This window comes from Streptomyces sp. NA04227 (genome assembly GCF_013364195.1).
Taxonomy (GTDB): Bacteria; Actinomycetota; Actinomycetes; order Streptomycetales; family Streptomycetaceae; genus Streptomyces.
On sequence record NZ_CP054918.1, the window covers coordinates 4,829,150 to 4,884,708 of the forward strand.

52 protein-coding genes and 1 pseudogene (1 of these 53 cut by a window edge) are annotated in these 55,559 nt (G+C 70.6%); 28 read left to right on the top strand and 25 right to left on the bottom strand.

What is annotated here, in order from left to right:
- Together HUT18_RS20615 and HUT18_RS20620 are read right to left on the bottom strand one after the other, a co-directional pair.
- Positions 1–36, bottom strand: partial view of an NAD(P)/FAD-dependent oxidoreductase gene (locus HUT18_RS20615; protein ID WP_176102072.1) — the start only. The gene continues 1,488 nt to the left of window position 1, outside the view; only the first 36 of its 1,524 coding nucleotides appear in the window; the start codon lies at positions 34–36; the stop codon falls past the left edge of the window.
- On the bottom strand, positions 33–983 hold the full coding sequence (locus HUT18_RS20620) for a patatin-like phospholipase family protein (RefSeq protein WP_176102073.1): 951 nt from the start codon (positions 981–983) through the stop codon (positions 33–35). Before HUT18_RS20620 ends, HUT18_RS20615 begins: the two co-directional genes overlap by 4 nt.
- A 58-nt stretch (positions 984–1,041) precedes the next feature.
- On the opposite strand from HUT18_RS20620, the gene HUT18_RS20625 reads away from it, so the two are divergent.
- The gene (locus HUT18_RS20625) at positions 1,042–1,635 is read left to right on the top strand and encodes a TetR/AcrR family transcriptional regulator (RefSeq protein WP_176102074.1); all 594 of its coding nucleotides are present in this window, start codon (positions 1,042–1,044) and stop codon (positions 1,633–1,635) included.
- Positions 1,636–1,934: 299 nt separating this feature from the next.
- On the opposite strand, the gene HUT18_RS20630 is transcribed toward HUT18_RS20625, so the two are convergent.
- Complete coding sequence (locus tag HUT18_RS20630; RefSeq protein ID WP_176102075.1) at positions 1,935–2,567, bottom strand: hypothetical protein; 633 nt, start codon at positions 2,565–2,567, stop codon at positions 1,935–1,937.
- Between the two features lie 527 nt (positions 2,568–3,094).
- Between HUT18_RS20630 and hemL the strand changes: the two genes are divergently transcribed.
- Positions 3,095–4,450, top strand: a complete 1,356-nt coding sequence (gene hemL, locus HUT18_RS20635) for a glutamate-1-semialdehyde 2,1-aminomutase (protein ID WP_176102076.1) — start codon at positions 3,095–3,097, stop codon at positions 4,448–4,450.
- Entirely contained in the window at positions 4,447–5,169 is a 723-nt protein-coding gene (locus HUT18_RS20640) for a histidine phosphatase family protein (RefSeq protein ID WP_176102077.1), read from the top strand. Before hemL ends, HUT18_RS20640 begins: the two co-directional genes overlap by 4 nt.
- A gap of 191 nt (positions 5,170–5,360) precedes the next feature.
- Here HUT18_RS20640 and HUT18_RS20645 read toward each other — a convergent pair whose 3' ends face one another.
- Positions 5,361–5,933, bottom strand: coding sequence for a TetR/AcrR family transcriptional regulator (locus HUT18_RS20645; protein WP_176102078.1), 573 nt, complete (start codon positions 5,931–5,933; stop codon positions 5,361–5,363).
- A gap of 210 nt (positions 5,934–6,143) precedes the next feature.
- Between HUT18_RS20645 and HUT18_RS20650 the strand changes: the two genes are divergently transcribed.
- Positions 6,144–7,451, top strand: coding sequence for an NADH:flavin oxidoreductase/NADH oxidase family protein (locus HUT18_RS20650; RefSeq protein ID WP_176102079.1), 1,308 nt, complete (start codon positions 6,144–6,146; stop codon positions 7,449–7,451).
- Positions 7,452–7,463: 12 nt separating this feature from the next.
- On the opposite strand, the gene HUT18_RS20655 is transcribed toward HUT18_RS20650, so the two are convergent.
- The 4 genes from HUT18_RS20655 to HUT18_RS20670 form a co-directional block, all read right to left on the bottom strand.
- The gene (locus HUT18_RS20655; RefSeq protein ID WP_368661546.1) at positions 7,464–9,410 is read right to left on the bottom strand and encodes a serine/threonine-protein kinase; all 1,947 of its coding nucleotides are present in this window, start codon (positions 9,408–9,410) and stop codon (positions 7,464–7,466) included.
- A gap of 183 nt (positions 9,411–9,593) precedes the next feature.
- Positions 9,594–10,043, bottom strand: a complete 450-nt coding sequence (locus HUT18_RS20660) for a hypothetical protein (RefSeq protein ID WP_176102080.1) — start codon at positions 10,041–10,043, stop codon at positions 9,594–9,596.
- A gap of 218 nt (positions 10,044–10,261) precedes the next feature.
- Positions 10,262–11,647: a hypothetical protein gene (locus HUT18_RS20665; protein WP_176102081.1), complete on the bottom strand. Its 1,386-nt coding sequence runs from the start codon at positions 11,645–11,647 to the stop codon at positions 10,262–10,264.
- The gene (locus tag HUT18_RS20670) at positions 11,644–12,408 is read right to left on the bottom strand and encodes an FHA domain-containing protein (protein ID WP_176102082.1); all 765 of its coding nucleotides are present in this window, start codon (positions 12,406–12,408) and stop codon (positions 11,644–11,646) included. Before HUT18_RS20670 ends, HUT18_RS20665 begins: the two co-directional genes overlap by 4 nt.
- Before the next feature lie 645 nt (positions 12,409–13,053).
- Between HUT18_RS20670 and HUT18_RS20675 the strand changes: the two genes are divergently transcribed.
- The gene (locus HUT18_RS20675; RefSeq protein ID WP_254878727.1) at positions 13,054–14,349 is read left to right on the top strand and encodes a hypothetical protein; all 1,296 of its coding nucleotides are present in this window, start codon (positions 13,054–13,056) and stop codon (positions 14,347–14,349) included.
- A 27-nt stretch (positions 14,350–14,376) separates the two neighbouring features.
- Here the strand turns inward: HUT18_RS20675 and HUT18_RS20680 are convergent, their stop codons facing one another.
- Positions 14,377–14,958, bottom strand: coding sequence for an NADPH-dependent FMN reductase (locus HUT18_RS20680; protein WP_254878728.1), 582 nt, complete (start codon positions 14,956–14,958; stop codon positions 14,377–14,379).
- A gap of 359 nt (positions 14,959–15,317) precedes the next feature.
- Between HUT18_RS20680 and HUT18_RS20685 the strand changes: the two genes are divergently transcribed.
- From HUT18_RS20685 to ccsB, 5 genes are all read left to right on the top strand, one after another.
- Positions 15,318–16,172 carry a helix-turn-helix domain-containing protein gene (locus tag HUT18_RS20685; RefSeq protein ID WP_176102084.1) on the top strand — a complete coding sequence of 285 codons (855 nt, stop codon included), beginning with the start codon at positions 15,318–15,320 and terminating at the stop codon, positions 16,170–16,172.
- A gap of 368 nt (positions 16,173–16,540) precedes the next feature.
- Entirely contained in the window at positions 16,541–17,170 is a 630-nt protein-coding gene (locus HUT18_RS20690) for a TlpA disulfide reductase family protein (protein WP_176102085.1), read from the top strand.
- A 4-nt stretch (positions 17,171–17,174) separates the two neighbouring features.
- Positions 17,175–17,942 (top strand): cytochrome c biogenesis CcdA family protein, encoded by a 768-nt coding sequence (locus HUT18_RS20695; protein WP_176104689.1) that lies wholly within the window; start codon positions 17,175–17,177, stop codon positions 17,940–17,942.
- A gap of 5 nt (positions 17,943–17,947) precedes the next feature.
- A complete protein-coding gene (locus HUT18_RS20700; protein ID WP_176102086.1) occupies positions 17,948–19,813 on the top strand; it encodes a cytochrome c biogenesis protein ResB in 1,866 nt (621 codons plus the stop codon).
- On the top strand, positions 19,810–20,916 hold the full coding sequence (gene ccsB / locus HUT18_RS20705; RefSeq protein ID WP_176102087.1) for a c-type cytochrome biogenesis protein CcsB: 1,107 nt from the start codon (positions 19,810–19,812) through the stop codon (positions 20,914–20,916). Before HUT18_RS20700 ends, ccsB begins: the two co-directional genes overlap by 4 nt.
- A 226-nt stretch (positions 20,917–21,142) precedes the next feature.
- Here the strand turns inward: ccsB and HUT18_RS20710 are convergent, their stop codons facing one another.
- Together HUT18_RS20710 and HUT18_RS20715 are read right to left on the bottom strand one after the other, a co-directional pair.
- Positions 21,143–22,507 carry a hypothetical protein gene (locus tag HUT18_RS20710; protein WP_176102088.1) on the bottom strand — a complete coding sequence of 455 codons (1,365 nt, stop codon included), beginning with the start codon at positions 22,505–22,507 and terminating at the stop codon, positions 21,143–21,145.
- A gap of 421 nt (positions 22,508–22,928) precedes the next feature.
- Positions 22,929–23,693, bottom strand: coding sequence for a ScbR family autoregulator-binding transcription factor (locus tag HUT18_RS20715; protein ID WP_176102089.1), 765 nt, complete (start codon positions 23,691–23,693; stop codon positions 22,929–22,931).
- Positions 23,694–24,158: 465 nt separating this feature from the next.
- On the opposite strand from HUT18_RS20715, the gene HUT18_RS20720 reads away from it, so the two are divergent.
- Positions 24,159–25,331: a transposase gene (locus HUT18_RS20720; protein WP_176102090.1), complete on the top strand. Its 1,173-nt coding sequence runs from the start codon at positions 24,159–24,161 to the stop codon at positions 25,329–25,331.
- Between the two features lie 233 nt (positions 25,332–25,564).
- Here HUT18_RS20720 and HUT18_RS20725 read toward each other — a convergent pair whose 3' ends face one another.
- Positions 25,565–26,341, bottom strand: a complete 777-nt coding sequence (locus tag HUT18_RS20725) for a ScbR family autoregulator-binding transcription factor (protein WP_176102091.1) — start codon at positions 26,339–26,341, stop codon at positions 25,565–25,567.
- 419 nt (positions 26,342–26,760) lie between these two features.
- Here HUT18_RS20725 and HUT18_RS20730 point away from each other — a divergent pair, with 419 nt between their 5' ends.
- Both HUT18_RS20730 and HUT18_RS20735 read left to right on the top strand, forming a co-directional pair.
- The gene (locus tag HUT18_RS20730; protein WP_176102092.1) at positions 26,761–27,681 is read left to right on the top strand and encodes a ScbA/BarX family gamma-butyrolactone biosynthesis protein; all 921 of its coding nucleotides are present in this window, start codon (positions 26,761–26,763) and stop codon (positions 27,679–27,681) included.
- The gene (locus tag HUT18_RS20735) at positions 27,678–28,652 is read left to right on the top strand and encodes an NAD(P)-dependent oxidoreductase (protein WP_176102093.1); all 975 of its coding nucleotides are present in this window, start codon (positions 27,678–27,680) and stop codon (positions 28,650–28,652) included. The genes HUT18_RS20730 and HUT18_RS20735 overlap by 4 nt, the downstream gene beginning before the upstream one ends.
- Before the next feature lie 74 nt (positions 28,653–28,726).
- Here the strand turns inward: HUT18_RS20735 and HUT18_RS20740 are convergent, their stop codons facing one another.
- Positions 28,727–29,602, bottom strand: a complete 876-nt coding sequence (locus HUT18_RS20740; protein WP_176102094.1) for a helix-turn-helix domain-containing protein — start codon at positions 29,600–29,602, stop codon at positions 28,727–28,729.
- A 243-nt stretch (positions 29,603–29,845) separates the two neighbouring features.
- Between HUT18_RS20740 and HUT18_RS20745 the strand changes: the two genes are divergently transcribed.
- From HUT18_RS20745 to HUT18_RS20755, 3 genes are all read left to right on the top strand, one after another.
- Positions 29,846–30,502, top strand: a complete 657-nt coding sequence (locus tag HUT18_RS20745) for a TetR/AcrR family transcriptional regulator (protein WP_176102095.1) — start codon at positions 29,846–29,848, stop codon at positions 30,500–30,502.
- Between the two features lie 247 nt (positions 30,503–30,749).
- Complete coding sequence (locus HUT18_RS20750) at positions 30,750–31,607, top strand: hypothetical protein (protein WP_176102096.1); 858 nt, start codon at positions 30,750–30,752, stop codon at positions 31,605–31,607.
- Positions 31,608–31,772: 165 nt separating this feature from the next.
- Positions 31,773–32,486, top strand: a complete 714-nt coding sequence (locus HUT18_RS20755) for a hypothetical protein (protein WP_176102097.1) — start codon at positions 31,773–31,775, stop codon at positions 32,484–32,486.
- 37 nt (positions 32,487–32,523) lie between these two features.
- Here the strand turns inward: HUT18_RS20755 and HUT18_RS20760 are convergent, their stop codons facing one another.
- The 3 genes from HUT18_RS20760 to HUT18_RS20770 all read right to left on the bottom strand — a co-directional run bounded on the left by HUT18_RS20760 (position 32,524) and on the right by HUT18_RS20770 (position 34,292).
- Positions 32,524–33,426: a hypothetical protein gene (locus HUT18_RS20760; protein WP_176102098.1), complete on the bottom strand. Its 903-nt coding sequence runs from the start codon at positions 33,424–33,426 to the stop codon at positions 32,524–32,526.
- Between the two features lie 150 nt (positions 33,427–33,576).
- Complete coding sequence (locus tag HUT18_RS20765) at positions 33,577–34,029, bottom strand: ATP-binding protein (RefSeq protein WP_176102099.1); 453 nt, start codon at positions 34,027–34,029, stop codon at positions 33,577–33,579.
- Complete coding sequence (locus HUT18_RS20770) at positions 34,026–34,292, bottom strand: hypothetical protein (protein ID WP_176096588.1); 267 nt, start codon at positions 34,290–34,292, stop codon at positions 34,026–34,028. The genes HUT18_RS20765 and HUT18_RS20770 overlap by 4 nt, the downstream gene beginning before the upstream one ends.
- A 132-nt stretch (positions 34,293–34,424) precedes the next feature.
- Between HUT18_RS20770 and HUT18_RS20775 the strand changes: the two genes are divergently transcribed.
- Entirely contained in the window at positions 34,425–35,771 is a 1,347-nt protein-coding gene (locus tag HUT18_RS20775; protein WP_176102100.1) for a tetratricopeptide repeat protein, read from the top strand.
- A 19-nt stretch (positions 35,772–35,790) separates the two neighbouring features.
- Here the strand turns inward: HUT18_RS20775 and HUT18_RS20780 are convergent, their stop codons facing one another.
- Positions 35,791–36,369, bottom strand: coding sequence for a CchlQ (locus HUT18_RS20780; RefSeq protein WP_176102101.1), 579 nt, complete (start codon positions 36,367–36,369; stop codon positions 35,791–35,793).
- A gap of 326 nt (positions 36,370–36,695) precedes the next feature.
- On the opposite strand from HUT18_RS20780, the gene HUT18_RS20785 reads away from it, so the two are divergent.
- On the top strand, positions 36,696–37,709 hold the full coding sequence (locus HUT18_RS20785; protein WP_176104690.1) for a DMT family transporter: 1,014 nt from the start codon (positions 36,696–36,698) through the stop codon (positions 37,707–37,709).
- On the opposite strand, the pseudogene HUT18_RS20790 reads toward HUT18_RS20785, so the two are convergent.
- Positions 37,693–38,511, bottom strand: a pseudogene (locus HUT18_RS20790) (LysR family transcriptional regulator); the annotation flags it as partial. The gene HUT18_RS20785 and the pseudogene HUT18_RS20790 overlap by 17 nt on opposite strands.
- Before the next feature lie 28 nt (positions 38,512–38,539).
- Complete coding sequence (locus HUT18_RS20795; RefSeq protein WP_176102102.1) at positions 38,540–39,034, bottom strand: PLD nuclease N-terminal domain-containing protein; 495 nt, start codon at positions 39,032–39,034, stop codon at positions 38,540–38,542.
- A gap of 88 nt (positions 39,035–39,122) precedes the next feature.
- Here HUT18_RS20795 and HUT18_RS20800 point away from each other — a divergent pair, with 88 nt between their 5' ends.
- On the top strand, positions 39,123–40,574 hold the full coding sequence (locus HUT18_RS20800; RefSeq protein WP_176102103.1) for a menaquinone biosynthesis decarboxylase: 1,452 nt from the start codon (positions 39,123–39,125) through the stop codon (positions 40,572–40,574).
- The gene (mqnP, locus tag HUT18_RS20805) at positions 40,571–41,491 is read left to right on the top strand and encodes a menaquinone biosynthesis prenyltransferase MqnP (RefSeq protein WP_176102104.1); all 921 of its coding nucleotides are present in this window, start codon (positions 40,571–40,573) and stop codon (positions 41,489–41,491) included. Before HUT18_RS20800 ends, mqnP begins: the two co-directional genes overlap by 4 nt.
- A gap of 87 nt (positions 41,492–41,578) precedes the next feature.
- On the opposite strand, the gene HUT18_RS20810 is transcribed toward mqnP, so the two are convergent.
- Complete coding sequence (locus HUT18_RS20810; RefSeq protein WP_176102105.1) at positions 41,579–42,463, bottom strand: polysaccharide deacetylase family protein; 885 nt, start codon at positions 42,461–42,463, stop codon at positions 41,579–41,581.
- Positions 42,464–42,608: 145 nt separating this feature from the next.
- Between HUT18_RS20810 and HUT18_RS20815 the strand changes: the two genes are divergently transcribed.
- Positions 42,609–43,292 (top strand): UbiX family flavin prenyltransferase, encoded by a 684-nt coding sequence (locus HUT18_RS20815; protein WP_176102106.1) that lies wholly within the window; start codon positions 42,609–42,611, stop codon positions 43,290–43,292.
- Positions 43,293–43,414: 122 nt separating this feature from the next.
- Here HUT18_RS20815 and HUT18_RS20820 read toward each other — a convergent pair whose 3' ends face one another.
- Positions 43,415–43,558 (bottom strand): hypothetical protein, encoded by a 144-nt coding sequence (locus tag HUT18_RS20820; protein WP_176102107.1) that lies wholly within the window; start codon positions 43,556–43,558, stop codon positions 43,415–43,417.
- A 144-nt stretch (positions 43,559–43,702) separates the two neighbouring features.
- Between HUT18_RS20820 and HUT18_RS20825 the strand changes: the two genes are divergently transcribed.
- The 5 genes from HUT18_RS20825 (at position 43,703) to HUT18_RS20845 (ending at position 47,697) form a co-directional block, all read left to right on the top strand.
- Positions 43,703–44,158 (top strand): Lrp/AsnC family transcriptional regulator, encoded by a 456-nt coding sequence (locus HUT18_RS20825; protein ID WP_176102108.1) that lies wholly within the window; start codon positions 43,703–43,705, stop codon positions 44,156–44,158.
- A 138-nt stretch (positions 44,159–44,296) separates the two neighbouring features.
- Positions 44,297–45,460, top strand: a complete 1,164-nt coding sequence (mqnE, locus tag HUT18_RS20830) for an aminofutalosine synthase MqnE (RefSeq protein ID WP_176102109.1) — start codon at positions 44,297–44,299, stop codon at positions 45,458–45,460.
- Between the two features lie 208 nt (positions 45,461–45,668).
- Positions 45,669–46,193 (top strand): GNAT family N-acetyltransferase, encoded by a 525-nt coding sequence (locus HUT18_RS20835; RefSeq protein ID WP_176102110.1) that lies wholly within the window; start codon positions 45,669–45,671, stop codon positions 46,191–46,193.
- A gap of 166 nt (positions 46,194–46,359) precedes the next feature.
- Positions 46,360–46,665, top strand: a complete 306-nt coding sequence (locus HUT18_RS20840; RefSeq protein ID WP_176102111.1) for a DUF4229 domain-containing protein — start codon at positions 46,360–46,362, stop codon at positions 46,663–46,665.
- Positions 46,666–46,962: 297 nt separating this feature from the next.
- On the top strand, positions 46,963–47,697 hold the full coding sequence (locus HUT18_RS20845; RefSeq protein ID WP_176104691.1) for a TetR/AcrR family transcriptional regulator: 735 nt from the start codon (positions 46,963–46,965) through the stop codon (positions 47,695–47,697).
- Between the two features lie 20 nt (positions 47,698–47,717).
- Here HUT18_RS20845 and HUT18_RS20850 read toward each other — a convergent pair whose 3' ends face one another.
- The 4 genes from HUT18_RS20850 to HUT18_RS20865 all read right to left on the bottom strand — a co-directional run bounded on the left by HUT18_RS20850 (position 47,718) and on the right by HUT18_RS20865 (position 51,701).
- Positions 47,718–48,113: a hypothetical protein gene (locus tag HUT18_RS20850; RefSeq protein WP_176102112.1), complete on the bottom strand. Its 396-nt coding sequence runs from the start codon at positions 48,111–48,113 to the stop codon at positions 47,718–47,720.
- 192 nt (positions 48,114–48,305) lie between these two features.
- Entirely contained in the window at positions 48,306–49,004 is a 699-nt protein-coding gene (locus HUT18_RS33910) for a hypothetical protein (protein ID WP_254878729.1), read from the bottom strand.
- Positions 49,005–49,234: 230 nt separating this feature from the next.
- Positions 49,235–50,188: a MaoC/PaaZ C-terminal domain-containing protein gene (locus tag HUT18_RS20860; protein ID WP_176102113.1), complete on the bottom strand. Its 954-nt coding sequence runs from the start codon at positions 50,186–50,188 to the stop codon at positions 49,235–49,237.
- 190 nt (positions 50,189–50,378) lie between these two features.
- Positions 50,379–51,701, bottom strand: coding sequence for a 3-oxoacyl-ACP reductase (locus HUT18_RS20865; protein WP_176102114.1), 1,323 nt, complete (start codon positions 51,699–51,701; stop codon positions 50,379–50,381).
- A 70-nt stretch (positions 51,702–51,771) separates the two neighbouring features.
- On the opposite strand from HUT18_RS20865, the gene HUT18_RS20870 reads away from it, so the two are divergent.
- Together HUT18_RS20870 and HUT18_RS20875 are read left to right on the top strand one after the other, a co-directional pair.
- Positions 51,772–53,082 carry an acetyl-CoA C-acetyltransferase gene (locus HUT18_RS20870; RefSeq protein WP_176102115.1) on the top strand — a complete coding sequence of 437 codons (1,311 nt, stop codon included), beginning with the start codon at positions 51,772–51,774 and terminating at the stop codon, positions 53,080–53,082.
- Positions 53,083–53,617: 535 nt separating this feature from the next.
- Positions 53,618–55,477 (top strand): long-chain fatty acid--CoA ligase, encoded by a 1,860-nt coding sequence (locus HUT18_RS20875; RefSeq protein ID WP_176104693.1) that lies wholly within the window; start codon positions 53,618–53,620, stop codon positions 55,475–55,477.
- The last annotated feature ends 82 nt before the right edge of the window (positions 55,478–55,559 follow it).

A 55,559-nucleotide genomic window follows, 5' to 3' on the forward strand; every position in this document is an offset into this window, starting at 1 on the left:
CTCCCCACTCGGCTTTCCACTTGGCTGTGCACTCATACGGCAACACCCCTGTCGATGGCTCGTTTTACGCGGTCATGGGCGGTGCGCAGGGAGACGTCGAGGGTGGCGGGACGGCGGCGGAAGTCCATGAAGTTGAAGCCCATGACGTCCAGTTCCTCGATCCCGGGCTCGACCCGGACCACCCGCGTTCCCGCCGCCCGCAGCTGGCTCACCTCGGCGTCGACGGTCCGCGTCATCCAGCGCCGCAGGACCCGCTCGCCCCGGGACAGGCCGCTGGCGGGCGCACCTCCGGACGTGGACATCGGGGCGACGATCACCACCTCGTCCAGGCCGAGCGGTACGAGCAGATCGGCGGAGGTCGGGGAGACGGCGCCGCCGTCGACGTAGGAGCGCCCCGCGATACGTACCGGCGGGAACCAGCCCGGGATCGCCCACGAGGCGGCAAGCGCGCCGGCGATGTCGGCGGCGGGGGCGTCCGGGGCGCCGAAGGGGACCCGCCTGCCGGTGCGGGCGTCGGCCGCGACCAGCCAGGTGCGCGAGGTGTCCGGCCAGGTGTGGCCGTCGGCGAGGCCGGTGCCGAACGCGCGCAGCCACCCGGCGTCCCCGCGACCGCGGGGCAGCAGACCGAGGAGGCCGGATCCGGCGGAGACCCGGCCACGGGCGGCCGCCGGGATCAGCCCGGCGGCCGGCAGCCACGGCCAGGGGACCGGCGGCAGTGCGCCCGGATCGGTGTCGACGTGCGCCCGCAGCAGCGGGTCCGCGTCGCTGTCCCCGCGCAGGGCCGCGAGCAACTGGGTCACCGACCGGCCCGCCCCGAGAGCGGTCACGATCTCCGCCCCGGCGGACGTGCCGACCAGCACCTCCGCCGTCCGCGCGTCCCAGTCGAGCTCCGCTTCCAGCGCGGCCAGAGCGGCGACCGTCCACGCGAACCCGAGCGTCCCGCCGCATCCCACCACCAGCGCGCGTCGTCGTCGCTGCTCCACAGATCCTCCCGGTATCCGGATACTTATGGGATCTGAAAGCTAGCGGTACGCTGCTGTCGTGGCAAGACTGACCAGGGCCGAGAGCCAGGCCCGCACCCGTGAGCACGTCCTGGAAACCGCGTACACCCTCTTCCTGCGCGACGGCTTCGCGACGACCTCGATGGACCGGGTCGCCGAGGCGGCGGGCTATTCAAAGGGGGCGGTGTACTCCAACTTCGCCACGAAGAACGAGCTCTGCCTGGCGGTGCTCGACCGGATCGTCACCGAGCAGATGACCCGCCTGACCGCCGAACTCGACGGCACCCACCGCGTCGACGACCGCATCGCGGGCTTCGCCCGCTGGGCCGAACAGCACATCGGCGACAGCCCCTGGACGTCCCTGGAAGTCGAATTCGCCACCGCCACCCGCCGCGACAAGGACGTCTGCCGTCAACTCGCCGCCCGGCGGCGCAAGATCACCGAGGGCGTGGCGGAGCTGATCGAGGCGCAGGCGCGGGAGTTCGGGCTGACGCTGTCGATGCCCGCGGACATCGCGGCGGTGACGTTGCTGAGTCTGGGGATCGGGCTGGGGGTGCAGCGGGCGTTCGATCCGAGCGTGCCGGTGGAGCCGTTGGTGGATTTGCTTTATCAGGTGATGCGGGGGATGGGATAAGTCGGTCCAGGTGGGGGAGAGTTGGCGACCGAATCGCGGTCAAGGGGTCAGTCCCGCACGTGCGGGGACCACTCGCCGCCGAGCTGGTCGAGGTTCACGGTCTGGGGATCAACCCCGCACGCGCGGGGACCACCGCTTCCCCCAGAACACCGTCATCTGTACCGAGGGACCAACCCCGCACGCGCGAGGACCGTACTTCCCGACCTGCAACTCCCTTTGGGCTAAGCCCAGTTCCGAAGCACTTTCACCGAATCCGGTAATTCAGAACTCAAAGGAGAGTGCTGGTCGATATCAGACCATCACGGCCAAACCAAACAATAAGGCTGATGCCCAGCCTCATGCAGCCGATGGCTGAAGTCCTGCCACTCGTGCAGCAGTTGATACACATCGAACGCGTTGCGCGGTCCCCCGCGATCCGGCACCGTCGACCAGATGAACGCCGCGGCGCCCACCGTCTCCTCGCCGATTCCGCGCAGTGGGTCGACCACCGTCATGGGGAGCTTCACGACCGCGTAGTCCGGGTGCAGGACGACCAGTTCGAGGGGCGGGACGCGGTGCAGGGGGACGCCCTCGATGCCGGTGAGGACCATCGCGGCCATCGTCTCCGGCTTGATCTTGGTGAACATGCCGCCCATGCCCAGCTCGTCGCCGCCGAGCTCGTCGGGGCGCATCGAGATGGGGACGCGGGCCGCCGTCGCGCCGTCGGGCGCGCCGAAGTACTTGTACGTCACCCCCACCCGGCCACTCCTGCTTCCCGGCACCGTGCTCCCGGTCTCGCCGTGCCCGAGGGGCAGCTGGCCGCCGGTCTGTTCCGTCTCGGCCGCCGGGGTCTCGCGCTCCGTCGCCTGCGCCTCGCGCCGGTGCTTGCCCCGCCGGGCACGCCTGGGGCCGAGGTCGTCAGTACCCTCGCCCAGTCCGCCACCGCGTTGCATATCTCCACCCGACTCGTCATCCGGACGCGCGGGCCCCGCCACGCAGACCGATCATCGTGTCAATGACCTCCCCCACGGCCGCGCGCCGAAACGTGCGGCGGCACACCTGTCCCCGGCTCGCGACGCACCTCACGCCGCGGTGTGCAGGAATGCCCGTGAGAACCCCCGGACCATGTTAGGTGGTATGCCCTTGCCGCGACCACGGAAGAAGGGTGCCGATCACGTCCGGGCAGCCGAAATCCGCCGTAGTCGACTGGTAGACACGCGTATTCGTGGAAACCCGGCCCCGTCGGTTCCGGATGGTTGCGGTGGATTCGGCCGTCCGTCGCCCCCTCGTCGCCGGGCCGTCGTCCGCGGTGCGTCCGCCGTGCCTCCGGCCCGCGCAGGGCACTCGACCGTCGCCGGACCGGCGAGCGTCCGGTCAGGCGGGCCGCCGTCCGCCGGGCCGGTGGCCCTGCCCGCCGGCCCCGTACGAAGGGGCCGGGGCGGGCCCGGGACCCGGGGGCGCGGGCCGTACGCTGAGGGGTATGGCAGAGGCGAACATCAACCACGGCACCGCCACGGCGGCGGGGGCCGTGCCCTATCCCGCGGACGCGCCCCGATCGGCCGCGCTGTTCGGCCGGGCTTCACAGGTGACCCCGGGTGGCGTGAACTCGCCGGTCCGGGCCTTCCGGGCGGTCGGCGGCACACCCCGCTTCATGGTCTCGGGCACCGGTCCCTACCTCACCGACGCGGACGGCCGCGAGTACGTGGACCTGGTCTGCTCCTGGGGTCCGATGATCCTCGGTCACTCGCACCCCGAGGTGCTCGCCGCGGTCCAGGCCGCCGCGGCCCGCGGTACCTCCTTCGGTACGCCGGGGGAGGGCGAGGTCGAGCTCGCCGAGGAGATCGTGGCGCGGGTGGCGCCGGTCGAGCAGGTGCGGCTGGTGTCCTCGGGTACCGAGGCGACCATGTCGGCGATCCGGCTGGCGCGCGGCTTCACCGGCCGCGCCAAGGTGGTCAAGTTCGCGGGCTGCTACCACGGCCACGTGGACGCCCTGCTCGCCGCCGCCGGATCGGGCGTCGCCACCTTCGGACTGCCGGACACCCCGGGCGTCACCGGTGCCCAGGCGGGCGAGACCCTGGTCCTGCCGTACAACGACCTCGCGGCCGTGCGCGAGGCCTTCGCCGCGCACCCCGGCGAGATCGCCTGTGTGATCACCGAGGCCTCGCCCGGCAACATGGGCGTGGTCCCGCCGCTGGACGGCTTCAACGCCGGGCTCAAGGAACTGTGCGCGGCCGACGGCGCGCTGTTCATCTCCGACGAGGTGATGACCGGCTTCCGTACCTCGAAGGCGGGCTGGTTCGGGGTCGACGGGGTGGTGCCCGACCTGATGACCTTCGGCAAGGTCATGGGCGGCGGCTTCCCGGCGGCGGCCTTCGGCGGCCGCGCCGATGTCATGGCGCACCTCGCCCCCGCGGGTCCCGTCTACCAGGCGGGCACCCTCTCCGGGAACCCGGTCGCGACCGCCGCCGGTCTCGCCCAGCTCCGGCTGCTCGACGACGCCGCGTACGCGACCGTGAACTCCGTCTCCGAGCAGATCCGCACCCTGGTCGCCGAGGCCCTGAACAAGGAGGGCGTGGCGCACCGGCTGCAGACCGCGTCCAACATGTTCTCGGTGTTCTTCACGGATGGCCCGGTACGCGACTTCGACGAGGCGAAGGCCCAGGAGGGCTTCCGCTTCAACGCCTTCTTCCACTCGATGCTGTCCCAGGGCGTGTACCTGCCGCCCTCGGCCTTCGAGTCCTGGTTCGTCTCGACCGCCCACGACGCGCGTGCCATCGAGCGGATCGCCGCCGCGCTGCCCACCGCCGCCCGTGCCGCTGCTGAGGCCACGGCATGAGCGCGCCGACGCAGCCGACCGGCGGCGAGCACACCCCGGACGCCTCCGGGCAGAGGACCGTCGTGCACGTGATGCGGCACGGCGAGGTGCACAACCCGGAGGGCGTCCTGTACGGGCGGCTCGACGGGTATCACCTCTCCGAGCTGGGGCGGCAGATGGCCGAGCGGGTCGCCGAGCATCTCGCCTCGCGCGACATCGCGTACGTCGTCGCCTCCCCGCTGGAGCGCGCGCAGGAGACGGCCACGCCGATCGCCAAGCGGCACGAGCTCGACTTGGCCACCGACCCGCGCTTGATCGAGGCCGCGAACGTCTTCGAGGGCAAGACCTTCGGCGTCGGCGACGGCGCGCTGCGCCGGGTCTCCAACTGGAAGCACCTGGTCAACCCGCTCAAGCCGTCCTGGGGCGAGCCGTACGCCGAGCAGGTCGAGCGGATGCGCGCGGCCGTCGAGGCGGCCCGCGACGCCGCGCGCGGGCACGAAGCGGTGTGCGTCAGCCACCAGTTGCCGATCTGGATCCTGCGCAGCGCGATGGAGAACCGCAGGCTCTGGCACGACCCGCGCAAGCGCCAGTGCACCCTCGCCTCCCTCACCAGCTTCACGTACGAGGGGGACAAACTGGTCTCCGTCGGCTACACCGAGCCCGCCCGCGACCTCGTCCCGCCGCACCTCCTGGCAGGCGCCAAGCCGGTCAAGGGGAAGGACAAGGCGTTCGGGGCCTGAGCCGAGCCGTTCGCGGTCTCCAACTCGCGCGTAAGAGACGGCAGTTCGACCACTCAGAGGCGGCAGTTCGGCCAGCCTTCGCCGGTGGCCCGCAGTGCGCGGGTCACCGGCTTCTGTGTTGCCGGGCCCCCGCCCACCGGCGCCAACTCGCCTTCCGGGCAGACTCGTTGCCCCGAACGGTCAGGGCACTCTCACCGGTCCAGGACCGTGTCCAGGAGCTGTTCGAGTTCATTGGCGACGTGGTCGAGAGGTGTGGTGGACCGCTGGGCGATGCAGAGGATCACCGCTCCCTCCACGGAGGAGACCATCAATGCCGCGAGGGACGGGGCTCGTTGGGCCGGGACACCCGCCGTGACCAAGGCCTGTTCCACGACGTTCAGCCACAACTCGAAGGTGCCGCAGGCGCTCTCGCGCGCGGCCGGTGCGTCCCGGCCGCCGAGGGCCGAGGCGACGACGGGGCAGCCCGCGTCGTAGTCGTCGGCGGCGAGGCCCTCGCCCACCGCGGTGAGCAAGGTGCGCATCACCACGATCGGTTCCCGCGCATCGGCGAGCACGGCGGCCAGCCCCTCCGACATGGCGGTGCCCGCGGTCTGTGCCGCCTCGCCGAGCAACTCCCCGCGCCCCTGGGGGAAGTTCAGGTACAGCGAGCGCCGGGCCACGCCACTGTCGCTCAACAGGTCCGCGACGGTGGTCCCCGAGACGCCGTGGGTGCGCATCAGCCCGATCGCGCTCTCGATGAGCTTGTCCCGCGCCGTCGTCGTCACGCTCCCGTGCTCCTTCCCCGTCGGCGGCCACTCCCCTTCCCGCAAGTAGACCAGACGGTCTTGCGGTAGATCGATTGGTCTACTACCTTACTTGTGAGTAAGGAATGGGAGTGGCTGGTGTCCATACCCGCGGGGGCGGCGTGAGCAATGCACCAGCGGGCCGACCGAATCGTCGGATTCGGCGGGACGGCACACGACGGAGGTCACGCGATGAGTACGAGCACCAGCAGGCCGAGCACCAGCAAGCCGAGCAGCAGTGTGGGCAGCCCGTCGGGCAGCCAGGCGGACATCGAGCTTCTGCAGAGCCCGTTCGTTCTCCCGGGCGGCGCCTCGATTCCGAACCGGATCGCCAAGGCCGCGCTGAGCGAGGGCCTGGCCGAGCCGGACGGGCGCCCAGGCCCGCGGATACGGAACCTCTACCGGCGCTGGGCGACCAGCGGAATGGGCCTGATCATCACGGGCAACGTCATGGTCGACTCCCGTGCGATCGGGGAGCCGGGGAACGTCGTCGTCGAGGACGAGCGGCACCTCGCGGACCTCTCGGCCTGGGCCGACACCGCCAAGAAGGGCGGGGCGAAGCTCTGGGCGCAGATCAACCACCCGGGACGGCAGATCCCGCGCAACCTGTCCTCCCAGCCCCTCGCGCCCTCGGCTCTCGCGGCCTCCGGTGTGGGCGGCGCCTTCGCCAAGCCGCGCGCGCTGACCACGGCCGAGATCGAGGACATCGTCGCGCGGTTCGCGACCACGGCGCGGCTCCTGGTCCAGACGGGTTTCGACGGCGTCCAGGTGCACGCGGCGCACGGCTACCTGATCAGCCAGTTCCTCTCCCCGCTGTCCAACGAGCGCACGGACGAGTGGGGCGGCACCCCCGAGAACCGGCGCCGCTTCCTCATCGAGGTCGTCCGCGCGATCCGTGCGGAGGTGGGCCCCGAGGTGCCGGTGTCGGTCAAGCTCAACTCCGCCGACTTCCAGCGCGGCGGCTTCGGCGAGGACGAGTCGCTCGACGTCGTCCGCGCACTGGCCGCCGAGGGGATCGACCTCCTGGAGATCTCCGGCGGTACGTACTCCTCCGCCGCCATGCTCGGCGTCGACCCCACGCTGAAGGAGTCCACCCGTAAGCGCGAGGCGTACTTCATCGCCTACGCCGACCGCGTCCGCGCCGAGGTCCCGCGGCTTCCCCTCATGCTCACCGGCGGCTTCCGCACCCTCGACGGCATGGCCGACGCGATCCGCAGTGGCGTGATCGACATCGCGGGCCTTGGACGTCCGCTCGCCGTCGAGCCCGACCTGCCCGCCGCCCTGCTGTCGGCCAAGACCGAGAGCAGCGACGTCCGGCCGAAGCGCAGCGGCATCCGCCTCCTGGACAACCTGACCGAACTCGTCTTCTACACCGTGCAGTTGTGGCGCATGGCCGACGGCAAGGCCCCCGCCCCGGGCCGCCACCCGGCCCTGAACGTCACGCAGTACCTCCTGCGCAACGGCGTGGACAGCGTCAGGCTGCCCCGGCGCAGCCGCTGAGGCCCGCCGGGCTCAGACCGAGGTGAGAAGCCCCGACGCCGCGGAGTCGAGTGAGCGGTACTCCACCGTCCCGTCGTCCACCAGTGTCAGCCGCAACGGCGACCGGCTCCTGGGGCATCTCGACTCCATGTCCGCTGTCACCGCGTCCAGTTCCGGCGGAGTGGTGAGCAGACCGTCCGGTGCGGAGAACACCTTCGCCCGGTAGTGGCACGACGGGTCGGAGCCCATTCCGTCCACCACTCTGACCGTGCTCTGCTCGACGGTCGTGCCGGCGATCCCGACCTGCTCCAGGGGGCCGGGCTCCGCTTCGTCGGTCTCGGGGAACCACACGCCCTGGTACTTGTCGAGCGACGGGCTCTCCCGCTTTGTGAGCTGGACCTCCTGCCCGTCGACGAGCCAGGTGAGCCGGTCGTTCGAGGCCGGGCCGAAGCCGAGCTCGCTGCGCGCGGGCTTCCAGCAGTCGGCGGACGCGGTCCTGGGAGTGGCACTCTTCGAGCCCGCCTGCCCAAGTGTCAGAGTCCGCTCTCCGGAGTCCTGGTCGTATGCGGCCTCCTCGGCGGCGCTCGTGGTGACACACAGACTCGCCCTGCCGAGTACGGACACCTCGACCGCCCGCTCGCCACCCCCGCTGATCCGCAGCCGCGCGTACTCCCCGGCCGCCGCGCCCTTCGTCGTCAGCTTCCCCTCCCACTCGCCGACGAACTGCTTCGGCACGGCGACACTGCCGCCGCCGCCCCGGCCACCACTGCCCGCGTCCTCCTCCCATGGCTTGAGCGCAAGGAGGCCCGCACCGGCTACGGCAAGTGCCACCGCCGCGGCGCCCACCGCGAGGGCCCGACTGCGCTTGGCTCCGCGTGCGGGCGCGGGGGCGGCGGGTGGGGGAGGGGCGGCCGGAGGCCGAGCGGGCATCGTCGGGGCGGCCGGGGGAGGCGCCTGCCGGGCGGCGATGCCGGGGGCTGCCGGTGTGGCCGATGCGGCCGGTGCCGACTGTGCGGCCTGGGCGGACCTCACCGTCGGTGTGGCCCCGTGACCGGGGGCCGAGGCCGGGTCGTAGTCCAGCAACTCCGCGGCCCGGCGCCCGAGTTGCTCAAGGACCTCACCCGGCAGCCAGGGCCCGGTCTCGACGAGCGCGGCCCGTTCGGCGACCGCCCGCGGGGTGGGCCGAAGCGCGGGATCCTTGTGCAGGCACTCGCGTACGAGGGGCAGCAGGCTCTCCGGTACGCCGTCCAGGTCGGGTTCGTCCTCGGCGACCCGGAACAACTGGGCGTGCACCCCGCCGTTACCGGTCGCACCGAAGGGCTGGCGCCCGGTGGCCGCGTACGCGAGTACCGACCCCAGGCAGAACACGTCGCTCGCGACGGTGAGTTCACGACCACGCGCCTGCTCCGGCGACATGAAGCCGGGCGAGCCGATCACCATCCCGGTGCGCGTGTACGCGAGTTCGCCGGTGGCCGTGTCCAGGGCGTCCAGCGCCCGGGCGATACCGAAGTCGATGACGCGCGGCCCGTCCACGGTGACGAGTACGTTGGACGGCTTGAGGTCCCGGTGGATCAGCCCGGCGTCGTGCACGGCAGCAAGGGCGAGCGCGAGGCGATCGGCGAGCACCCGTACGGACCGCTCCGGCAGCGCCCCGTACCCCTCGGCCACCACCTCGTACAGCGAAGGCCCCGGAATGTACCGCGTCGCCACCCACGGCACGGCGGCCTCGGTGTCCGCGTCGAGCACATCGGCGGTCCACTGCCCGCCCACCCGACGCGCGGCGGCCACCTCGCGCGCGAACCTCCGCCGGAATTCGGCGAGTTGGGCGAACTCGGCCCGTACGACCTTCAGCGCCACCGTCCGGCCGCCCTCGGACCGCCCGAGATACACCAGACCCATCCCGCCCTCACCGAGCCGACCCAGCAGTCGGTACGGACCGAGGTAGCGCGGATCCTCCGGCGCGAGAACCTGCATCGTCATCCATCCCCCTGAAATGACACGGCCGTCAGCAAGGCCGCGGCTCAACCTACTCCAGGGGGTTGGGGGGGTGGTTGAGGTGTCCGGCCCACGGTCGCTCTTGCCGTCGAGGGCGCGGGTCGTCGTCCGGGGTAGGTGGAGTTCCAGGTGAGGGTTCACGTGGATCAGCCCCGCGTCGCCGTCGCCTTATGCCTCGCCGCCCGGCCGCAACAGACGTCGCAGCCTCCGGTTGACAGCGCTCAAAGCCTCCCGGTCCCCCTCCGCGAGCGCCCGCCTTCCCTCCGCGAGAGCCGCGTCGGCCTGCGGCCGTGACGTCATCTCCTCGCGCAGATCCGCGAGGGAGTGAAAGACCAGGACATCCCAGCGGTCACCGCACCGGAGCAGATCGATCTGGAACTCCCGTACCCGCACCATGAGTTGGCGCAGCTCCGTACCACTCGCATCCACACACACCGCGCTCGCCCGGGTCCGCAGAATGCGCAGCTCCCGTCGTTCCGCCCGGCCGCCTCCGACCTGTTCGATCAGGTCCTCGCAGGAGTTGAGCAGGTCCCACAGTTCGTGCAGGAGGCTCGGTAGGAGGCCGGAGGCATCGTCGACGGAGTCCGGCAGGTCCGGCCAGTCCGGTGTGCTCAGCAAGTCGTCGGAGAACTCGAAAGCTTCCGAGTCCGTCGAGCCCGCTGAGCCCGTCGGGGCCGCTGAGGCCGCCCACGTCGCCGAGTCCGCACCCGAGTCCGCGGAATCCCCGGAATCCCCGGAATCCCCGGAATCCTCCGAGGCCCCCGCACTCTCCTCCCGGCCCTCCCCGTCCCGCCAACCCTCCGGCCCGACCCCCGACCCGAGCGTGTCTCCCATCCTCACGACCCCGTCCGTCCCGCCTGTCCCGCGTGTCCAGTCCGTCCCGCCCGTCCGGCCTCCTGCCCCGCGCCGTCCCGTCTCTCGGTCAGGAGGGCGGCGAGGATCACGGACAGGACGAGGCCGAGGGAGACGGCGGGGTACGCGCCGCCGAGTGTGGCGGCCAGGGTGATGACCAGGGCGACGGCGACCACCGAGAGGCTGATCCTGGTGCCCAGTGGGGTGCGAAGGAAGCGGATCGCCGACCGGATGCGCGCCGCTGCCCGGCGCCACTGTTCCCTGCGCGGGTCCTTGCCGAGGGTCTGGGCGGACAGACCACGGGGATTCGCGTACGCGCGTGCCCGTCGGCCGTGGCCGAACTGCCGTACCAGACGGTCCCAGTTGTCCAGGAACTGCTGCTCGTCCCGTTGCGGCGCCACGTCGTGCGCCTTGCGGGCGAGTTCGACCATCTCCCAGCGCTCCCCGGCGTCGGGCGCCCGGTGTACGTACGACTCGCGCAGGTCCACGGCAAGGTTGTTCAGGCCGACGGCGACCATGAGCGCGACCTCGTCGTACCGCTCGGCAGGCACCAACGGCCTTACGGGATCCAGGAGTTCGAGTTCCGGCAGGACCTGCTGCCAGAGCGCCGCCGCCGACTCCTCGTACCGGCCGGCTTCGCGATGTTCCTTCGCGATGCGCAAGGCGTCGCCGATCCGGTCGGCCGACGGGGCGAACAGGACCTCGCCGAGCTTGTGCACGGAGCCCTCGAACGAGGCGCACCGTCCCCACTCGGCGGCCATCCGGGCCAGGAACGCGTCACCGTGGGCGAGTTCGGAGAACGGCGTGACCAGGAGGGGCGGCAGACCCGCCAGGAGGTCTTCGGCGGCTTCCTCGCCGAGCTCGGGGGTGTCCAGCGTCCGGATCCGGTGCCGCAGGTGCGCGGCGAAGTGGTCGTTCTCCAGGACCGCGTGCCAGCCTCGGGCCGCGCCCAGCCACATCACCTCCCGGTTGGCCCCCGGGAACGGGTCGCCGCCCTGTGCCGACTCCAGGGCCCACAGGTGGCGGCGCACCGCCGCGTCGTGCTCCCGGTGGAGGTCTTCGGGGCAGCCGCAGTCCAGGTTGTCGGTGCCCCAGTACCACAGCGCCTCGTCCATCAGCCGCCGCTTCGGATCGGCCAACTCCGCGAAGGCCGCCCGTACTTGCTCCGCGTCGTTGGGAACGGTCGTCGACCCCGAAGGGCGCGGTGCTGCCCAACAACCGTGCCCCCGGCGGAGTTTGGCCTCCGCGTCCTCCCGGTGACGGTCAACCGTCTCCCCGTCGGCGTGAGTCGGCAGGCCCGTCACGGCGAAGGCGTTCGACCAGTAGAGACGGACGCCCGCCAGCTCGCGGAAGCGCGCTTCGAAGATCATCGCGGCTGGCCCTGCCTTCCCGCCGGGAACTCGGGGTGTACGTACAGCCGGTAGCCGACGGTCGGCACGGTCTCCAGGATCCGGGGCTTCGCCGGGTCCGGTTCGATGCTGCGGCGCACCGCGCGCACCACTCCCGCGAGGTCCGTCTTGTCGTACGAGCGCCCGAGCGGCCACTCCTCCGGCGGCTTCCACAGCGCCGCGATCAGCTCGGCGTGGTCGCAGGCGACTGCCTCGCCCCCGCTCAGGCCCGTGCTGCGGGAGACCATGTAGCGCAGTAACTGGTGGCCCTTGGGCCGCAGCCCCTCGACGAGCAGCTCCTCGCCGCCGTCGATCCGGTACACCCTGCTGCCGACGCTGTCGTAGCGGATGCCCGCGCGCGGGGTCGCCCGGTCGTGCCAGGCGGGGGCGGGACGGGTGGCGTGTGCGTCGATGAACGTCAGCCGCCAGTGCAGGAGTTCGTCGTCGCCGACCATGTCGCCGAGGATCAGCAGGGTGTCGCCGTGCCGGAGCAGTTCACGGCCGCGTACGGGATGGATCTCCGCGCCGGAGGCGTCGTGCTGGAGCAGGGTGCCGTTCTTGGCGTGGCAGGTGACCCACCACTGGCCGTGCTCCAGATCGAGTATGCAGTGCAGCCTGCTGATCCAGCCCTGTGGATCGGGTTCGAGCACGATGTCCGGCTCGTGGTGCGGCGCCGTACGCCCCACCGTGCACTGGCCACCGTCCAGCACGTACTCCCGCACCTTCCCCGCGGGCGATGTCACCCTCAACCTCGCTGGTCGCACTCCGCTCCCACCCTCCGGCCCCGGCACCTCCCACAAGACGCCGTGCTGTGACGCAAGTCTCCCGGGGGGCGGGTGGGGGTGTCCATGTAAGGGAGTTGGAATCGGGGTGGGTTCGGTTGGTTGGAGGGTGGGGTTGCCGGAGGTGGTGGCGGCGTCGTGGTGAGTGGGGGCGGGTGGGGCCTCGTTCTGTGTCGGCCTTGTCGCTCGGCCACCGCTTGGATCGGGCGCCCCGCCAGCCCAGCGGTTCCCCTGTCCGGACGCCCAGGCCCGAAGGCCGTCCCCTGCGCACCCCGGTACGCACCCCGGGAACCGCCCCACCCCCACCACCGTCCCACAAAGCAGCCACTGCCCCAGAGTCCCCAGCCGTCCCGTGGCCGCCCGAGTGGCCACGCCTCCTCCGGTTCCGTGTCACCCCGTAACCGCAATCGGACAGAAAGTGTCCAACTGGCGCAGCTGGTAAGAAAAATCTCGAAGTGGCACCAATCATCGTGAACCTGGGCAACTTTTCCCTCCCCTCAGCCCTCTGACTCTGTGCCTGGTCAAGACCGGACCGGAGCGGAAGTGGGCGCACGGCCAGTGGGCCGCGGTTGTCGCCGCAGCAGCAGAGGAAGCAGGGGGACGGACATGGGTGTCAACGACGGGCTGGACGGGCTGGACGGTATAGGCGGGGCCGGTCGCGGGACCGGTCGCAAGGTCAGCCGTCGGGGCGTGCTCGGTGCGAGTGCGGGAGCGGTGGCCGCGCTGGGGCTCACCGGTTGCGGAACCCTCAAGGGCGGGGACGGTGGCGGGCCGACCCGGGCGGTTCCCGAGGACGGGACCGCGCGGGAGCCGAAGTTGATCGGTGACGGGTCCACCGCGTACACCGGCAAGCAGCCGCATCAGCCCGAGGCGCCCCGGCGGCTCGAACCCGGTGAGACGCCGCCGCAGTTCGTCGTCTTCTCCTGGGACGGGGCGGGCGAGGTCGGCAACGGGCTCTTCCCGCGCTTCCTCGATCTGGCGAAGGAGCACGGCGCGTCGATGACGTTCTTCCTCTCCGGGCTCTATCTGCTGCCGGAGTCGAAGCAGCGGCTGTACCGGCCGCCGAACAACCCCGTGGGCGCCTCCGACATCGGCTACCTCACGGACGCGCACATCAAGGACACGCTGAAGTACGTACGCCGGGCCTGGCTGGAGGGCCACGAGATCGGCACCCACTTCAACGGGCACTTCTGCGGCGGCGACGGCAGTGTGGCGAACTGGACCCCGGCGCAGTGGCGCGACGAGATATCCCAGGCGAAGTCCTTCGTGAAGGAGTGGCGCACCAACACCGGCTGGCGTGACCTCGAACCGCTGCCCTTCGACTACGAGAAGGAACTCGTCGGCGCCCGTACCCCCTGCCTGCTCGGCCGGGACAACCTGCTGCCCACGGCCCGCGAGCTCGGGTGGCGTTACGACTCCTCCTCGCCCGGCGGCACCCAGCGCTGGCCCGACAAGAAGAACGGACTGTGGGACCTGCCGCTCCAGGCGCTGCCCTTCCCCGGGCACAGCTTCGAGGTCCTGTCGATGGACTACAACATCCTCGCCAACCAGTCCAAGAACACCACCCGCGCCCCGGCCCACAACTACCCTGCCTGGCGCACCCAGGCCACCGGGACCTACGTCAACGGGTTCCAGCGGGCGTACGAGTCCAACCGCGCGCCCCTGTTCATCGGCAACCACTTCGAGGAGTGGAACGGCGGCATCTACATGGACGCGGTGGAGCAGACGATCAAGCAGATCGCGGGCAAGAAGGACGTACGCCTGGTGTCCTTCCGGCAGTTCACCGACTGGATCGACGCCCAGGACCCGGCGGTACTGGAGAAGCTCCGCACTCTGGACGTCGGGCAGTCGCCGGTCGGGGGCTGGGGGGAGTTCCTCGCCGGGAGCACGCCCAGCGCCTGAGTGCCGAGGGAGCGAGGGTGGGAGCGCTCAGTGTGCGGTGCCCGCGTACGGGTTCTCGTGGCGGGCGGTGTGCAACAGGGCGCCCCACCAGTGGAGTTGGTCGAGCAGTGCCTGCGCGTCGCGGGCCGGGCCGGTGGGGTCCTTGAGGGTGCCGTCGGCGTCGAAGAGCTCGTAGTAGCGGGGGAAGGAGACGTAGTCGCGGACCGTGTGGGCGTGCAACTCGCCGAAGATCTGGCGGAGTTGCTCGATGGCGAGGACGCCGCCGGTGGCCCCGCTGTAGCCGACGAAGCCGATCGGCTTGGCCGCCCACTCGGTGTAGTACCAGTCGATCGCGGCCTTCAGCGAGGCCGGGAAGCTGCGGTTGTACTCGGGTGTCAGCACGACGTACGCATCGGCCGCCGCGATCCTGCGGGTGAGCTCCGCCATCTGGGCCGGGCGCGGCATCTCGGGGTCCACAGCGGGCGGTACCGGCGGCAGTGCGAGCGGCAGCGGCTCCTCGGCGAGATCGATCACCTCGACCGTGAACCGGCCGTCCTGCTCGGCCAGTTCGGCGAACCAGCGCGCGACGACCGGTGCGAACCGGCCCTCCCGCACACTGCCGACGAGCACCGCGAGATTGAGCTTCGGCTCGTTGGCGGGGGAGGTGTTCGGATTCGCAGGAGACTCGTTCTCGACGGACCCGCTCCCGACGGACCCGCTCCCGACGGACCCGCTCCCGACGGACCCGCTCCCGACGGACCGGCTCCCGACGGGCCCGCTCTCAACGGACTGGTTCTCAACTGGCATGGCTCTGCTCCTTGTTGCTCTTGAGATTCGGCGGCGACCGGTGACCGTCGGGTGATCCAACCGGTGACCCGACCGGTCACGACAACCACGCTGCCGGGCCGCGCCGATACGAGGAAGGCCGGGCGGAGACCGGTAGTGACAGGGCCACCCTCCGGGCCCGGGTGGGCTGTTACGTTCGCCGGGTGAGCGACAACGAACTGGGCATGTTCCTGCGCATCCGCCGGGAGGCCGTCACGCCCGCCGAGGCGGGACTGCCCACCGGGCCCCGTCGTCGTACGCCAGGACTGCGCCGGGCGGAGCTGGCCACGCTCGCGGGAGTCAGCGTCGAGTACGTGACCCGGCTGGAACAGGGACGCGACCGGCGCCCCTCCGCGCAGGTGCTCGCGGCCCTCGCCGACGCGCTCCGCCTGACCCCGAGCGAGCGCATCCACCTGTACCGGCTCACCAAGGGCGCCGACCCCGGCTTCACCTGCCGGGGCGCGGAGCCGCCCGCCCGTACGGTCCGCGCGACCGTGCGCGCACTGCTCGACCGGCTCGAACCGGCGCCCGCCGTCCTCCTCAACCGGCTCGGCGACGTCCTCGCGCACACCGCCGCGTACGAGCGCCTCGCCGGACCCGTCGGACTGCTCGACGGCAGCCCGCCCAACCTTGCCCGCTTCGTCTTCGCCGACGACCGGGCGCGCACCGTCTACCCCGACTGGGACCGGGTCGCCGACGAACAGGTCGCCGCCCTCAAACAGGGGCCCTTCCGCGCCGACGCCGACATCGCCGCGCTCGCCGACGAACTGACCGTCACCGCCGGGCCCGCCTTTACCGCACGCGTGGACACCCTGCCCGGTCTTCCGAAGTCCAACGGCGTCACCCGGCTCGTCCACCCCGAGGCCGGCGAGCTGCGCCTCGCGTACGAGACGCTCGAACTCCCCGCCGACGACGATCAGCGCCTGCTCGTCCACCTGCCCGCCGACGAGGCCACCTCCGCCGCACTCGACCTTCTCGTCGGGCGACGGCCGGGGACGCTACGGGCGGTCTCCGCCTGAGCCGGGACCGGCGGACCTGGGACCGGCGGACCTGGGATCGGCGGACCCGGGATCGGCGGACCTGGGACCCGCGATCCTGGGACCCGCGATCCTGGGACCCGCGATCCTGGGACCGGCCATCCCGGGACTCGCGATCCATGGACCACCAACCCCAGGACCGACAGACAGCCCACCCCCCCCCCTCCACCCCGTGGCCCACCTCACGTCCCCACCCCACCCCCCAACCCAGCCCGAAATCACCCCTCCTGAGGCCTTCGCCAGGCCGGGAAAAGGCCCGGGAAAGGCCCCCGAACCCCGGCTGAAATGGGAAAATCCGCGCGGACGGGGGGCGGTCAAGATCCCCGGGACAGCCATGCGAAACTTTTCACATGAGTGCCGCACGCCGCGCACGCCGCGCACGCCGATCTGTTGCAACCGCCGCAACAGCGCGCCGAACCGTCCTGGTGACGGCAAGCGCCGCGCTCGCCCTGACCGCCTGCACCTCGGGCGGTACATCCGGCGGCGGGGGCGACACCAACTTCGTGATGGGCAAGGACGGCATCTCGACCGTCAAGAGCGGTGACCGCAAGGACGGACCGGACATAGCGGGCGAGACGCTCGACGGCGACAAGCTCGCCCTGGCCGACATGCGCGGCAAGGTGGTCGTCCTCAACGTCTGGGGTTCCTGGTGCCCGCCGTGCCGCGCCGAGGCGCCCGGCTTCGTACGGGTGGCCACGGACCTCAAGCCCAAGGGCGTCGAGTTCGTCGGCATCAACACCCGCAACTCCAGCACGGGCCCGGCCAAGAAGTTCGAGAAGGACTACGGGGTCACGTACCCGAGCCTGTACGACCCGGCGGGCCGTCTGATGCTCCGCTTCGGCAAGGGCACGCTGAACCCGCAGGCGATCCCCTCCACGCTCGTACTCGACCGCGAGGGACGGATCGCCGCCCGGTCGCTGCGGCCGCTGAGCGAGGAGAAGCTCCGCAAGATGATCGACCCCGTGCTCGCCGAGAAGTGATCGCCTGATGCTGCTCGCCGCCACGGACACCGGAATGAACGAGACGGTCTACAGCGGGGCCCTTCTGCTCGCCCTGCCGCTCGCCGTCCTCGGTGGGCTCGTCTCTTTCTTCTCGCCCTGCGTCCTGCCGCTGGTACCCGGCTACCTCTCCTATGTCACCGGAGTCAGCGGCACCGACCTCGCCGAGGCGAGACGCGGGCGGATGGCGGCGGGAGCGGCGCTGTTCGTGCTCGGCTTCACGGCGGTGTTCGTCTCCGGCGGCGCGCTCTTCGGCTACTTCGGCTCGACGCTGCAGGAGTACCAGAGCACCCTCTCCAAGGTCCTCGGCGTCCTGATGCTGCTCATGGGGATCTTCTTCATGGGCCTGATGCCCTGGCTCACCCAGCGCGAATTCCGGTTCCACAAGCGGCCGGTGACGGGTCTGGCGGGGGCTCCGATACTCGGCGCGCTGTTCGGCATCGGCTGGACGCCCTGCCTCGGGCCGACGCTCACGTCGGTGAACATGCTCTCCTTCAACGAGGCGAGCGCGGGCCGCGGCGCCATACTGATGGTCGCCTACTGCCTCGGCCTCGGTCTCCCCTTCGTCGTCGTCGCCATCGCCTTCCGCAAGGCGCTCGGCGCCTTCGGCTGGGTCAAGCGGCACTACGCCTGGGTGATGCGAATCGGCGGCATCATGATGATCACGACCGGACTGCTGCTGCTGACGGGTGCGTGGGACCACCTGGTGCAGGAGATGCAGATCTGGTCCAACGGCTTCACTGTGGGGATCTGAACGCGATGAGCAATGCGACCCGGCCGTCCGCGGACGAGAAGACCCTGCCCGCGGACGACAAGCCCGCGGCGGAGGCCGACCGCGCGGCACGCAAGGGCGAGGAGGACCTCGGCGCCGCGGGCGCCCAGCTGTCCACCGCCCCGCGCGAGGAGAGCCTGGCCCAGCTTCCCGCGCTCGGCTTCATCGGCACCTTCCGCTGGATCTGGCGGCAGCTCACCTCGATGCGTATCGCGCTGCTGCTGCTCCTGCTGCTCTCCCTCGCCGCCATCCCCGGCTCGCTGATCCCGCAACAGGGCTCGGACGAGCTGAAGGTCCAGGAGTTCAAGGCGACGCACACCACGCTGGGGCCGATCTACGAGAAGCTCCAGCTCTTCCAGGTGTACAGCTCGGTGTGGTTCTCCGCGATCTACATCCTGCTGTTCGTCTCGCTGATCGGCTGCATCGTCCCGCGCACCTGGCAGTTCGTCGGCCAGCTCCGCAGCCGCCCGCCGCGCGCCCCGCGCAACCTCTCCCGGCTGCCCGCGTACACCACCTGGCGCACCGCCGCGAGCGAGGAGGAGGTGCGCGCCGAGGCGCTGCGGCTGCTCAAGCGGCGCCGGTTCCGGGCGCACGAGACCGAGGGCCCCGACGGCAAGGACGGTGCGGTCGCCGCCGAGAAGGGCTTCCTGCGCGAGGCGGGCAACCTGGCCTTCCACATCTCGCTGATCGTGATGCTGGTGGCCTTCGCCAGCGGCGAGCTGTTCAAGTCCGAGGGCGGCAAGCTGATCGTCGAGGGCGACGGCTTCTCCAACACCCTCACCCAGTACGACGACTTCAAGTCCGGGAGCCTCTACGACCCGGACGACCTGGCACCGTTCAGCTTCACCCTGGACGACTTCGAGGGCACGTACGAGCGGGGCGGCCCCAACCGCGGCACCCCGCGTATCTACAAGGCCCACGTCACGTACTACGAAGGCATCGACGGCAAGCCCAAGAAGAAGGACGTCGAGGTCAACAGCCCGCTCACGATCGACGGTTCCAAGGTGCACCTGGTCGGTCACGGCTACGCGCCCGTGGTCACCGTGCGGGACGGCCGCGGCGAGGTGGTCTACAAGGAGGCCGTGCCGCTGCTGCCGATCGACGGCAACGTCACCTCGACCGGCGCGATCAAGGTCCTGGACGGCTACAAGGACAAGAAGGGCAAGAAGGAGCAGCTCGGCTTCAACGCCTTCTTCGTGCCCACCTTCGCGGGTGTCGGCAAGGGCCAGATGTTCTCGCAGTTCCCCGGCCTGGAGTACCCGGTGCTCGCGCTGTCCGCGTACCACGGCAGCCTGGGCGTCGACTCGGGCGTGCCGCAGAACGTGTACCAGCTCAACACCAAGAAGATGCAGAAGTTCAAGGACGCCAAGGGCGATCTGCTCAAGCAGCGGCTGCGGCCCGGCGAGACCATGAAGCTGCCAGGCGGCGCGGGCTCGATCACCTTCGAGAAGGACATCCGGGAGTGGGCCAGCTTCCAGATCTCCCAGCAGCCCGGCAACAACTGGGCACTCGGCGGCTCCATCGTCGCGATCGCCGGTCTGTCCGGCTCGCTGTTCATCCAGCGCCGCCGGGTGTGGGTCCGCACCCGCACCGACGCGGACGGCCTGACCGTGGTCGAGATGGCGGGCCTTGGCCGCAGCGAGTCCGCGAAGCTGCCGGAGGAACTCGGGGCACTCGCGGGCGACCTGCACGAGAAGGCGCCCACGGCCACCGAACCCGCCACCGAAACCGGCCCCGCCACCGAATCCGCCATCGAGAACCCCCCGCAGGACCGCGAAGACCCCGACACCGAGCAGACCGCCCGGGCCGACGCCGACACCGAGTCCGTACCCGCCGAAGGGGCTGAGAAGTGATCCTCGCCGCCGCCAACAACGAGAATCTGGCAGAGATCAGCAATGTGCTGATCTACTCCGCGATGGCCATCTACACCCTGGCCTTCTTCGCGCACATGGCCGAGTGGATCTTCGGCAGCCGCAGCAAGGTCGGCCGTACCGCCGCCGCGCTCACCACCACCACGGCCGGTGCGGCGGCCGCCACCACGGCCGCCGCGCCCGCGATCCAGGTCAAGAAGCAGGGCGGCGGCACCGCGGTCCTGGAGCGGCCGAAGGTCGTGACCCGCTCCGTGGCGGGCAGCCGCGGCGACGTGCCGGACGGCCCCGGCGCCGCGGGCGACAGCGAGCAGGGCGACCTCTACGGCCGTATCGCGATCTCGCTGACCACCCTCGCCTTCCTCCTGGCGGCGGGCGGTGTGGTCACCCGCGCGCTCTCGGTGGAGCGCGCGCCGTGGGGCAACATGTACGAGTTCAACATCACCTTCTCCACGGTCGCCGTCGGCGTGTACCTGCTGCTGCTCGCGCTGAAGAAGAACGTCCGCTGGCTCGGCCTGGTCCTGGTCACCTCGGTACTGCTCGACCTCGGCCTCGCGGTCACCGTCCTCTACACCGAGAGCGACCAGCTCGTCCCGGCCCTGGACTCGTACTGGCTGTGGATCCACGTCGCCACCGCGATCATCTGCGGCGCGGCCTTCTACATCGGCGCGGCGGCCACCCTGCTCTTCCTGTTCCGCGACTCCTACGAGAACAAGCTCGCGGGCGGCGGCAAGCCGGGCAGCTTCGCCACCTCGGTCCTGGAGCGGATGCCCGCCGCGGCCTCGCTGGACAAGTTCGCGTACCGCATCAACGCCGCGATCTTCCCGCTGTGGACCTTCACGATCATCGCGGGCGCCATCTGGGCGGGCGACGCCTGGGGCCGCTACTGGGGCTGGGACCCCAAGGAGACCTGGTCCTTCATCACCTGGATCGCGTACGCCTGCTACCTGCACGCCCGCGCCACCGCCGGCTGGAAGGGCCGCAAGGCCGCCTACATCGCCCTGATCGCCTTCGCCTGCTGGCTGTTCAACTACTACGGCATCAACATCTTCGTCAGCGGCAAGCACTCGTACGCGGACGTCGGCTGAGCCGGTACGAGGCAGGCCCCGCGAACGGGCCGTAACGTCACAAGGGCCGGTGCCCGCCCGGGAGTTACCCGGAGCGGGCACCGGCCCTCGTGCTGTGTCGGGGAACAACTCCCCGGCGGCGTACGGCGATTGCGTGATTACGTACGCGTCAGCTCAGTACGGCTCAGTGCAGTACGGACCAGCACTGTATGGACTCAGCACTGCATGGACTCTGTGCTGCACGGACTCAGCGCTGCACGGACACCGAGACCTCGGCACTGGCCGGGCGGTGGTGGGCGTCGCCCGCGAACGCGACCCGGTAGGTGTACGTGCCGGTGTGCGAGGGGCGGTCGGTGACGGTGAAGGTGCCGTCGGCGGCCACCGTCGCGGTGGGCAGTTCGGTGACGATGCCGTCGGCCGGGCCGGTCCGGGTCACCGAGACCTGTGCGCCCGCGGGCAGCGGGTCCGGGGAGGTGAGGGTGCCGGTGACCGTCAGCGTCCGGTTCGGGCGGGAGGTGGCGGGGGCGGACAGGGCGAGCGTGGCATCGGCCTTGTTGGCGTCCACCAGGATCCGCAGGGCGATGTCGCCGGCGGAGGTGTCGGTCACCGCGAACAGGCGCGTGGAGTCGGCGGTGAAGGCCAGCCCGTTCGGGCGCAGGGTCGCGTAGTCGGTGCTGCCCGCGAACTCGTAGGTACGGAACGGGGTTTGGGTGCCCGGGCGGAACACGTACACGTCCGGCTCGTAGAAGCCGTCGATGCCGCCCGCGACGGTGCCGTCGGGGGCGACGGCGACCGCGTTCGGGTAGGCGTCGCTGGTGTAGGTGCCGGACGCGGACAGGTCGCCGAGCTTGAACGCCTGGTGCTTGTACGGCGATCCGCTGGCCAGGATCACGTCCTTGCCGTCCGCGCTGATCGCCATGTCGCGGAGGTTGGAGCTGCCGCCCTCGCCCGGGTTCCAGGCGTGGGCGCGCCGGGCGAGCGTGCCGCCCGCGGCGTCGTAGACCGCGACCGTGGCCGGGCTGAGGCCCAGTTCACCGGCGACGAGGGTGTTCGGTGCGGCGGGGGAGGCGGTCAGTTCGGGGGCGTAGTACCAGCCGTTTCCGGCGGGCAGCGCCAGCTCGACGGGGGTGGCCGCGGCCGGGTCGAGGGAGCCGATACGGCCGCTGCCGGTGGCGCCGTAGCCGAAGAAGACCTTTCCGCCGGTGACCGCGAGGTGCTGCGGCTGCGAGCCCTCGCCGGTCGTCCAACGCCCGCTCTCGGTAAGGGAGTCGGTGGAGAGCGCGGCGACGGCGCCCGCATCGCGCAGGGCCACGTAGACCGTGCTCGAATCCGCGGAGAGGGCGAGACCGAAGGCGCCGTCGGCGTTCTCGATCTCCTTGATCACGGTGCCGTCGAAGTCGGTGACGACGACGCTGTCACCGGTCGGGTCGCTGAGGAAGACGTGCCGGTGGATGTCGTCCACGACGATGTCGCCGTACGCCTCGACGGGCAGGACGGCGTTGCCGTCCGCGTGGGCGGGGGAGGTGGCGCAGGGCAGGCCGAGCAGTGCGACGGCCAGGGCGAGGCTCGCCGCGGGGGTGGCGGCGGACCGGGCAAATGTGCTGATGCGCAAGGTAGTTGAGTCCTCGGTGCAAACCGCGGCCGGGAGTTCCGGCAGCGCGCGTCGGCGCGTGGGGAAGCGGGCACGGACGGAACCCGTCCGCCCGTGCACCGCGCGCCGATCATGAGACCGGGGAGGGTGGCCGGAGGTTGTCCTGTGTCAGATGAATTTCACGGGACTTCCGGGCTCGCGCGCCGTTGCGGGCAGATGGCCGGGGTGTAGGCCGGGCCTGCGGCAATCCGGACCGAATCGCGATCAACAGCGTTCGGAGCCCGGTGAGTTGGGCGAGTCCGGGCGAGTTCGTTCCGTGGGTCGCGGCGGTACGGGTGGTGCCACGGTCGCGCGTGAGCGCAGGGCCCCGAGGGGTGGCCGAAGCCATGGTGTCCGCGCGGCCGGGGAGGGTGGGGGTCCGTCCCCGGCCGCGCGGCTCTCGTCAGCGGACGCCCTGGGCCGGTATCGCAGAGACGGCGGGAACACCGGCGGAGGCGGCCACCGCGTGCACGGTGGCCCTGTTCATCGGGGAGCGCGCGTGGCCGTTCGGGGTGGCGGCGGGCCGGTGCCCGCCCGGGCCCGTCGGGGCGCCCGCGAGTACCGGGCGCAGCACGCGCCAGACCCGGGACAGCCACTGCTGCGGGCTCTCCTGCTGCCCTTCCTCGGGCTGCGGCTGCCCGAAGGCGTGCTGGTACGGCATCCTGGCGAGCATCTCGGCGCCCATGGTCACCGACATCACCAGCGCGGCCGCCGAGCGGACGTCGGTGCCGTCGGCCAGGCTGCCGTCACCGCTGGCCCGGCACAGGGTGCGGTGCAGGGTGCTGAGCCAGTACAACTGCGAGTGCAGCGCCGGGTCTTCGGGCGTCTCGACCTCCTGGGCGAGGCGCGCTCCGGCCCGTACCACGACATCGTTGTGCAGCAGCCCGGCCAGTGCGTGGGCCATGTCGACCACGATGTCCAGGGCGGGGCCCGGGCGGTCCGCGAGGTCCTCGAGGACCGCGGCGGAGATGGCGCAGGCCTCGATCTGTACGGCCTGGGCCAGTTCGGACTTGGTCGTGAAATGGAAGGACAGGCCGCCCTTTGTCACTTCGGCCTGTTCGCTGATCGTCATCAGGGTCGCCCGCTGATAGCCGACCCGGTCGAAGACCTGGGCGGCCGCGCGGATGAGGTTGGCCCTGGTCCGCAGTGCACGTTCCTGAAGTGCCACGTCACACCGTCCTGACCGTCATCTTCATTGCGGCTCTCCCCCTGTTTCCACCGGCTGAACTCGAACTGCGTCCGCCGGTTGAGTTGGTGCCCGTGCTGGTGCCGGCGCGCGTCTGCCCTCGGTGTCCGGCGCGCGTCTGCCGGTCTGCTTCCGCCCGGCGTGCGCCCCTGATGTTCCCGCTGGTCCGGGGTGTTCCAGGGCATGCCGGAGCCGCCTGTGTCGGTGGGTCGACGACGGCGGCAAGGTCAGCGTAAAAACAGACCGGCCGGTCTGTCAAATGGTGCCCCGTGCAGCAGAATCTCGCCCAGGGGTCCGTCGTTTGGCCCAAAAAGGGCCCAGTTGACAAGCCGGGCGCCCGGTTTTTACCCTCGCCCTGGGCGAAGGCCCTGGGGAATCAACTCGGCGATGGGGGACGAGATGAGCAGCGCCGCGGCTCTCGTACGGGAACGCGATGCAGGTTTTCGCATGTCCGCCGCCCCTCCGGTGGCCGTCGCGCTACGCGAGGAGATCGTGGCCCCGCTGGCCGACGCGCTGCTCGCGAGCCTGACCCGGCGTCACCACCGGGAGCGCGGTGAGCAGTACCTGCGGGGCCTGTTGCTGGCCCGCGGCCGCAAGTCGATCCGCAACATCGCGAGCGCCTTCGGCGGCTCCGCGCTGGAGCAGAGCCTGCACCACTTCGTGTCCTGCTCCACCTGGGACTGGACCCCGATGCGCCAGGCCCTGGCCGCCTACGTCTGCCAGGAACTCCAGCCCAAGGCCTGGGTGTTGCAGTCGATGCAGATCCCGAAGATGGGCGAGCACTCGGTCGGCGTCGACCGCCGCTTCCTGCCCCGGCTCGGGCAGACGGTCAACGGCCAGCAGGCGTTCGGCCTCTGGCTGGCCGCACCCCGCGCCAGCGCCCCGGTCAACTGGCGGCTATTCCTGCCCCCGGCCTGGCTCAAGGACGACGCCCGGCGCCGCCGTGCGGAGATCCCCGAGGGCCTCGGCGAGGAGTCGCTGGCGGCCTGCGCGGCCACCACGGTGCTCGACGCGACCCGGTGGGGCCTGCCGCCGCGCCCGGTCCTGCTCGACGCCCGGGACGGTGAACTCCGCGACACCATCGACGAGTTGAGGGCACACGGCCTGCCCTTCCTGGCCCGCATCGGCGCCCACGAGCGGGTCGCGGTCGCCGACACCTCGATGCCCGGCTACGGCGGCGGACTGCTGCCCGCGCAGCAGATCATGCAGTCGGTCTCCGGCCTGCGCCGCCCCGTCGAGTACGGCGACCCGGCCTCGGCGGTACCGGCGGTGCGCAGCACCCTGGTCGCCGGAATACGGGTCCTCGCGCCGCGCTCCTCGCGCCGCGTGGTCCGGCAGGCGGGCGCCCCCGGGGACACCAAACCCCTTCTCCTGCTGGGCATGTGGGACGAGCCGCACCAGCCGCCCACCGAGCTCTGGCTCACCGACATGGCCGCCCTGTCACACCCGGCCCTGACCCGCCTCTCGAAGCTGGCCGTACGCACCGAACTCGACTACGCGAGCACCGGCGAACGCGCGGGCCTCAGCGAGTTCGTCGGCCGCTCCTTCCAGGGCTGGCACCGCCACCTCACCTTGGCCTCGGCGGCGCACACGGCGCTGGTGCTGGGCGCGGACGGCTGATGCTTCCGCCAGGTCCCCGCGGACCGGGTGGCACGCGGACCGGCGAGGGGGCGGCCCGGCATTTCGGCCCGGGCGCCACTCTCGCGACGGGACCGGCACGTCTCCCGGGCGGGATCTGGCCGCTTCGGGGCGGGATCCGGCTGCGGGGTGTCGGGCGAAGACCGCCAGGAAGGCGCAACTCCCTTTGCGTGCACGGGCGTTGGCGCCCGGGATGGAGCCCGGACGTACGAGTGTCAGGTCCCGGCCGGTGCGGCCGTCGGGTGAGCGGCCCCGGGCAGGGTCTCCGTGTCCACGAGGGCTTCGGTGTCCGTGCCGAGGGCGCTGTCTTCGCTCTCGGCGAGCCCCTTCTCGATGCCTCCGCCGCCGGGCCCGGGCTCAGACCCGGACCCCGGGTCGGTGACCAGGATGCCCTCCGGCTTGATCCAGGAGATCACGGCCGGGTTGGCGATGGTGGGCAGAAGGTGCTGCCAGAGGGTTGTCACCCGGTCCCGGAGGTCGGCGCGTTTGCTGGTCGACTCGCTGACCAGCTGGATCCCGGTGAAGGAAGCGACTATGAGTTCGGCCGTGACCGTCGCGTCGACGTGCGGCAGGACTTCGCCGCGCATCTTGCCCCGCTCCAGATGGGTCTCGATGGTGCGGAACCAGTCTCCCCAGGGGTGCGGGCCGCCGAAGAACACGCCTTCCACGGAGAGTCGCGTGCCCGCGCGTGCTATCGGGTCGTGCCGCAGGGCGAAGGCGAACTGCTGGCTGATGTTGACCACCGTCTGCAACGGGGAGCTGTGCTCACCCGCGTGACCGGAGAGTGCGACGACCGCGGTCTGCTCGTCCATGATCGCCTGAGCGATCGCTTCCTTGGACGGGAAGTGAAAGTAGAGCGCACCCTTGGTGACGCCCGCGCGGCGAAGCATTTCCGATATGGCCGCCCGCTCGTAACCGTATTCGTCGAAGACGCTGGCGGCGGCGTCCAAGATCGCGCGCCGGGTCTGCACCGCGCGAGTCTGCTTCGCCATTTCGCTGCCTCCGGGCCGTCTTTACGTTCACCCGCTTCGCTCGGAGCAATCTCGAGTGGGTGGCGACACGATCAGTGTACCTGGCCCCCGGTTTGTTTCGTCATGCGGACTTCGGAATCTCTTCGCTCCCGATCGCGCCGCTTGCCTGATAATGAATGGCGCCGCCTGACCGGATCCGGCCGCTAGTTGGCCAGACTTCTGGCGTGTTGTGTCTCTATGTAGCCCCTTTGTCTTGATTGTGTGCGGCGATTTACCTTTCGGGCGCGCTAAATTCAGCAGGACAAACAAACCGGTCCACTGGTTTTTTTGATAACGTCGCCGACGTGAAAGTCCCGCGCTTCTCACGCAAGGGGGAGAGAAAGATGAAGGTGGTCGCCGACCCTGTCGATCAGCAGACAGGAAGGCCGCCGTGGGGATCTTTGAGCGGAGCGGCGGAGGGCATCCCGGTGGATCCGCATCTGGTGCACCGCAAGGACCTCACGGACGTCCTGCTCGCGAGCTTCCAGCCCCTCGCAGCCGACAGCTACGGTTTCGCCCTTCGATGGCCGCGGGCGCATGCGCTGTTCCCCCCGGTCTCCGGCCGGCAGAACCCTCTGCTGATCGCGGAGACCATGCGTCAGACCGGAACCGTGCTCTGTCACGAGGCGTTCGGAGTCGCCGAAGACGATCACCTGCTGCTGTGCGACATGCACTACGAGCTTCTGGACGAGGCGGTCGGAGCCGGATTCTCCGACCCCACCACGGCCGTGGTGCACACCCGGGACGTGCGGATGCGCAACCGGCGGATGGCCGCCTTCCGTCTCGAAGCCGAGATCTTCCGGGGCTCCCAGTTCATCGGACACGGCGGCCTGTCCGTCAACTGTGTCTCCGGGGCCGCGTTCAAGCGCTTGCGTCCCGCCCGCACCGAGCCGCTCGACCTCTTTCTCCCCGACCCGGTCGAGCCCGCCCTGGTCGGCCGCAGCCACCCCCGGGACGTGCTTCTGGCCCCCTGCGACCGCCCCGATGCCTGGATGCTGCGCGCCGACAACGCGCACCCGTTGATCTTCGACAGCCAGCACGACCACGTCCCCGGCCGCGCCGTCCTCGAGGCGATGCGCCAAGCCGCGCGTCTGGCCACCGGCCTCGACGACGCCCTCGTACTCTCCCTGCGTACGGAGTTCAGCCGCTACATCGAGCCCGACCGGCCCAGCTACGTCACCGCCGTCCCCGGCGAGGCCCAGCCCTCCGGCCGAATACCGGTCCACCTGGTGGTGACCCAGGAGGATCAGGTCGCCGCGGACGGCCTGCTCATGCTGGGCGAGGTACCCCGGAGCGACCCCCACCCCGCGGCCACCCGGTGAGCGCCCCCCGCCGAATCCTGGTCACCGGGGGCACCGGCTTCATCGGCTCCGCGGTACTGCGGGCCCTGGTCGCCGGGCGGGAACCCGCCCATGTCGTCGCCCTGGTACGGCAGTTCCCCGAGCCGGACGCGCGGGTCTGGGCCGCGGGAGTCGAGTACTGCGCGGGAGACCTCACCGAGGAACGCTCGCTGCGCGGGCTGTGCGAGGGCGTCGACACCCTGCTGCACTGCGCCTCCTACATCGGCCCCGACGCCGAGGCCAACACCCGCGTCAACGAACTCGGCACCCACGCGCTGCTCGCCGAGGCCGCACGCGCCTCGGTCCGCCGCATCCTCTATGTGAGCACCACCGCCGTCTACGGTTCCGGGCCCCACCGCGGACTGGCCGAGGACACCCGGCCCCCCGCACCCGCCTCGCCCACCAGCGGCAGCCGTCTGCTCGCCGAACGGGCGGTGCTCGCGGCAGGCGGTACGGTCCTGCGCCCGCCGTTCGTACACGGCGCGGGCGACAAGTGGGTGGTACCCGCCGTCGCCGAACTCCTGCACCGCGTAACGGCGTTGCCCGATGAGGGCCGGGCTCTGCTCTCGCTGGTCGCCGTCGAGGACCTGGCCCGGCTGATCGCCCGGCTCGCCCTCTCGCCCGAGCCCCTGCCGCCCGGCGCACACCACGCCGCCCATCCCGTACCTGTCCCGCTGCGTGAGCTGGTGGCCCGGCTCGTCGACCTGCTGGGACTGCCCGCCCCCGTCGAATCCCTGCCCACCGAGGCGTACTTGGAGCGCCTTCGTGCGACCCCGGGCCGGGTGGCCGAGCGGCAGGCGCGGATGCTCAGCGAGGACCGCTGGTACCGCTCTGCGCTGTGGGAGCGTGTCGGCTGCCCGGTCGGACCCGGTCTGGACCGGCTTGCCGAACACGCGGACTGGTACCGGGAGTTGCTGGCACCGGCGCGGGCGCAGGACACGGCTCGGCCTTGAACGTGCCTGTGGGTCCGCGGAGTTGTTGAGCGGCGCAGAGTCGCGGCGTCGCGGGTGGGCCGGAGCGATGCGGTTCATGAGCTACGGCGGGCCACGCCCCCGCCGGTGACGCCCGGAGGAAGCGCGGGCTGTGCCGTGCCCTTGGCCGGGACCGCGGAAATCATCCGCAGGTCGGGCCGGTTGACCGGTGACCAGGCCATGACGGTGACCCAGAGGGGCTCCTTCGCGTCGGGCGGCAGGAGCAGTGGCCGGAGCATCCCGTAGGCGTGGTAGCTCAGTGTGGAGTCCTCGTCCCACATGGCGCGGACCTGCGGGTCCTCACACACCTTCTCGACGAGTGCCCGCAGGGCATGACTGGGGTACGTCATGAACTGGTACCGCAGCCCGGCCAGCAGCATCGGGGCCCAGTGCGTCTCCCACTGAACGCACTGAGCACGGCCCGGCCCCTCGAGGAGCAGTGCCGTCATGATGTTCGCGGGACCCGGTTGCTCCGCTGAATCACCCACCATCCAGGGCAGGTTGTGGGCGGCGTGCGCGTTGTAGGCGACCGCGTTGTACTCCGGGTCCTCGAAGTACGCGAGGAACGGCAGCCGGTCCATGTAGTCGAGCAGGTCCTCGGGAACGCTCGTACCGGGGGTTCTCCGTAGCGGCACCGGCAGCCCGGCCCATTCGTGCAGGACGGTCCGTTCGTCCGCGTTGAGATCGAGCAAGTAGGCCATCCGCTCGGCCAGTTCGGCGGTGAGCGGGCGGGTGCCGCTTTCCAGCCGCTGGTAGTGGCGCTCGCTCACGTCGAGCAGCGCCGCCATCCGGGCCTGGGTGAGCGTGCGGGAGGCACGGCCGCGTTGCGGAGCCAGTGCCCGGGCCTCGGGGATGTCCTCGACGTTTCGTCGCGCCCGCCACCGTCGCACCAGGCCCGGGATGTGGGCTGAACTCGGCGGGACTTCGGACATCGGTGCTTCCCCGGGGCCATTGGGACGGTGGTCGGGCTCACCTTACGCACGCACCGGATCACGCCGCGATGCACGGCCAGATCTGGTCGTGACCAAGGTTGGCCCTTCTCAACTCCCGGTGCCCCCTGTGGCATGGAGGCGCGGTGGCCATCCGACGGGTTTCGGCCATCAGGTGTGCCGTCCACCTCTCGGCGCCCGCCGTCGTACTCCGCACCCCGCCTCCCCGCCGACTGCCGAGGACCCATGCCTCAGGAACGCTCCGCCGAGATCATCGCCCGCATCGTGCACGCCGCCGGCGTCGTGTTCGACCGGGAGGGCTTCCAGAGCGCCACCACGCTGCGGATCCAGACCCTCGCAGGCGTCTCGCGCGGCGCCTTCCACCACCACTTCCGTACCAAGCGTGATCTCGGTGACGCCGTCGTGGCGCGGCAGACCGCCTTCTTCGCCGAGGCCGAGGCACAAGGCCCGGCGAACGGGCTGTACACGCAGGCCCTGGTGGACCTCTCCTATCGGCACTGCACGGCGCTGCTCACCGACCCAGTGATTCGGGCCTCCGCACGCCTGGCCACCGAGCCGGGTCCGTACCGCTGCGCCACCAGTTTCCGGGCCCCGATCGACGCCACCGTCGCACTGCTCGACGCCGCCCGTGAGGCGGGCGAGCTCATTCCCGGCCGCAACACCTTCCGTATCGCCCGCTGCCTCACCGCCTGGCACACGGGTACCCAGATCCTCGCGGACGCCATCACCCGCCAGCACGATCTGCACGACCAGGTCCACGCCATGTGGGAACTGAGCCTGCCCGGGATCGTGCTGCCCGGCGTGCTCGCCCGGCTCTGCCTCCAGCCGCCTCCCGTCAACGCGCAGACCGTCGACGAGAGAATCCTGCTGCCCGTCAGGTAGCGCCGAGTCCGGGGAGGCCCGGCCCTCCAACTCTCCGCCGACTCGACCAACACGCCGCCTAATACGGCGAGTTGAGGACTTCCGCCCATCAGGGGAGCCCACCCGCCGTCCGGACCGGTCCCGCCACACCCGTGATGCCCTGGTGCTCCCAGGGCACCCGGCGCCCACCTGTCCGGGGGGTGCCCTCGGTCACTGAGTCGCGGTGTACGGTCGTCCGCGACGACCACGAATCGGGGGTGGAGCGGCCATGACCGGCGGCGGTACGGGGGGTGGCGTCCGCTACCTGGTGGAGCGGATCGCGCTGGCCGTCACGGCCACCACAGGACTGGTCGTCCTGCTTGCCGACATCCTCGGCTGGCTCGACGAACTGGCCCCCGGCGCGACCCTCTCGAAGATCACCCTGCTGATCCTCAGCACCGTCACCCTGTTCCTGCTCTTCGAGGTCGACCGGCTGCGGGTGCTCGACAACGTCAACGAGCAGCTCTCGAAGCTCGACATCGAGGGACTGGCGCGCGAGCGCAGGACGGAGCACTTCGGCGGTGTGGTCAAGGTGCACGACGGCTTCCCGGAGGGGAGGTTCTCCGACTTCCTGCGGTCCGCCGTGCAGGAGGTGGTGGTCCTCCAGACCTGGATTCCCAATCTGCACCGCTTCGAGGCCGCCCTGCGCACCGCCCTGGTCGAACGCGGCGTGCAGGTGCGCATCCTGCTGCTTCATCCGGCCTCGCCGGTGGCGCAACTGCGTGACGAGGCCCTGCGTACCGTGCGGGACTCGGCGATGGGGGAGGACGTACAGGCGAGCGTGCACCGCAGCCTGTCCATCCTGGCCCATCTCCACAACGGTCTGGACGAGCCGCAGCGGGACCGCCTCCAGGTCCGGGTGTACAACTCGCTGCCCTCCGTCGCCGTCTACAAGGCCGACGAGCAGTACCTGGTCAGCTCGTTCCTGCACGGTCAACTCGCCATCGACTCCACCCAGATGGAGATCGAGGGCACGGAAACCCAGATGGGCCGAAAGATCCAGGCGGAACTCGACACGCTCTGGGGAATCGGCTGCGACGTGGATCTGTCCGACTGGCGCGGATCCGTCAGCATCATCAGTCTGTGAGACCCGGACAAGTCCCACCCGGCCGGGCGGCGTCGCCGTAGTCTTTGAACAGTCTTTGATGCCCGAGTGGTTTCGCGACGCCTCGGGGAGATTCGGGGAGAGCGGCAGAAGGGTTCGGTCATGCGGGAATCGGTCACACGGGAATCACTCGCGCGGGAAGCGTTCATGCGGGACCTGGACGAGTTCGAGGACGGACTCGTCGAGAGGTTCCGCGCCCATCCCGTACTCACGGAGGTGGCGGCACTCCCGGACGAGGCGTTCCACGCCATCCTCCTCCAACGCCGCTTCATCTCCCTGGCGTTCACCCCCGCCTACGACCTCGCCATCGACCTGCTGCGCGACGAGGTGGGCCTGCGCATCGCCCGGATCATCCTCCGCGAGGAGTACCCGGACACCCACGGCACCACCCGCTCGCACCGCGAGGACATGAAGGAGGACATCCTCCGACTCGGCGTCCCCCGGGAGCAGTTGGTGGCCTCCCGCCCCTCGGAAACCACCGCCCGGGTCATCAAGGACACCTTCGACCTGATCGCCGAAGCGGGTGCCCACGAAGACTCCGACCTGATGCTGCTCACCCTGCTCCGCTTCTGGGGCGAGGTCCTGGTCTCGGTCGAGTACGGCGCCCTGTGGCCGCGTATGGCCCCCGTGTTCACCCAGGACGGCCGCAACCGCTCCCGCTTCTACTACCCCCACTACATCCACGACGCCAAGGGCCGCCCCCTCGCCACCACGTCCCTGCTCTCCACCACCCACTCCGACCGCCTGGCCACCCGCCTGAGCGAACTCCTCGCCCACGAGGAATCACCGGAGGACTTCAAGCGGATGGAGGAGCGGGCGCTGGGGCTGAAGGTGGACTTCTACGAGCAGTTCCGGGGCTGAGACGGGGGCTTGGTCGGGAGGGGGCGGGGCTGGGGGCTCAGCTGAGGATGTCCCAGATGCTTCCGCCTCCGCCTCCGCTGCCTCCGCCCCCGCCTCCAGTGCCGCTGCCGCCGCCGCTACCACTGCCGCCCGTGCCGGTGCCGCTGCCGCCCCCGCCGGGGTAACCGCCGGCGCCCTGGGACGAGTTGCCGGAGGACGACGACACCGATTCGAGGGCGTCGGCGATCTCCGGACCCTCCTCGGCGTCCCGGTCCTCACGTCCGCGCCGACGCCGCGCCGCCATCTCCTGCTCGGAACGCCGCCGCAGTCCCGCGTAGAGGGTGGTACCGAAAGCGAGGACGAACAGCCCGCCGGTGCAGCCGAGCGAGACGGGGTCGCCGATCGGCGCGTCCTTGGCCTCGATCCACGGGTCTAGTACGTCCAGCGGGTCCTCGTAGAGATGGACGCGCTGGCCGACCTCGAACTGCCCGAAGCAGTTCTGCTGTTGAGAGATCTCCCGCCTGCCGCTCGCCCCGTCCCGCACCACGCACACCGACAACTCCTCGCCGTCGACGCTCTCCTTGGTCCCGGTCCCGATGACGACCGTTTCCTTCTTCTCGCCGGTCTGCTTCACGTACAGCTCGTACAAGGTGGGCCCGGCGAACAGGGGCAAGGCGAACAAGGCGAGGGAGAGTACGACGGCCGCCCCCGACCGGTGCCAGGAGCTCCCGACCAGGATGGCCCCGGTGGCCACCAGGCCGAGGCAGAGCGCCACTCCGACCCACATCCCGCCGTACGGCAACTGCGCGAGGCATCCGGCGAGCACGGCGAGGAGGGCCAACGCCAGTGACCAGACAAGGGAGTTGAGGTAGCGACGGCGTGGCCGGGCGGCGGTCTGCGGACCTTGCTGGTACGGATGCCGCGGCTGGCCCGGCTCACTGAAGTTGACTGGCTCGGACATCGTGGACGTACTTCCGCTCGGTGTCGGTGTCGGTGTCGGTGTCGGTGTCGGCGTCGGTCTCGATCCGACTCCGCCACTCGGCAGGCCCGGGCCGCACTCTTCTCGTCTCGGCTGCCGCAGACCGGGTCGCGCACGGCCGAAGCATTCGACTCAGAGGACGCGGGGTTGCGGGGCAGGGTTCCGTGGTGCCGGAGATCCGGATGCCCACCCTCTCAGCTCGCACCACACGGTCTTCCTGTCCGGCTCCTCGGCAACGCCCCAGCGCAACGACACGGCATCAAGGAGCGCCAGCCCCCGCCCGGTCTCCTCCTCGTCGGTGGCGGAGCGCACCACCGGCCATCGGCACGGCTCGGGATCGGTGAGCGCCACCTTCGCGATGCCGTCCTCGTCCGCTGTCACTCGAAGAGTCACTGGAGTGCCCGCGCCAAGGTGACTGATCACGTTGGTCACCATCTCGCTCACGCAGAGCTGTGCGGCGCCCTCGCGGTCGTCGAGTACCTCCCGTACGGCACGCCGCAGTTCCGCCACCGCTTCGGGCGTGGCCACCAACTTCCGTTCCAGCAAGGTCCGTACGGGCGCGTGGCCCTTCTCCGAAACGGTCATTCGGCTGCCGCCGCCCGTAGGACAGTGGTGAGCAGGCGGGCGGTACGAAGGTTGCACCGGCCCAGTGCGACCAGACCCGGAAGATGGGGTGGGTAGGCGCCGCTGAAGGTGATCAGGTCCACGTTGAGCGACGGCAGCGTGATGCCGTGCAGGGAGAGGGCGGACTTCAACTCCTGGACGCAGGCTTCGGCTTCGGCTGGGGCTTCGTAGTTGCCGGGGTCGGATCCGTGGTCCGGGTGCGGGCGGAGGTGTGGGGTATCCATCGAGCAGACCTTCCTGGGTCGACTGGCGATCGTCACTTTCTGCAACCAGGCAACTGCATGGAGGTGTGCCGAGGTACCGTCAGGCGGAGTGCGGAACTTGAAAGACTTGAAGGTTCGCGGGAGGAGTGAGGCATGGGAAAGCGCACGCCGAACGCCGGACTGGTCCGCCTGCTGCGGGAATCGGGGTGGACGCACGGACGGTTCGCGATGGCGGTCAATCGAGTCGGTGCGGAGACCGGGCTTCGCCTGAAGTACGACGAGTCCGCCGTCAGCCACTGGCTGGACGGCACCATGCCCCGCAGTCAGGTGCGGCCGCTTGTACTCGAAGCGCTTGCAAGGAAGTTGGGGCGTCCTGTCACTCGAAGGGAAGCCGGTTTCCCTTCGACTCCGGCCCTGGAAGCAGGGAGCGAGGACCCCCTGGAAGGGCTGATGGACCTGGGGAGACAGGACGCTGACCCTTCGCGCCGTGGCCTTCTGGGGGCTGGTCTCTTCTCTGTCGCCCTGACCGTCCCTGGCTGGCCCGACGTTGTCGGCCGTCTGGAGGCTGTGCAGAAAGGCGAGTTGAGCCGTATAGGGATGGCGGACGTCCGCACCGTGACGGCGATGACCGACCGGATCTCGGCACTCGACGACCAGTTCGGTGGACGGCACGCCCGGCCCATGGCTGCGGCCTTCCTCATCAATAGCGTCGCGCCGTTCCTGCGAGCCGATGCTCCGCACGAAGTCCGTAGGGCGATGCTCTCCGCAGCCTCCGACCTCTGCTATCTGACTGGATACATGGCGGTGGACGAGGGACTGCACGGGCTTGCGCAGCGGTACTACGTAAAGGCATTGGAACTCGCGGGATCGGCGGAGGACCATCTCACGTACTGCACGACGTTGCGGGGCATGAGCGTGCAAGCAGTCGACCTGGGCCATGGTGTTCACGCCCTACGACTGGCCGACGCCGCTGCCGCGGCGTCTCCGCAAGCGGGACCGCGCATGCGGGCATTTCTCGCCGGACAGCAGGCGCATGCGGCAGCCCAGACCGGTAGCCGCCGCGACGCCCTTACGTACCTTCAAGAGGCTGAAGTCGCCATGGACAAAGCGGAGTCACAGAGCAAGCCGTTCGGCTCCTACGATCCCGCCTCGCTCAATTACCACGCTGCTCAAGTGCGTTACCTGATTGGCGATGTAGTCGGCTCGGTGCGGGCCATGCAGGAGTCGGACCGAGTGCGCTTCGATGTCTTTCGCCGCGCACGGGTGCGGCACCGCGCGCTGCTTGCCGAACGGCAGCTGGCGTTGGGCCATCTTGAAGCAGCGTGCACTACTTGGCACACAGCCCTCGACGACTACCCCTTGATCCAGTCCGGCCGCGCCGACGACCGCATGCGCGAAATGCTGCGCCTGCTCAGGCCCTACGGAAAGAACCGTCTCGTACGGGAGTTGCAGGAGCGGGCGCGGCCCATGGTGCCGTCGAAGGTCGAGGAGAAGAGCTGACCTGGACAGCCGTGCCGTCTCATACCCGGTCCCGGCCACCCTCCCGCTCCTCAGCCCGGCAGTCCGGGCACCGGTCGCGGCCGCCCCATTCGCGCCAGCCGAAGGCGACGGGGGACAGGGAGTGGCCCTCCAACTCCTCCCGTACCGCGACCCGGTAGCGCCAGACGCTGTCGAGGTACGGGTGGTAGGCCCGGTGGAAGGCCGCGTCGCTCGGTGCGGCTCCGGCGGCCACGGCTCGTTGCACCGCGCGGAGATGCTCGAACATCTCCTGGCCGGCGGCGGCCACCGTGGCGCTCGCGTCGAGGAACAGCCGTTCCCTGACCTCGTACACGGCGCTGTCGGTCAGGGCGGCGCGCGCGGCTGCCTCCTGGCCGGTCGGGGATCCGGGAGGCTCCTCGGGCGGCGGGGTCTGGGCCAGTTCGCGCAGGCGTGCGTGGCAGGTACCGACGGCCGTGATGAACTCGACGTACACCTCCCGCCGTCGTTCCTCCACACCGCGGTCGCCCTCGTGGCGGTGACGCAGACGGTCGGCGAGCATCGTTCCGCTGACCGCGATCAGGCCGCCGCTCGCCGTCGCGACGAGCGTTCCCCAGTCCACTCCGTGCACTCCTCCCCGGCCGCGGCTTCCCGTGCCGTGGCCACGCCGTATGCGGCGACAACTGTCCGGCAGTGTCCCCCACAGCGGCTGCCCCGACCATTGCCCGGACGGCGCCCCGCCGTCTGACCAGCCCCCATCGGCACCCCCGATCCCCCCATCGCCAACACCCCCCACTGGCCCGTGGACCTGCGGCTTCGCCCGCCCGTAGCTTCCCTGGCATGACCTCACAGAACAGTCAGCAGAACCCTCCACGCGAGGCCGGACAGGCAGGACAGGCCGGACGGCTCGGCGGCCAGACCCGCGCCACCGTCGAGCTCGTCGCCGCCATGGTCCTCTCCGGCACCCTGGGCATCTTCGTCGTCGAGTCCGGCGTCTCCGCCTTCAACGTCGTCTTCTTCCGGTGCCTGTTCGGGGCGCTGGCGCTCGGTCTGTACGCGCTGGCCCGGGGCTACTTCCGGGACCACGGCTTCACTCGGCGGAGCCTTCAACTCGCCGCGCTCGGCGGGGTGTTCATCGTTTTCAACTGGGTGTTCCTGTTCTCCTCGTACGAGAACACCTCGATCTCGGTGGCCACCGTCGTCTACCACACCCAGCCCTTCTACGTGGTGCTCCTCGGCGCCCTGCTCTTCCGTGAACGGCTGACCCTCGCCAAGGCCGGCTGGATCGGGCTCGCCTTCGCCGGTCTCGTCCTCGTCTCGGGTGTGACGCCCGCCGACTTCCGTTCCGGACAAGGGAGTTACCTGCTCGGGCTCGGACAGGCGCTGCTCGCCGCACTGCTGTACGGGCTCGCCACCGTCGTCACCAAGCGCATCACCGGTGTACGCCCGCATCTGATCGCACTCGTCCAAGTCCTCGTCGGCATACCGCTGTTGCTGCCCTTCGCCGACCTCGGCGCGATGAGCGGCACCGGCACCGGGTGGTTCTGGCTGGCGGGACTCGGAGTGATCCACACCGGGCTGATGTACGTGCTGATGTACTCGGCGTACGCCAAGCTGAGCACCGCGAAGATCGCCGTACTCGCCTTCGTCTACCCGGTGGTCGCGATGGTCGCCGACTGGGCCGTGTACGGGCACCACATCGGCCTCGTCCAGGCGCTCGGCGTCCCGCTGATCGTGCTCGCCAGCTTGCGCGTCACCCTCGCCAAGAAGCCTGTACGAGAGAGGAGTTCGGGGACAGAGGCGAAGCCGGAGACGATTGCTGACCCCGAGCCGCGGCCCGCTACGCCCGCTCCGGCGACTTCCCCGCCGCCTGCTCCCGTACCAGCCGAGCCGCCTGCTCCACGAACAGGCGCGCATGAGCGGGGAGCCGTTTCCCGGCCCGCCACGCCAGTTGAGTGCTGAGGGTGAACGGCGGACGCCAGTCCAGGGTGGTCAGGCGTCCGTCGGTCAGTTCCTCGGTGACCGTGACCAGTGGCAGCAGGCAGATTCCGAGGCCTGCTGCCGTGGCGCGCTTGGTCGCCTCGATGGTCCCGAACTCGGTGAACGAAACCGGCTGCCCGGCAACGGAGTTGAGCTCCTGCTCGAACAAGTCCCGGTAGGCACAGCCCGGTTCGGTGGCGAGGAGGGGCTGGGACAGGACCTCGCGGGTGGTGAGCGGTGCGGTGCGGTCGGCGGCGGCCAGGGTGTTTCCGGGTGCTGCCAACAGGGCCAGCGGCTCCTCGGCGAGCACCCGCACCTCGAGTCCCGGGTGGTCGGTCTCCGCTTCCATGAGGAAGCCGATGTCGTACGTGCCCTGGCGCAGCGCCTGTCGGGTCTCGTCGCCGAGGGTGGGGCGCATCGAGAGACGTACGCCGGGATAGCGGTGCAGGAAGAGTTCGAGGAGCGGGGGCAGCCGGTAGGAGGTCAGGGACTCCATGGTGCCGATGGTGAGCGAGCCCTCGGGGTCCTCGGCGCCGGCGACGGCGGCGCGGGCCTCGGCCTCCAGGTCGAGGAGCTGACGGGCGTAGGGGAGCAGCCGTTCGCCCGCCTCGGTCAGCCGGATGCGGCTGCCGAGCCGGTCGAAGAGCTGACAACCGAGCGTCGACTCAAGGGACTTGATCTGGCCGGTCACGCTGGACTGGGCGTACTTCAGCTCGGCCGCGGCGCGGGTGAAGCTCAGAGTGGTCGCGACCTTCTCGAAGGTCAGCAGGTGGCGCAGCTCCATCGGGGCGTGGGGAGTCCGGGGGCCGGACTCAGGCCTCGTCCTCGGAGCGCCGGCCGTCCGACTCGCGAGGGCCGTTCGACTCGTGGGGGCCGTCCGACTCGCGGCGCTTCAGCTCCTCCTCGCGGCGGCGCAGGTCGGCCTCCCAGTCCTTGAGCTGAGCCTCGTCCCGCTTCTCGTCGGCGGCATCGTCCTTCGCGGCGTCGTCCTTCGCGGCGTCAGCCTTCGCGCCTTCGGCGCCCCCTGTGCCCAGGCCCTTCAGGAACTCGGGGTTGTCGTCCGGCGCGACCCAGCCACCACCGCCGGAACGCCGCCCCGGCTGCCCGCCGCCTCCGGCCGGAGCGCGCTTCTTGCCCGCCACCAGCCAGGCGACCGGGCCGATCAGCACTTCGCCGAAGAGGAGCACGATGATGACCCACACCACTTTCGGCATATGCCTGACCTCGTTCTCCGGGGTGTTCAGGCAGTCGATGAAGGCATAGATCCACAGGGCCAGGACCAGCAGGAACGGCAGATACCTGAGCATGGTGGCGCTTCTCCAGTAAAGAGACGGAGCGTCCGGGCCGGGGCCCCGGTGACGGGGCCAGGGTAGCGGGTGCCGGATACTGGGCCGCATGGCTTATGACGATCTTCGCTCGCTGCTCAGGGCCCTGGAACGCGAGGGCGACCTCAAGCGCATCAAGGCCGAGGTGGATCCGTATCTCGAGGTCGGGGAGATCGTCGACCGGGTGCAGAAGTCCGGCGGCCCGGCGCTGCTCTTCGAAAACGTCAAGGGCTCGGCGATGCCGCTGGCGATGAACGTCTTCGGTACCGACCGGCGGATGCTGAAATCGCTCGGCCTGAAGTCGTACGAGGAGATCGCGGAGAAGATCGGCGGGCTGCTCAAGCCCGAACTCCCGCAGGGCTTCGTCGGCGTACGGGAGGCCTTCGGCAAGCTCGGCACCATGGCGCACGTACCGCCGAAGAAGGTCAAGGACGCACCCGTGCACGAGGTGGTGCTGCGCGGCGACCAGGTTGACCTGGACCGGCTGCCCGCGCTGTTCACCTGGCCCCAGGACGGCGGCTCCTTCTTCAACCTCGGGCTCACCCACACCAAGGACCCCGACAGCGGTATCCGCAACCTCGGTCTGTACCGGCTCCAGCGCCACGACAAGCGCACCATCGGTATGCACTGGCAGATCCACAAGGACAGCCGCAACCACTATCAGGTGGCGGCCCGGCGCGGCGAGAAGCTGCCCGTCGCGATCGCCTTCGGCTGCCCGCCCGCGGTGACGTACGCGGCGACCGCGCCGCTGCCCGGCGACATCGACGAGTACCTCTTCGCCGGGTTCCTCCAGGGCAAGCGGATCGAGATGGTCGACTGCAAGACGGTCCCGCTCCAGGTCCCGGCCCAGGCCGAAGTGGTCATCGAGGGCTGGCTGGAGCCCGGCGAGATGCTGCCCGAGGGGCCGTTCGGCGACCACACCGGCTTCTACACGCCGCAGGAGCCCTTCCCCGCGCTGCGCATCGACTGTCTGACCATGCGCGAGCGCCCGCTGCTCCAGTCGACGGTGGTGGGACGGCCGCCGATGGAGGACGGGCCGCTCGGCCGCGCCACGGAACGCTTCTTCCTGCCGCTGCTCAAGATCATCGTGCCGGACATCGTGGACTACCACCTGCCGGAGGCGGGCGGCTTCCACAACTGCGCGATCATCTCGATCGACAAGAAGTACCCCAAGCACGCGCAGAAGGTGATGCACGCCATCTGGGGCGCGCACATGATGTCGCTGACGAAGCTGATCGTGGTCGTCGACTCCGACTGCGATGTGCACGACCTGCACGAGGTCGCCTGGCGGGCCCTCGGCAACACCGACTACGCACGCGACCTCAGCATCGTCGAGGGCCCGGTGGACCACCTGGACCACGCCTCGTACCAGCAGTTCTGGGGCGGCAAGGCCGGGATCGACGCCACCGCGAAGTGGCCCGAGGAGGGCTACACCCGCGACGGCGGCTGGCCCGACATGGTGCTCTCCGACCCCGAGACGGCGGCGACGGTGGACCGCCGGTGGAAGGAGTACGGGCTGTGAGCACGGCCGAGGACGTCCTTGGCGGACCGGGCGAGGCCCCGGCGGACGGCAAGGTGAAGGCCTTCCTGCGCCTGGTCATGATCGAGCACTCGGTCTTCGCGCTGCCCTTCGCGTACATCGCCGCGCTGACCGCGATGTACGAGACGGACGAGAGTGTGCACTGGGGCGAACTGCTCCTGGTCACGGTCGCGATGGTCGGCCTGCGCACCTTCGCGATGGCCTGCAACCGCATCATCGACCGCGAGATCGACGCCCGTAACCCGCGCACCGCCTCGCGCGAACTGGTCACCGGCGCCGTCTCGGTCCGCTCCGCCTGGACCGGCGCACTGATCGCGCTGGTCGTCTTCCTCGGCGCCGCCGCCCTGCTCAACCCGCTGTGCCTGGCGCTCGCGCCGGTCGCCGTGGTGCCGATGGTGGTCTATCCGTACGGGAAACGGTTCACCCACTACCCGCACGCGATCCTCGGCCTCGCCCAGGCGATGGGCCCGATCGGCGCCTGGCTCGCGGTCACCGGCGAGTGGAACTGGGACGCCGTCCTGCTCGGCCTCGCCGTCGGCATCTGGATCGGCGGCTTCGACCTGATCTTCGCCTGCCAGGACGTACAGGCCGACCGCGCCCACGGCGTGAAGTCGGTACCGGCCCGCTTCGGCATCGCGGGCGCCCTCTACGGCGCCCGCGGCAGCCATGTCGTCACCATGGGCCTGTTCGTCTGGTACGCCCTGTCCACCGGCGTCGGCCCCTTCTTCTGGGTCGGCCTGCTGATCGTGGCGGCGGCGTTCCTCTACGAGCACTCGATCGTGCGGCCCGATGACCTGTCCCGGCTGAACCGGGCGTTCTTCACGGTCAACGGGTTCATTGGGATTGCCCTGTTCGTGTGTGCGTTGCTTGATCTGCTCGTGCGGGGACTGACGGTCTGACGTGGCGCCGACGGCCTGAGGCGGAGCCGACCGGGCGAGTACGGGGCGGTCGGCCTGCCGCGGGACCGCGACCGTCCGCCCCACCCCTCACGGCTTGTAAACCTCCCCCGGCTCCGCCCGCCCCGGCGCGAGCAGTTCCGGCACCGTCACGAACGTATAGCCGTCCTTCTTCAGGGCCTTGATGATGCCGGGGACCGCGGGGACGGTGCCGTCGTAGAGGTCGTGGAGCAGGATGATGCCGTCGCGGCCGGCCTGGTCGAGGGTGCGCTTGGTGATCAGGGCCGAGTCGGTGGTCTTGTAGTCCTTGGCCGTGGTGCTCCACAGGATCTGGGCGAGGCCGAGGTCCTTGCTGACCTTGCCGACCTCGTCGTCGGTGCGGCCCTGGGGCGGGCGCATCAGGGTGGGGCGCTTGCCGGTGAGGCGGTAGACGGCGTCCTGGAGGCGGCCGAGTTCCTCGCGGATGGTGCCCTTGTCCTCGTCGGTGAGGATCTTGTGGGTCCAGGTGTGGTTGGCGAGTTCGTGGCCCTCGGCGTCCATCTGGCGCACCAGATGCGGGTACTTGTCCACGTGCCGCCTGCCGAGCAGGAAGAACGTCGCGTGGACCTGCTCCTTCTTGAGGATCTTCAGCAGGCGCGGGGTGTGCTCGCTGGGGCCCGCGTCGAAGGTCAGGGCGATGCACTTGGCCTTGCGGCAGTCGACCGGACTTCCCTTGTCGCCAAGGCCCTTGCCGTGGGCGCCCGGGCCGTCGCCGGTGTCCGGATTCGCGACGGGGTGCGCCCTGGCCTCACTCGGAGAAGTGGTCTCCATGGTGGAGCAGCCGGTCAGTGCGAGGGCTGCCGCGGAGGCGAGGGCGACGACGGCGCCCGCCCGTAGTGCGCCACGCAGGGTGCGTGTGGTGTGGGTGGTGCGCAATGCGGTGCGTTTGTGGCCTATTTCGCCGTCTGTTGTGCCACGTTTGATCGAATCGGACATGATCGCATTTATATCTGCGGGCCATCGTTGTCATCGCGGCGGGGTCACCCGGGGCAACCCGCGGGGGAGCGGCGGCATATGACAGTGGCGCCACCGTCGGGGGGAGTCCCGTCCACAGGCCAGGCAGGCGGATAGGCTCACGGGCGTGAACCCAGGACAGAACCAGCGTCGGCCTTGGATCGTGGGGGTGTCCGGCGCCTCAGGTACCCCGTACGCCGCGTCCGTACTGCGTGCCCTGCTCGCCGCCGGGGAGAGCGTGGACCTGGTCGTCTCCCGGGCCTCGCGGCTGACCCTGCTCGACGAGACCGGGATCTCCTTCCGCGACCTGCACTGGCGGCACGATCTCGCCGAGTGGCTGGCGCGCGGGGCGGACGGCAAGCCCGGGACCTTCCGTACGGAGATCGGCGAGAGCGGCGACATCCGGTACTGGGGCGCGGGTGACCTCGCGGCGGGCCCGAGTTCGGGCTCGTACCCGACGAAGGGGATGCTGATCGTTCCGGCGTCCACGGACTGCGTGGCCGGGGTGGCGCTCGGGCTGTCGAAGGATCTGCTGCAGCGCGCGGCCGGAGTGACCCTCAAGGAGGGCCGCTGTCTGGTGGTGGCCGTACGCGAGACCCCGCTGAACGGGCAGACGCTGCGGCACATGGTCACGCTCGACGAGGCGGGAGCGATCGTGCTGCCCGCCTCGCCGGCGTTCTACGCGGGCGCGAGTCACATCCAGGACCTGGTGGACTTCGTCGCCGGGCGGGTGCTCGACGCGGCAGGGGTGCCGCACGAGTTGTACCGCCGCTGGGAGGGAGAGCTCTCGCATGGCACGCGGGAGAGTTGACCGCGGCCCGGCGCGAGGGCGCCGGGCGGAACCGGTGTCCGTGCCGGTTCCCGCTGGTGGTGCGGTGCCAGGGAGGCGGCGATCCGCCTCACGGGGTCCGGCCGGTGGCCGGACCCGGGCGCTCAGCGCTTCTTGGCGGTGCGCTTGCGGCCGAGGGCGGCGCGGCGCGGGGAGGCGGACTGATGAACACGCGAGCGGTTGGCAGCGTCCTGCAGCTCGCGCATGCGGGCGTACGCCATCTCGATCGTGTACACGGGGTGACTCACTCCTGAATGATCGTCTGTGACCGATTGAAGATTTCGCCGGTGGATCGGCCAGATCGGCGAAGATTCACAGGGCTTCAGTCCCTGTGTGCCTTAGATTCTACACTAAACCTGCGGCGATTGCAGATTATTGAAAGGCAGCGACCCATGGATGCCGTGGACAGGCAGCTCATCCAGGCACTTCGCGAGAACGGCAGGGCCTCGTACGCGGAACTCGGGCGCCTGGTGGGCCTCTCCGGGCCGAGCGTCACCGACCGCATCAACCGTCTGGAGGCCGCCGGTGTCATCACCGGCTACCGGGCCACGGTCGACTCCAAGTCGCTCGGCCTCGGCGTGACCGCCCTGGTCGGTATCTCCCTGTCGGACGCCACCGACCACGAGGACGTCGCCGAGCGCCTCAAGGACCTCGGCGAGATCGAGGACTGCTGGTTCATCGCGGGCGACGACTCGTACATGCTCAAGGTGCGCGCCGGCGACGTGGACGGACTGGAGAAAACGATCCGGCGCTTGTCTGGCACCAAGGGCGTCTCGCGCACCCGCACCACCATCGTGCTCTCCACCAAGTGGGAGAACCGCGTGGGCGAACTGCCCGAGGAGGAGTGAGCCCGGCGCCGGGCCGGGTGGCGGGGCGGCGGAGGGCCGCCGACCGGGGCGTGCGGTGCGGGGGAGTACGGTGACGGGGAAAACGGGCTGGGACACGGACCGGGGTACGGACCGGGGCGACTGGGAGGCGGACGGCGCATGGACGCGGGGCTGAAGCGCGAGCTGGAGGAGAAGGTCCGCGGCGGCGAGCGGCTGACCCGCGAGGACGGCCTCGCGCTGTACGAGTCGGACGACCTCGCCTGGCTCGGCGGCCTCGCCCACGAGGTGCGCACCCGCAAGAACGGTGACGTGGTCCACTTCAACGTCAACCGTCACCTCAACATGACGAACGTCTGCACCGCCTCCTGCGCGTACTGCTCCTTCCAGCGCAAGCCCGGCGAGAAGGACGCGTACACGATGCGCATCGAGGAGGCGGTCCGCCTCGCCGGGGAGATGCGCGGCGAGAACCTCACCGAGCTGCACATCGTCAACGGCCTGCACCCGAACCTGCCCTGGCGGTACTACCCGCGCTCGCTCAGCGAACTGAAGAAGGCGCTGCCCGAGGTCTCCCTGAAGGCGTTCACGGCCACCGAGATCCACCACTTCGAGAAGATCTCCGGGCTGCCCGCCTCCGAGATCCTCGACGAGCTGATCGAGGCCGGTCTCGAATCGCTCACCGGCGGCGGCGCCGAGATCTTCGACTGGGAGGTCCGCCAGCACATCGTCGACCACGAGACCCACTGGGAGGACTGGTCGCGCATCCACCGCCTCGCGCACAGCAAGGGCCTCAAGACCCCCTGCACCATGCTCTACGGGCACATCGAGGAGCCGCGCCACCGCGTGGACCACGTGCTCAGGCTGCGTGAACTCCAGGACGAGACCGGCGGGTTCCAGGTCTTCATCCCGCTGCGCTACCAGCACGACTTCGTCGACATGCAGGACGGCAAGGTCCGCAACCGGCTCCAGGCCCGCACCCAGATGGCCACCGGCGCCGAGGCCCTGAAGACCTTCGCCGTCTCGCGGCTGCTCTTCGACAACGTCCCGCACGTGAAGGTCTTCTGGGTGATGCACGGCGTGCAGACCGCCCAGCTCGCCCTTCAGCACGGCGCCGACGACATGGACGGCTCGGTCGTCGAGTACAAGATCACGCACGACGCCGACAACTACGGCACCCCGAACAAGCTCACCCGCGACGACCTGCTCGAACTCATCCGGGACGCCGGTTTCCGCCCGGTCGAGCGCAATACGCGGTACGAGATCATCCGCGAGTACGAGGGCCCGGACCCGCTGCGCCGCGAGTCGCCGCAGCCGATGCGGCTTTGATGTGACTTTGCTGCGACGTTGACGGCTGGGCGCCCTCGCTGGACGGGGGCGCCTTCGCGTTTTTGGCTTTCTTCGTCTGCCTGCCTGTCCGTCTGCCCGCCCGTCTGCTTGCCTGCCCGTCTGTTTGCCCGGTCGCCTGCCCGGTCGTGATGTACGTCGCCTGTAATGCCGCTTGAAGGCTCGCGTGTGTAAGGGTTACTTTTTCTCTATGACCCTTACGTTTGTGCTGGATCCGCAGGTCGACCCCGAACTTCACGCAGGTCTGCTCGCGCTCTGGGCGGATGTGACCAATGCGGGCGGCGCCGTCGGGTTCGTCCCGCCGGTGGTGCCGGACGACATCCGGCCCGTGATGATCCAGAGCCTGGCCGGGGTGGCCGAGGGGCGCAGCAGGCTGCTGGTCGGGCGGGACGAGGGCGGTGCGGTGGCCGCGGCCGCTTTCCTCACGTTCAACACGCACCGTCTGATGAAGCACTGGGTCTGGGCGTACACCGTGATGGTGCACCCGTCCCATCAGGGCAAGGGGTACGGCCGGGATCTGATGGCCGCCGTCGCGGACGTGGCCCGGGGCTTCGAGGGCGTCGGCGCGGTGCGGCTCACCTGTCGCGGTGGCCTCGGTCTGGAGCGCTTCTACGCGTCCTGCGGGTACAAGGAGGTCGGACGGGTGCCCGGTGCGATCCGGGTCGGCCCGGGCGACGACCGTGACGACATCACCATGCTGCTTCCGCTGACGTGAACGGGGCGTAGGCGGTGAGGTGTTCGCCACCCCGAGTCACCTGCCGCCTCGGACAAATGGGGATGAAACCACCCCGTTCCGGGAGCAAAGCCGCCCCGTGTTTCACTGGAGTGATGCCCGGTGCCGCCCTGCCGGGCCCTCCGCAGAATCAGGAGACTGGACTGACATGCTCCGCTACACGCTGATGCGTCTCGGGATCTTCGCGGGCTGCTTCCTGGTGGCCTGGGGTCTCGTTGCCGCCGGCATCGCCCCGCGCGGTCTCGGCGGTTCCAACTACCTGTGGATCCTGCTGCTCGCCCTGGTCGTCTCGGCGCCCATCAGCTTCATCGTCCTGCGGGGCCAGCGCGACCGCGCCTCCGAGCAGATCGTGCAGCGCGTGGAGCGTGCCAAGGCCGGCTTCGAGGCCAGCCGCACCCAGGAGGACGAGGTCCTGGACGAGGCCGCCGCGCGGGCGCAGGGCCAGGCGGGCTGACCGTCCCGCCCCCGCACTTCTCTTACCCGCACAGCGGGCGGATGCCCAGGAACCCCCGCATTCCTGGCAATTGACGCCACCGTAACCACGGGATCCTCACTCGGACGTACCCTTGCACGTGAACACGACGGGGAAGGGAAGAGAGCCGTGGGTGTGGTGCGGGGCAGCGACGCCACCGGTACGGCCGTTCCCGGGACCGGGGTGAAGGCTCCGGTGGAGACCGTGGTCGAGAGCGCTACGGAGACCGGAGCGAACGCGGGGGCGAAGGCCGGGCCGAAGAAGAGCCGCAACCGGCGTATGCCGAGGGCCGTGCGCGAGAAGCAGATGCTCGACGCGGCGGTACGGGTCTTCGCGCGGCACGGCTACCAGGCCGCCTCCATGGACGAGATCGCGAAGCTGGCGGGGGTCTCCAAGCCGCTGGTCTATCTGTATCTGAACTCCAAGGAAGACCTCTTCGCCGCCTGCATCCGGCGGGAGTCGCAGGCCCTGGTCGAGGCGATCCGCGTCGGGGTGGACACCACACAGCCCGCCGACCGCCAACTCTGGGACGGGCTGCGGTCGTTCTTCGTGCACACCGCCGAGAACCCGGACAGCTGGGCCGTCGTGCACACCCAGGCCACCGCCCAGGGCGAACCCTTCGCGGGCGTAGCCGCAGCGGCCCGCCAGTCGATCATCACCTTCGTGACCGCCCTCATCCACGCCGCCCACGCGGAACGGGAGAGCGCGGTAGGGGAGAACGCCGTACGGGAGGGGTGTGACGGCGGTGGCAAGGGCGAGGGCGGCGGCGAGGCGGCAGGGTCGGTCGCGCCCGGGGCGGAGACCACGCGCCGTGAGTACGCCGCGCTGGCGCACGCGCTGATCGGCGCCGCGGAGTCCCTCGCGGACTGGTCCCTCACCCAGTCGACCATTCCGGCACACGAAGCCGCGGCGACGATGATGAACTTCGCCTGGGCCGGACTCGGTGGCCTCCTGGAGGGCAAGCCCTGGACGGCCTCGCCTCAACTGCCGCCGGGCGCCACGCCAGTTACGTAGCCGTCGGAGCGTTCAGCGGCTCAACTGGCGGCGGTGCCACCGCTGTTGTCGCCGTTCCCGCGACCGTTCTTTTGGCCGTCCGCGTGGCTGTCTGCTTGGCCGTCCGTGCGGCTGTCTTCCTGGCGATCCGTGTGGCCGTCCGCGTAGAGATGCGTCTCGGGCGCGACCAGGTCCGCGAGGCAACTGGGCTGCCGCCGTGGCGACTTGGCGGCGCTCGGCCGACCGGTGGCGACGGCGGGGCCAGCGGAGGCGGCCGAGCTCACCGATGCCGACTGCCCCTGCGCATGCGTCTGCGTCTGCGTCTGCGTCTGGGGCAGGGTCCTGACCCGGCGGGTGGTCACGGCCCGACTGCTCGACTTGCGTGAGAACAGGTAGATGAGCAGGACGATGATGCCAAGGACCCACAAGCCGTCCACGATGTCTCCCGAGCGGTTGTCGGACCTGAGTCGGACAGGGGCGTACCCGTGATCGGCGCCGCGAACCCGGTACGCACCCAAGTGTCCACAAGATGCCAGCAGTTGATGAGGGAATGACGGGATGGCTGGAGGCGGCCACCGGGCGGCCCGCCTCCTGCCGTTGGAGGAGCGCCCCTTCAAGTGGCGGCCGCCTCAGTGCCCTTGGCCCGCCACCAGCTGATGTCGTGCCGGGCGCACCGGATGGCCCAGGGCCGCGCAGCGTGCCTCGAAGTCGGGCGGAAGCCAGTCGCCGCTGAGCAGACGGGGGTGTGCCGGGAAGGCGGTCGCCGCCGCGAGCGCGAACATCAGTGAGGCCCACGGGGTGTGCAGGCGGCTCAGCAGGGTCTGCCCGGACTCCGTGCGGAAGCTCGCCTCGAACACGTCGGGGCCCGCGAGTTCGACGGTTTCCAGGGCGCGCCAGCCGAGGTCGAGCCAGCCCGCGGTGGGGCCCGAGAAGTGGGCGCGGTAGCGGGTGATGGTGACCTCGCCGGGGCCCTCCGCCACCCAGCGCGGACGGCTGTCCCTGGCGGCCCGGTCGCGACGGCTGGCGTTGCCGATGGCGTTCGCGGCCATGCTGCCCAGGACGAAGGCGGGGCCACCGAAGGCGAACATGGAACTCTGCCGGTAGCTGCCGTCGCCGATCGCACGGAAGGAGACCCGCTCGGCCGGACCCACCGCGAGCGCCCGGTCGCCGGGTTCGAGGCGGGCGTGGGTGGCGATCAACGGGCGCCGGTCCAGGCGGCCTTCGACCAGGTCGGCGAGGATGTCGCAGGTGTACCACAGGTGCTCGTCGAGGGACGACCATCCGGCCGGCTGTGGCGGCTCGGCCGGTGGTCGGGGACGGAAGGCCATCTCGCTCCGGTGTCTTCTGGGTGGGGTTTCCGGGACCGGTATTCAACCAGGGCGCCGCGACCGGCCCACCTTCACCATCACGGTGTACGGCGCCTGTTGGTTCCAGCCGTCACGGTATGAGACACCCGCGGGATCCCGCACCCCTCACGGTCCGCACCTCTCACGGTCCGCACCCCTCACGGTCCGCACTCCCCACTCCCCACTCCCCACTCCGTACTCCCCGCTCCGCACTACCGAAGCGCCTCCACCGCCCCCGTCAGGTGTACGCGTTCCCGTCCCTGTTCCCTCTCCCGCCCCGCACCACTGCGCAGCGCGAACGCGCCGCCGTCGGCCGCGTAGGTCACCTTCCCCGGCAGCAGTACGGGCGCCTTGAACTCGGCGTGGACGCGTACCGGGCCGCTCGTGTCGTGCTCGGCCAGGCAGCGGGCGACCGTCCACATGCCGTGGGCGATGGCGCGCGGGAAGCCGAACAGGCGGGCCGTGAGCGGGTACAGGTGGATCGGGTTGCGGTCGCCGGAGGCGGCGCCGTAACGGCGACCCAGGTCGCCGGGGAGCTGCCACTCGGCGGCCTCGGGCAGCGGCTTGGACTCGGCGCCGTCCCGGGCACCGTCGGCCGTATCCGTCCCCGTATCCGTTCCCGCTCCCGTCCCCTGTCCCGTCTCCTTCTCCCTGCCGCTCCGCTCGCGCTGCTCGGCGGGTACCGAGTGCCGGGCGAGATAGGTGCTGCGGGACTCCCAGACCAGGGCGCCGTCGACCCGTGCCTCGGTCACCAGGTGGGCTTCGGTGCCGCGGCGGTGCGGGGCCAATTGGTCGACGTACACGGTGAGTTCGTACTCCTCCAGCGGGTGCGGGGCGCGGTGCTGGTCGATGTCGATCGAGGTGTGCACCAGGCCAAGCAGCGGCAGCGGGAACGCGGGGTCCGCCATGAGCCGCATCTGGAGCGGGAAGCCGAGGATGTGCGGATAGGTCACGGGCAGTACGGCCGGGTCGTGGCCGAAGCCGCAGATCTTCTCGTACGCGGCCAGGCGCCCGGCGTCGGCGCGCGCGCCGGGAAGCACGAGCCGGGTCGGGGGCGCGGTCGCGTCCCGCCCTGCCTTCTTCAGCGGGGACAGCAGGGCGCCGCGCGCGAGCAGCGGCGGCAGCGAGGGTGAGCCGGTGAGGGTCACCGTCCGCGGATCGGCCATGACGGGCTCCTTGGGGCGTCGGAACGGCGGGCGGGGGAGGGGCCCACCCACAGGGAATCGGGAACAGGGAGTACGGGAACGGGGAGCGCGGAAGGGGCGGGCGCCAGGCGGGCTCGCAGGGTAGGCGTCGAGCGGGCGCCCGCGCCGGGCAGCCCGGACCGGCCAGCGCGCACCGGGCAGCCCGGGCCCCTCAAGCGCCGAGCAAGCTCTGCCCGCAGACCCGTACGACCTGCCCGTTGACCGCCCCCGAGGCGGGGTTGGCGAACCAGGCGGTGGTCTCGGCCACGTCGACGGGCAGGCCGCCCTGGGACATGGAGTTCATCCGGCGTCCGGCCTCGCGGATGAACAGCGGGACGGCCGCGGTCATCTTGGTCTCGATGAAGCCGGGGGCGACCGCGTTGACGGTGACGCCGTGCTCGGCGAGGGCGCGGGGCGCGAGCGAGCGCACCAGGCCGATGATCCCGGCCTTGCTCGCCGCGTAGTTGGTCTGGCCGACGTTGCCCGCGACACCGGCGATGGACGCGGTGGCGACGATCCGGCCGTTCCGGTGGAGGGTGCCGGAGCGCAGCAGGTGGTCGGTGGTGCGCAGCACCGAGGCCAGGTTGACCTCCAGGACCGAGGCCCAGCGGTCGGCGGGCATGTTGGCGAGCTTGCGGTCGCGGGTGATGCCCGCGTTGTGGATCAGGATGTCCAGGCCGTCCGGCAGCGCGGCGGCGATGTGCTCGCCCGCGTCCGCGGCGGTGATGTCCAGCGGCAGCGCGGAGCCGCCGAGCCGGTCGGCGACCTTGACCAGGTCGGCCTGTGCGGCCGGGATGTCCAGGACGACGACCTTCGCGCCGTCGCGCGCCAGCGTCGCGGCCACGGACTCGCCGATGCCCCGGGCGGCGCCGGTGACCAGCGCGGTCCTGCCCTCCAGCGGGCGCGCCCAGTTCGCGGGAGCGGTCAGCTCGGCGGCCTCGGCGCCCTCGGTCTCGACGACCTGGCCGCTGACGTACGCGGACTTCGGCGAGAGCAGGAAGCGCAGCGTGGACTCGGCGGCGGCCGCGGAGCGGGTTCGTACCAGGGTGACCGCGCGGCCCTTGCCGATCTCCTTGCCGAGCGAGCGGACGAAGCCCTCCAAGCCCTGCTGGACCGCGGCCTGGTGGTGGTCCTCGGGGTCCGGGACCGAACCGAGGACGACCACACGGCCGCTGCTCGCGACCCCGCGTACGACGGGGTGCAGCGCGGCGTGCACCTCGGCGAGTGCCTCGACGTCACGCACGCCGGTCGCGTCGAGGACCACCCCGGCGGGGCGCTCGGCGCTCTCCTGGACCGGAAGGCCGGTGCGGCGCAGCACCTCGTCGAGCGGGTCGGTGAGCGCCGACTTGCCCGCCGTCAGGTGCAGCAGCGGGCCGCCGAGGTCGGGCTTGCTGTCGCTGTACCGCCGCAGCACAGTGGGCTGCGGGAGGCCGAGACGGCCGGTCAGGAAACGGCCCGCGCCGGTGCCGGTGAAGTTCAAGTAGCGGTCCGCCATTGTCCTGCTCCCTGCTCGGTCGTAAATTTACTCCTGAGTAAGATTACTCAAGAGTCAGGAGCTGGTCGAGATGCAGTACTCCCCCGGGGACAAGGCCCCCGACACCCGCCTGCCCCAGATCCGGCGTGTGGCCGTGGTCGGAGGGAGCCGTATCCCGTTCGCGCGTTCCGACGGGCCCTACGCGACGGCCTCCAACCAGGAGATGCTGACCGCCGCGCTGAACGGTCTCGTCGAGCGCTACTCGCTGGCCGGGCCCGGCGCGGTCGGCGAGTTCGTGGCCGGTGCGGTGCTCAAGCACAGCCGGGACTTCAACCTGGCCCGGGAGACCGTGCTCGGCGCGGAGCTGGACCACGCCACGCCCGCGTACGACATCCAGCAGGCCTGCGGCACCGGACTCCAGGCGGTCATCGCGGTCGCCAACAAGATCATGCTCGGTCAGATCGACTCCGGCATCGCGGGCGGCACCGACACCACCAGCGACGCCCCGCTCGGCGTCAACGACGACCTGCGCCGCACGCTCCTGGAGGCCCGTCGCGGCAAGAGCACCGGCGCCCGCCTGAAGGCGCTGGCCAAGATCCGTCCGGGCAACGTCGTACCGGACATGCCGCGCAACGCCGAGCCCCGTACCGGTCTGTCCATGGGTGAGCACGCGGCCATCACGGCCCGCAAGTGGGGCATCAGCCGCGAGGCGCAGGACGAGCTGGCCTGGCGCAGCCACCGCAACCTGGCCGCCTCCTACGAGCGCGGCTTCCACGACGACCTCGTGGTGCCCTTCCGGGGGCTGGCCCGTGACAACAACCTGCGCCCCGGCTCCACCCTGGAGAAGCTGGCCACCCTCAAGCCGTGCTACGGCGTGAAGGACCCCGACCCCACCATGACCCCGGGCAACTCCACCCCGCTGACCGACGGCGCCTCCACCGTGCTGCTCGCCAGTGACGAGTGGTGCCGGGCCCGCGGCCTCAAGCCGCTCGCGTACCTCACCGCCTACGAGACGGCCGCCGTCGACTACGTCAACGGCGACGTCCGCGACGGGGAGGACGGCCTGCTCATGGCCCCCACCTACGCGGTGCCCCGGATGCTGGAGCGGGTCGGCCTCGGCATCGAGGACTTCGACCTGATCGAGATCCACGAGGCCTTCGCCTCCCAGGTGCTCGCCACCCTCGCGGCCTGGGAGAAGCGGGGCCTTGCCCCCGTCGACCGCGACAAGCTCAACGTCGCGGGCTCCTCGCTCGCGGCCGGTCACCCCTTCGCGGCCACCGGCGGCCGCATCGTGGCCGCCCTCGCCAAACTCCTGGACGAGCGCGAGGGTCCCGGCCGCGGCCTGATCTCGGTCTGCGCCGCGGGCGGCCTCGGCGTGACCGCGATCCTCGAACGCCCCTGAGGGCACCGGAACCGACGGGGCGGGGCCGTGTGTGCGGACGGCCTCGCCCTCGTCACCGGCCTCACCCTCGTGACCGCGGGCGGCACCCGCACATTTCCCTTCGCTTACGGGCCCGCCCTCCTGCCGGACATCTCCCTCCCGCGCACATTGCTCTCCGTACGTCCCATCTCCCTCGCGTACGCGCGTACTTGTGGCCCTGCGTCCCCGTACCGAATGCCAACTCGCGTCATCTCACGATCAGTTGGGGCGACAATCGTTGTAACGAGCCCGCTCGCACCGCCCGACGTGACGCGCGTAGTACCCCACCCCGGTATGTGTGCAGTCGGAAAGGATGCGGTCTCCGGTGCGGGTGTGGGTCGCCGCTCTCTCGCTGACCTTCACTTTTCCTGTCCTGTGACGAACCCGGAATCCTCTTGTCCGCTGTGCGAGTTGTCGCGTACGGTCCGCAACCGTTCAGGCAAAAGGAGTAGCCGTGCCCCGCAAGCAGACCTCCCTACCCGCCCTCGTCGCCCCGGCGCTGAAGATCGAGGACGGCATGGTGCGCGAGGTCTCCATGCCGTTGTTCGTCACGCCGCCGGAGCACGGCTCGCTCGCCGACATCCCGTTCGACAACGCGGCCGAGGAACCCGGCGCCGCCGTCCTCGCCCGCAAGGACGCCAAGGGCCGCTGGCGCGATGTCACGGCCGCCGACTTCGCCGCCGAAGTGCTCGCGCTCGCGAAGGGGTTGGTCGCCCAGGGCCTGCAACCCGGCGACCGGCTCGCCATCATGGCCCGTACGACCTACGAGTGGACGCTGCTCGACTTCGCCGCCTGGGCCGCGGGCCTGGTGACCGTCCCGGTCTACCCGACCTCCTCCGCCTTCCAGACGCGCGCGATCCTCCAGGACTGCGGCGCGGTCGCCCTGGCCGTGGAGACCGGGGCGCAGGCGGCGGCGCTCGGCCCGGAGCGGGACCGGATCGCCGAACTGCGGTACGTGTGGACCTTCGACAAGGGCGACCTCGGCCGGCTCGCCGAACTGGGCAACGGCCACGGACTGCCGGACCTGGAGATCGAGTCCCGGCGTGCGGCCCTCACCCCCGAGCACACCGCCACGCTCATGTACACCTCGGGGACCACCGGCCGCCCCAAGGGCTGCGCGCTCAGCCACGCCAACGTCTTCGCCGCGATCGACAACGCCATCGAGTTGCTGCACCCCGTCTTCAAGGCGGCCACCGACGAGCCGCCGTCCACCCTGCTCTTCCTGCCGCTGTCGCACGTCTTCGGCCGGATGGTCGCGATCGGCTGTCTGCGTGCCCGGGTGCGGCTCGGCCACGCCCCGAGCACGGCCACCGGGGACCTGCTCGCCGACCTCGACTCCTTCGGTCCGACCTTCCTCTTCGCCATCCCCTACGTGCTGGAGAAGGTCTTCAACACCGGCCGTGCGACGGCCGAACGCCTCGGCCGCGTCACCACTTACGACCGCGCCGCCCGTATCGCCCGCCGTTACGGCGCCGAGGTGGAGGCCCAGCAGCTCGGCACCGGCCCGGGCCCCGGCACCGGCCTGAAGCTGGCCCGGGGCGTCTACGACCCGCTCGTCTACCGCCGCATCCGCGCCGCCCTCGGCGGCCGGGTCCGCTACATCGTCAGCGGCGGCTCCCCGCTCGGCCGCCGCCTCGGCACCTTCTACACGGGCGCCGGAATCGAACTCTTCGAGGGCTACGGGCTCACCGAGACCTCGGCCGCGATCACCGTGAACCCGCCGCAGCAGCAGCGGCTCGGCAGCGTCGGCCGGCCGATGCCGGGCATGAGCGTCCGGCTCGCCGACGACGGTGAGGTGCTCCTCAAGGGCCCGCACGTCATCCCGGGTTACTGGGACACCCGGACCGGCGACGTCAAGCCCGCGACCGACGCCGAGGACTGGCTGCACACCGGGGACATCGGCACCCTGGACGGCGACGGCTACCTCAGCATCACCGGCCGCAAGAGCGAGATGATCATCACGAACGGGGGCAAGAAGGCCGCCCCGGCCCCGCTGGAGGACTGGCTGCGCGCCCATCCGCTGATCAACCACTGCATGGTGGTCGGCGACAACCGCCCCTACATCGGCGCGTTGATCACCCTCGACCCCGAGGGCATCGCGCACTGGCAGCAGATGCGGCGCAAGAACGTCCCGCTGGCCCAGCTCGCCGAGGACCCGGAGCTGCACGAGACCCTGCAACGCGCCGTCGACGAGGCCAACAAGCTCGTCTCGCGCCCCGAGTCCATCCGCGAATTCGTCGTCCTCACCGAACAGTTCACCGAGGAGGCGGGCCATCTGACCCCGTCCGCGAAGCTCAAACGCGCCGCCGTCGCCGCAGACTTCGCCGCGCAACTGGAGGCGCTGTACGCGAACTACGGGGCGGGGCAGGAGGAGTAGGCGGGGGAGGCAGGGGAGGCGGCGGCCGTCGTCGGGCGGTTCCGCCACCGGGTCCGAGCCGCCCGCCGCCCCTGCGCCGGCC

What these genes read in the sequence shown, in the direction of transcription:
- HUT18_RS20835 (WP_176102110.1), top strand. Translation starts at nt 45,669, where the DNA reads ATGACCCTTACGTTTGTGCTGGATCCGCAGGTCGACCCCGAACTTCAC.
- HUT18_RS20740 (WP_176102094.1), bottom strand. Translation starts at nt 29,602, where the DNA reads ATGTCCGAAGTCCCGCCGAGTTCAGCCCACATCCCGGGCCTGGTGCGA.
- HUT18_RS20865 (WP_176102114.1), bottom strand. Translation starts at nt 51,701, where the DNA reads ATGGCGGACCGCTACTTGAACTTCACCGGCACCGGCGCGGGCCGTTTC.
- HUT18_RS20755 (WP_176102097.1), top strand. Translation starts at nt 31,773, where the DNA reads ATGCGGGACCTGGACGAGTTCGAGGACGGACTCGTCGAGAGGTTCCGC.
- HUT18_RS20870 (WP_176102115.1), top strand. Translation starts at nt 51,772, where the DNA reads ATGCAGTACTCCCCCGGGGACAAGGCCCCCGACACCCGCCTGCCCCAG.
- HUT18_RS20650 (WP_176102079.1), top strand. Translation starts at nt 6,144, where the DNA reads ATGAGTACGAGCACCAGCAGGCCGAGCACCAGCAAGCCGAGCAGCAGT.
- HUT18_RS20845 (WP_176104691.1), top strand. Translation starts at nt 46,963, where the DNA reads ATGCCGAGGGCCGTGCGCGAGAAGCAGATGCTCGACGCGGCGGTACGG.
- HUT18_RS20750 (WP_176102096.1), top strand. Translation starts at nt 30,750, where the DNA reads ATGACCGGCGGCGGTACGGGGGGTGGCGTCCGCTACCTGGTGGAGCGG.
- HUT18_RS20765 (WP_176102099.1), bottom strand. Translation starts at nt 34,029, where the DNA reads ATGACCGTTTCGGAGAAGGGCCACGCGCCCGTACGGACCTTGCTGGAA.
- HUT18_RS20700 (WP_176102086.1), top strand. Translation starts at nt 17,948, where the DNA reads ATGAGCAATGCGACCCGGCCGTCCGCGGACGAGAAGACCCTGCCCGCG.
- HUT18_RS20775 (WP_176102100.1), top strand. Translation starts at nt 34,425, where the DNA reads ATGGGAAAGCGCACGCCGAACGCCGGACTGGTCCGCCTGCTGCGGGAA.
- HUT18_RS20770 (WP_176096588.1), bottom strand. Translation starts at nt 34,292, where the DNA reads ATGGATACCCCACACCTCCGCCCGCACCCGGACCACGGATCCGACCCC.
- HUT18_RS20760 (WP_176102098.1), bottom strand. Translation starts at nt 33,426, where the DNA reads ATGTCCGAGCCAGTCAACTTCAGTGAGCCGGGCCAGCCGCGGCATCCG.
- HUT18_RS20795 (WP_176102102.1), bottom strand. Translation starts at nt 39,034, where the DNA reads ATGCTCAGGTATCTGCCGTTCCTGCTGGTCCTGGCCCTGTGGATCTAT.
- HUT18_RS20745 (WP_176102095.1), top strand. Translation starts at nt 29,846, where the DNA reads ATGCCTCAGGAACGCTCCGCCGAGATCATCGCCCGCATCGTGCACGCC.
- HUT18_RS20840 (WP_176102111.1), top strand. Translation starts at nt 46,360, where the DNA reads ATGCTCCGCTACACGCTGATGCGTCTCGGGATCTTCGCGGGCTGCTTC.
- HUT18_RS20720 (WP_176102090.1), top strand. Translation starts at nt 24,159, where the DNA reads ATGTCCGCCGCCCCTCCGGTGGCCGTCGCGCTACGCGAGGAGATCGTG.
- HUT18_RS20630 (WP_176102075.1), bottom strand. Translation starts at nt 2,567, where the DNA reads ATGCAACGCGGTGGCGGACTGGGCGAGGGTACTGACGACCTCGGCCCC.
- hemL (WP_176102076.1), top strand. Translation starts at nt 3,095, where the DNA reads ATGGCAGAGGCGAACATCAACCACGGCACCGCCACGGCGGCGGGGGCC.
- HUT18_RS20655 (WP_368661546.1), bottom strand. Translation starts at nt 9,410, where the DNA reads ATGACGATGCAGGTTCTCGCGCCGGAGGATCCGCGCTACCTCGGTCCG.
- HUT18_RS33910 (WP_254878729.1), bottom strand. Translation starts at nt 49,004, where the DNA reads ATGGCCTTCCGTCCCCGACCACCGGCCGAGCCGCCACAGCCGGCCGGA.
- HUT18_RS20675 (WP_254878727.1), top strand. Translation starts at nt 13,054, where the DNA reads ATGGGTGTCAACGACGGGCTGGACGGGCTGGACGGTATAGGCGGGGCC.
- HUT18_RS20800 (WP_176102103.1), top strand. Translation starts at nt 39,123, where the DNA reads ATGGCTTATGACGATCTTCGCTCGCTGCTCAGGGCCCTGGAACGCGAG.
- HUT18_RS20690 (WP_176102085.1), top strand. Translation starts at nt 16,541, where the DNA reads ATGAGTGCCGCACGCCGCGCACGCCGCGCACGCCGATCTGTTGCAACC.
- HUT18_RS20640 (WP_176102077.1), top strand. Translation starts at nt 4,447, where the DNA reads ATGAGCGCGCCGACGCAGCCGACCGGCGGCGAGCACACCCCGGACGCC.
- HUT18_RS20875 (WP_176104693.1), top strand. Translation starts at nt 53,618, where the DNA reads ATGGTGCGCGAGGTCTCCATGCCGTTGTTCGTCACGCCGCCGGAGCAC.
- HUT18_RS20825 (WP_176102108.1), top strand. Translation starts at nt 43,703, where the DNA reads ATGGATGCCGTGGACAGGCAGCTCATCCAGGCACTTCGCGAGAACGGC.
- HUT18_RS20725 (WP_176102091.1), bottom strand. Translation starts at nt 26,341, where the DNA reads ATGGCGAAGCAGACTCGCGCGGTGCAGACCCGGCGCGCGATCTTGGAC.
- HUT18_RS20785 (WP_176104690.1), top strand. Translation starts at nt 36,696, where the DNA reads ATGGTCCTCTCCGGCACCCTGGGCATCTTCGTCGTCGAGTCCGGCGTC.
- HUT18_RS20860 (WP_176102113.1), bottom strand. Translation starts at nt 50,188, where the DNA reads ATGGCCGATCCGCGGACGGTGACCCTCACCGGCTCACCCTCGCTGCCG.
- HUT18_RS20665 (WP_176102081.1), bottom strand. Translation starts at nt 11,647, where the DNA reads ATGATCTTCGAAGCGCGCTTCCGCGAGCTGGCGGGCGTCCGTCTCTAC.
- HUT18_RS20810 (WP_176102105.1), bottom strand. Translation starts at nt 42,463, where the DNA reads ATGTCCGATTCGATCAAACGTGGCACAACAGACGGCGAAATAGGCCAC.
- mqnE (WP_176102109.1), top strand. Translation starts at nt 44,297, where the DNA reads ATGGACGCGGGGCTGAAGCGCGAGCTGGAGGAGAAGGTCCGCGGCGGC.